This is a genomic window from Streptomyces sp. NPDC026377, from assembly GCF_055567715.1.
On the sequence record NZ_JBVHPV010000030.1, the window covers coordinates 1 to 44933 of the forward strand.

The window sequence follows — 44933 nt, forward strand, 5'->3', positions numbered from 1 at the left end:
GCGGCATCATCACGGCCCTGAAGGCCGCCGGTCTCTCCAAGCTTCCCCCCGTCACCGGCCAGGACGCCGAACTCGCCGGAGTCCAGCGCATCGTCGCGGGCGAGCAGTTCATGAGCGTCTACAAGCCGTACGTCCAGGAAGGCCCGATCGCGGCCGAGATGGCCGTGGCGCTGGCCAAGGGTGAGAAGCTGGACTCGATCGCGAAGTCCAAGGTCGACAGCCCGACCACCAAGGGCGTCCCGTCGGTGATCCTCCCGGTCGTGTCGCTGACCAAGGACAACATCAAGGACACCGTCATCAAGGACGGCATCTACAAGGTCGACGAGATCTGCACCTCGAACTACAAGGCCGCCTGCGACGCGCTCGGCCTGAAGTAGTCACCCGCCGGGACTCCCCGCGTACGAGGACTCCTCCCGCACGCGGGCCCCGGCCCCCGAAGCCCCTCCGGCGCCCCGCCCTCCTTCTCAGCCCCCGCTATCGGGCGGGGCGCCGGACGGAAACGCTTCTCCTCCTCGTTCTCTTCTGCTCAAACCTCCGCGCCCCTCTCCTCGGGCGCGGCATCCCCGCCGGTCAGGCGGCGAAGGAGATGGTTCACGTGTCCGCTACGCCCGTGCTGGCGTTGCGCGGGGTCTCCAAGCGGTTCGGTGCCGTTCAGGCGCTCACCGACGTAGAGCTTGAGGTCCACGCCGGTGAGGTGGTCGCCCTGGTGGGCGACAACGGAGCCGGAAAGTCCACGCTGGTCAAGACGATCGCGGGTGTGCACCCCATCGATGACGGCGTCATCGAGTGGGAGGGCCGCGGTGTACAGATCAACAAGCCGCACGACGCCCAGGCGCTCGGCATCGCGACCGTCTACCAGGACCTCGCGCTCTGCGACAACATCGACGTCGTCGGCAACCTCTACCTCGGCCGGGAGCTGCGCAAGCGCGGCATCCTCGACGAGGTCGAGATGGAGCGCCGCTCGCGCGAGCTGCTGACCACGCTCTCGATCCGCATCCCGAGCGTCCGCATCCCGATCGCGTCGCTCTCCGGCGGCCAGCGCCAGACGGTCGCCATCGCCCGCTCGATGCTGGGCGAGCCCAAGCTCGTCATCCTCGACGAGCCGACCGCGGCCCTCGGCGTCGAGCAGACCGCGCAGGTCCTCGACCTGGTCGAGCGGCTGCGCGAGCGCGGTCACGCCGTCATCCTCATCAGCCACAACATGGCCGACGTGAAGGCCGTCGCGGACAAGGTCGCCGTACTGCGCCTGGGCCGCAACAACGGCGTCTTCGACGTCAAGACCACCTCGCAGGAAGAGATCATCTCCGCCATCACCGGCGCCACGGACAACGCCGTGACCCGCCGTGCGGCGCGCAACGCGGAGGTTCAGAAGTGAGCACCGACAAGACCTCCCCCGTGGACAAGGCCGAGGCGGTGGACCCGACCGCCCCCATCCACCTCGACAAGCCGCACGAGGCCCCCGTGGACGCGCCCCCGGCCGCGGGTGAGGCGGTCACCGCCGTCGACCCGCGCCTGCTCGTGCGCGAGCAGGGCTTCGCCGGTTACGTGTCCGAGTTCAAGCGCAAGATGAAGGCGGGCGACCTCGGGTCGCTGCCGGTCGTCGTCGGCCTGATCGTCATCATGGCGATCTTCCAGAGCCTGAACTCGAACTTCCTGACCGCCGGCAACCTCTCCGACATCTCGGTCGCGATGGTCGGCACCGGCATGATCGCGACCGGCATCGTCTTCGTCCTGCTGCTCGGCGAGATCGACCTCTCGGTCGGCTCGGTCAGCGGTGTCGCGGGCGCCACCTTCGCGGTGCTCAACGTCACCCACGGCATGGCCGAGTGGCTGGCCCTGGTCCTGGCGGTCCTCACCGGCACGGTCGCCGGCGCCATCCACGGCTTCGTCTTCGCCAGGATCGGCGTCCCCGCGTTCGCCGTGACCCTGGCCGGTCTGCTCTTCTGGAACGGCTTCATGCTCCAGATCCTGGGCAGCAACGGCACGATCAACCTGGACTCCGAGGGCCTGGTCGCCAAGCTGACCAGCTACTACTTCACCGATGTGGCGGCCGCCTACGGCCTGGCCGCGGTCGCGGTGGCGGCCTTCTTCCTCACCTCGCTCCTGGACAGCCGGCGCCGCGAGGCCGCCGGGGTGCCCTCGCGCCCGCTCAGCGAGATCGTGCTGCGCACGGTGCTGCTCGCCGTCCCGGCCGTCGGCGCCGCCGCCGTCTACAACCAGTACAAGGGCCTCCCGCTCGCGGTGGTGCTCTTCCTGGCGGTCCTGGTCCTCACCGACTTCGTGCTCCGGCGCACCGCGTACGGCCGCAAGGTCTTCGCGCTCGGCGGCTCCATCGAGGCCTCCCGCCGCGCCGGCATCAACGTCGTGATGATCCGCACCTCGATCTACGCGATCTCCGGCACCTTCGCGGCCATCGGCGGCCTCTTCCTCGCCTCGAAGATCACCGCGGCCAACCAGGGCGCGGGCAGCGGCGAGCTCCTGATGAACGCCATCGCGGCGGCCGTCATCGGCGGCACCAGCCTCTTCGGCGGCCGCGGTCGCACCTGGAACGCGCTGCTCGGTGTGCTGGTGATCACGTCGATCCAGTACGGCCTGGCCCTTCAGGGCATCGCCTCGCCGATCCAGTACATGATCACGGGTGGCGTACTGCTCGCGACCGTCGTGATCGACGCGGTGACCCGCAAGACCCAGAAGTCCGCCGGTCGCGCCTGACCGGCGGCCCGCGTCCCCCCTGGCCCTTGCGGCGCAAGGGGGGACGCCACAGACGGACCACGGACGTGCCCGGCGCCCCTCGCGGCGCCGGGCACAGCTGTGCGCGGGCGCGGATGTCAGCCATACGGGTGGCGTCGAACGCACCGCCCGATGACCGCCGTCGCGGACGGAACATTAGACTCGGCCAAATCGGCATGCTCGACCAGCACGGATGCAAGGAGGCACGGGTGCCGCTGCTTACCCGTATCAGGGGACCGCGCGATCTCGACCGGCTCAGCCCGGAGCAGCTGGACCAGCTGGCCGCTGAGATCCGGACCTTTCTCGTGGACGCGGTCTCCAAGACCGGCGGGCACCTCGGCCCCAACCTGGGTGTCGTGGAGCTCACCATCGCTCTGCACCGCGTCTTCGAGTCGCCCAGGGACAAGGTCCTGTGGGACACCGGCCACCAGAGCTATGTGCACAAGCTGCTCACCGGACGCCAGGACTTCTCCAGGCTGAAGATGAAGGGCGGCCTCTCCGGCTACCCCTCGCAGGCCGAGTCCGAGCACGACGTCATCGAGAACAGCCACGCCTCCACCGTGCTGGGCTGGGCCGACGGCCTCGCCAAGGCCAACGAGGTCCTCAAGCGGGACGACCACGTCGTCGCGGTCATCGGCGACGGCGCCCTGACCGGCGGCATGGCCTGGGAGGCGCTGAACAACATCGCCGCCGCCAAGGACCGCCCGCTGGTCATCGTCGTCAACGACAACGAGCGCTCCTACGCGCCGACCATCGGCGGCCTCGCCAACCACCTGGCCACCTTGCGCACCACCGACGGCTACGAGCGCTTCCTGGCCAAGGGCAAGGACCTCCTGGAGCGCACCCCGGTCGTCGGCAGGCCGCTCTACGAGACGCTGCACGGCGCCAAGAAGGGCCTCAAGGACTTCATCGCCCCCCAGGGCATGTTCGAGGACCTGGGCCTGAAGTACGTCGGCCCGATCGACGGCCACGACATCGAGGCCCTGGAGTCCGCGCTGACGCGTGCCAAGCGCTTCGGCGGCCCGGTCATCGTGCACTGCCTCACCGAGAAGGGCCGCGGCTACCAGCCCGCCCTCGCGGACGAGGCCGACCGCTTCCACGCCGTGGGCAAGATCCACCCGGACACCGGCCTGCCGGTCTCCACCTCGGGTCTCGACTGGACCTCGGTCTTCGGCGAGGAGATGGTCGAGCTCGGCAAGGAGCGCGAGGACATCGTCGCGATCACCGCGGCCATGCTTCAGCCGGTCGGCCTCGACAAGTTCGCCCGGGCCTTCCCCGAGCGGGTCTACGACGTCGGGATCGCCGAGCAGCACGCCGCGGTCTCCGCCGCCGGCCTGGCCACCGGCGGGCTGCACCCGGTCTTCGCCGTCTACGCCACCTTCCTCAACCGCGCCTTCGACCAGGTCCTGATGGATGTGGCCCTGCACAAGTGCGGCGTGACGTTCGTGCTGGACCGCGCCGGGGTCACCGGCACCGACGGGGCCTCGCACAACGGCATGTGGGACATGTCGATCCTCCAGGTCGTCCCGGACCTCAGGATCGCCGCCCCGCGCGACGCCGACCAGGTGCGCGCGCAGCTGCGCGAGGCCGTCGAGGTCGAGGACGCCCCGACCGTGGTGCGCTTCTCCAAGGGCGCGGTCGGCCCCGCCGTCCAGGCGGTGGGCCGGGTCGGCGGCATGGACGTCCTGCGCGAGGCCGGCACCGAGCGCCCCGACGTGCTCCTGGTCTCGGTGGGCGCGCTCGCCCCGATGTGCCTGGAGATCGCCGATCTGCTCGACGCCCAGGGCATTTCGACGACCGTGGTCGACCCGCGCTGGGTCAAGCCCGTCGACGAGGCGATGGCCCCGCTCGCCGAGACCCACCGGGTCGTCGTCACCGTCGAGGACAACAGCCGCGTCGGCGGTGTCGGCTCGGCCGTCGCCCAGGCGCTGCGCGACGCGGGGGTGGACGTGCCGCTGCGCGACTTCGGCATCCCGCCGCGCTTCCTCGACCACGCCTCCCGCAAGGAGGTCATGGCCGAGATCGGGCTGACCGCGCCCGACATCGCGCGCCAGGTCACCGGCCTGGTCGCCAAGCTCGGCGGTCTGGAGAGCGCGAGCGCCGTGGAGCCCGCGCGCGACTGACCCCTTGCGCACCCGGCCGTCGCCGGGCACCGGTCAACGGGCCGGTTCGATCGCCCTGTACGGGTGGTTGAACCGGCCCAATCGCGTGAATTACGGCCGCCGCCCGGTACCCGTACCGCTCCACGTCCCGATCATGGCGGGGACATGAGCTAGCGGAGGTGCACAAGGTGGCTGGTACCGGTCTGTTCAGGACCAAATCGATTGAGAAGTCCATCGCGGACACGGAGGAACCGGAACACGCACTCAAGAAGTCGCTGTCGGTACTGGATCTGACGGTCTTCGGTGTCGGTGTCATCATCGGCACCGGCATCTTCGTCCTCACCGGCAAGGTCGCCAAGGAGAACGCGGGCCCCGCGGTCGCCCTCGCGTTCGTGGCGGCCGGTGTCGTCTGCGCGCTGGCGGCGCTGTGCTACGCCGAGTTCGCCTCCACGGTCCCGGTGGCCGGGTCCGCGTACACGTTCTCGTACGCCTCGCTCGGCGAGCTGCCCGCCTGGACCATCGGGTGGGACCTGGTCCTCGAATTCGCCCTCGGCACCGCCGTGGTCGCCGTCGGCTGGTCGGGGTACGTCCGCTCGCTGATGGACAACGCGGGCTGGCACCTGCCGGAGGCGCTCTCCGGGCGCGAGGGCGCCGACGGCTTCGGCTTCGACATCCTCGCCGCCGTCCTGGTCCTGGTGCTGACCGCCATCCTGGTCTTCGGCATGAAGCTCTCCGCGCGCGTCACCTCGGTCGTCGTGGCCATCAAGGTCACCGTCGTCCTGATCGTGATCATCGCGGGCGCGTTCTTCATCAAGGCCGACAACTACAAGCCCTTCGTCCCCAAGGCCCAGCCGCAGGAGGCGGGGGGCAACCTCCAGGCGCCGCTGATCGAGCTGATGTCGGGGTACGCGCCCACCAACTTCGGTGTGATGGGCATCTTCACCGCCGCCTCCGTCGTCTTCTTCGCCTTCATCGGCTTCGACATCGTGGCGACCGCCGCCGAGGAGACCAAGAACCCGCAGCGGGACATGCCGCGCGGCATCCTCGGCTCGCTCTTCATCTGCACCGCGCTGTACGTCGCCGTCTCCATCGTCGTCACCGGTATGCAGCACTACAGCCGGCTCTCCATCGACGCCCCGCTCGCGGACGCCTTCAAGGCCACCGGCCACCCCTTCTACGCGGGCGTCATCAGCTTCGGCGCCGCCGTCGGCCTCACCACGGTCTGCATGATCCTGCTGCTCGGCCAGACCCGGGTGTTCTTCGCGATGAGCCGGGACGGGCTGCTGCCCCGCTTCTTCTCCCGCGTCCACCCCCGCTACCGCACCCCGCACCGCCCGACCATCCTGCTCGGCGTGATCATCGCCGTCCTCGCGGGGTTCACCAGCCTCAGTGAGCTCGCCGAACTGGTCAACATCGGCACCCTCTTCGCCTTCGTCGTCGTCGCGATCAGCGTGATCATCCTGCGGCGCACCCGGCCCGACCTGCACCGCGCCTTCCGCACCCCGCTGGTGCCCTGGGTGCCGATCCTGTCGGTGGCGGCCTCGCTGTGGCTGATGCTCAACCTACCGGCCGAGACCTGGCTGCGGTTCGGGATCTGGATGGTGATCGGCTTCGTCGTCTACTTCCTGTACGGGCGCTCCCACAGCCGTATCAACGCAGAGTGACGACTGCCGGTTCCCGGAGTTGATCGCCCGGCCCCGTATGTCCCGCTTCAGCGGGAACTGTGGGGCCGGATAGCGTGCACCCCGTGCACCGTACGCCCACCGGCCCCCTCGCCCCGTCACACTCCGTACGTACGTCACGGGTGCCGCGGCCGCGTGCGGAGCCGGTGCCCGGCCGCCGCGCCGGGTACTGGACACGGCTGCTGCCCGCGCTCGCCGCCCTCGCCGTCCTGACCCGGCTGCCCTCCTTCCGGCACTCCCTGTGGAACCCCGACGAGGGCTACCTCGCCGTCCAGGCCCGCCAGCTCGCCGCCGGGGGAGCGCTGTACGACACGGTCGTCGACCGCAAGCCCCCGCTGCTGCCCTGGCTGTACGAGGCCGCCTTCGCGGTGTTCGGCGACACCTCGCTGGGCCCCCTGCGGGTCGCGGCGGTCGGCGCCCAGCTGCTCACCGCCGTCCTCCTCGCCTCCACCGCCCGCCGCCGCTGGGGCGACCGGGCGGGCCGCGCCGCGGGCGTGCTCCACCTGCTCGTCTCCATCGGCCTCAACCCCGAGGACACCCAGGCGGCCACGTTCGAGGTCTTCATGCTGCCGTTCACGGTCGCGGCCGTACGCTGCGCCGACCGGGGCCAGTGGGCCCGCGCCGGGCTCGCCGTCGCGGGGGCCTTCCTCACCAAGCAGACCGGCGGCGCGGCGCTCGTCCCCGTGCTCTGGCTGCTGTGGCGCACGGCCGCACCCCGCCGCGCCGCGCTGCTGCGCACCGGTGCGGGGCTGTGCGGCCCGGTCCTGCTCGGGGCGCTGCTCACCGGCCCGGCCCGGTTCCTGTTCTGGACGGTCACCGGCTCCGGCGCCTACGCCTCCTTCACCGGCTCCGAGCTCCACGTCCTGGCCCGGGGCCTCGCCAACACCGCGCTGCTCGCGCTGGCCTGCGCCGGACTGGTCCCGCCGGTGGTGCGGGTGCTGCGGATCGCCCGCACCGGCGCCGCCGACGTCTGGCTGTGGCTCGCCTCCTCGGCCGGGGCGGTCCTGGCCGGCTTCCACTTCTTCGGCCACTACTACCTCCAGCTCGTCCCGCCGCTGGTGCTGCTGGCCGCCACCGCCCTGCAGATCCTCCCGCCGCAGCGGCTCACGGCCGCGCTCCTCGCCTCCGCCTGCGCCTGCGCGCTCTTCCTGACCTGGGGCCTGCTCGCCCCGCGCCCCGAACTGGCCCACGCCGAGCGCCTGGCCGCGGCCGTACGCGCGCGCTCGGCGCCGGACGACCCGGTCCTGGTGTGGGGGATACACCCCGAGACGTACTGGCTCGCGGGCCGCGCCCCCGCCACCCGCTATCTGACCGCCGGGCTGCTCACCAACTACAGCGGCGGCCGCGACGGCCCCCAGGTGGGCGAGAGGTACGGGGTGGCGGGCTCCTGGCCGGTCTTCCGCGCCGAGCTGGCCGTGCGGCCGCCGGTGCTGATCGTCGACGACTCCCGGGGCGAGCCGTACGCCCCCGAACGCCTCCCCAGCCTGCGCCGCCTGCTGGCCGCCCACTACGAGCCGCTGGCCGGGACGGTCGACGGGGCCGTGCTGTACGTACGCGCTCAGTCCGCGCCCTCCGCCTCCCCGGCCGGGTGACGCACCGCCCGCGGACCCACGCAGCGCGCCCCGTGCGCCTCCACCCGGCGGCGCAGCTCGCGGTCGGCCGTCACCACCAGGCAGGGCCGGTCCGGGGCGCGCCCGGCGGCCAGCTCCACGATCCGGTCGTCACCGCTGCCGGACGCCGACTCCACCCGTACCCCCGCCACCGGCTCCACCCCGCGGGCCGCGCCCTCGACCACCAGGACCAGCTCGACGGGGCCCGGAAGACCCGGCAGACCGCTCTCGGCGTAGCCCGCCAGACGGTCGCGCAGCCGCTCCGCGGCGCCGCGCCGGTCGCGCCACCAGCCGTCCGGGACCGAGCCCACCACATTGGCCGCGTCCACGATCACCAGCGAGGTCGTACCCATCCCGGCAGGGTGCCACGAGGCGCGGGAAAATCGCACGTCGGAACGGGGAAATCCGATGAAATCCGGGTCCTGGGCCGAGTGTTATTGTCGCTGGGTCTCATGGTGTGTCGCATCCGGCCGCTCATCGCGGATCTGGTAGGGAAAGGTGGTCGGTGAGCCATGGCGTTCAAGCCTGCGCGTACCTCGAAGGGGCAGGCCGGCCCGGAGCGCGAGACGCCCGCCGCCGCCTCCGTCACCTCGCCCGGCCCCGTCCCGGCCCCCGCCCTGCCCGACGGCTCCCCGGCCGTCACCGGCTGGCTGCTGCGCGGCAAGGACGGCCGGCTGACCGCGTACGCGCCGACCGCGGGCGGTGTGCTCCGCTGGACCGAGACGCACCCCGGCGGCCCCGAGTGGAGCGGCCCCGAACCGGTCGCCCCGGCGGCCGGACTCGACCCGCGCCTGACCGTCGCCCAGGGCGCCGACGGCTATGTGCACCTGGTCGCGCTGCGCCGCACCACGACACCCGCGGGCGAGGCCAGGACGGACGTCGTGCACGCCATCCAGTACCAGTCGGGCCGCCCGGTCAAGGACTGGTATCCGCTCGGCACCCCCTACCGCGACCAGGAGAAGGCCGCCGAGGTCGGCCACCCGGCCGCCGTCGTCGACTCCGCCGACAACCTGTGGGTCTTCCTCCGCAACGCGGGCGGCGGGGTCTGCGCCCGCGGCCAGCTGTCCTCCGGCAAGTGGGGCAACTGGAAGGACCTCAAGGGCTCCGGCTCGTACGGCACGATCTGCGCGAGCACGGCCGACGAGGGCCTGATCGAGGTGCTGGCCCCGGCCCGGCGCGGGGTGATGCGCTGGCGGCGCGCCCCGGGCGCCAACGAGTTCGAGCAGGTGCCCGACCTCAAGCTCCAGGTGGTGAACGGGTCGGTGAGCGCCCAGCACACCGGCGAGGGCCGGACCACCTTCTTCTGGCGCGAGTCCGAGGACGGCGACGTCCGTGCCTTCCGCGAGGACCTCCCGGCCGTGGCGCTGGGCGGCGCCTCCAACGGCCCGCTCGCCGTGCTGCGTACGCCCGTCGACGGGCACGACTGCACCCTGATGGCCATGCGCGGCCCCGACGGCCGCCCGGCCCTCGCCGCCTACCCCACGGAGGCCGAGTCGGCCGGCGCGGTGTGGGCCTCCACGGGCGAGGTGTGCGCCGGGGTGCCCGCGCTCGCCACCGACGCGGCGGGGCGCGTCGTCCTCGCCGCCTTCGGCACCGACGGACGGCTGCGCGTCACCCGGCAGAAGACCACCGAGCCGGGCCTGGCCCTGGAGCCCTGGACGGTCGTCTGACGGCCCGTCGGCCCGCCGCCCGACCCGGAACAGCCAGAAGGCCCCCCGCGGCTGCGGGGGGCCTTCTGTGTGCTGTGCGGGGAGCGTTACGCCGGGACGCTCGCCACGCCCTGCGCGAGGAACGTCTTGCCGTTCACCCGCTCCGAGACGCCCTCACGGTCCAGGTACGGCGTGATGCCGCCCAGGTGGAAGGGCCAGCCGGCGCCGGTGATGAGGCAGAGGTCGATGTCCTGGGCCTCGGCCACGACACCCTCCTGGAGCATCAGACCGATCTCCTGCGCCACCGCGTCCAGGACGCGGTCGCGGGTCTGCTCCTCGGTGAGGACCGAGTCGCCCTGCTTGAGCAGCGCCACGACCTCGGGGTCCAGCTCCGGCTTGCCGGAATCGTGGACGTAGAAGCCGCGCTTGCCCGCCTTGACGACCGCCGCGAGGTTCGGGGAGACCGTGAAGCGGTCCGGGAAGGCGCGGTTGAGCGTCTCCGAGACGTGCAGACCGATGGCCGGTCCGACCAGCTCCAGCAGGACCAGCGGCGACATCGGCAGACCCAGCGGCTCGACCGCCTTCTCGGCGACCTCGACCGGGGTGCCCTCGTCGATGACGTTCTGGATCTCGCCCATGAAGCGGGTCAGGATGCGGTTGACGACGAACGCCGGGGCGTCCTTCACCAGGACCGCGGTCTTCTTCAGCTTCTTGGCGACACCGAACGCCGTGGCCAGCGCCGCGTCGTCGGTCTGCTCGCCGCGCACGATCTCCAGGAGCGGCAGGATCGCGACCGGGTTGAAGAAGTGGAAGCCGACGACCCGCTCGGGGTGCTTCAGCTTCGACGCCATCTCGGAGACCGACAGCGAGGAGGTGTTGGTGGCGAGGATCGCGTGCGCCGGGGCGACCGCCTCGACCTCCGCGAACACCTGCTGCTTGACGCCGATCTCCTCGAAGACGGCCTCGATGATGAAGTCGGCGTCGGAGAAGCCCTCGGCCTTGTCCAGCACACCGGAGACCAGGCCCTTGAGGCGGTTGGCCTTGTCCTGGTTGATACGGGACTTGGCGAGCAGCTTGTCGATCTCGGCGTGGACGTAGCCCACGCCCTTGTCGACGCGCTCCTGGTCGATGTCGGTCAGCACGACCGGCACCTCCAGGCGGCGCAGGAACAGCAGCGCGAGCTGCGAGGCCATCAGGCCCGCGCCCACCACGCCGACCTTGGTGACCGGACGCGCCAGCGACTTGTCGGGCGCGCCCGCCGGACGCTTGGCGCGCTTCTGCACCAGGTTGAAGGCGTAGATGCCGGAGCGGAGCTCGCCGCCCATGATCAGGTCGGCGAGCGCCTTGTCCTCGGCGTCGTAACCGGCCTGGAGGTCACCGTCCTTGGCCGCCTCGATGATGTCGAGCGCGCGGTAGGCGGCCGGGGCCGCGCCGTGCACCTTGGAGTCGGCGATGAACCGGCCCTTGGCGACGGCCTGGTCCCAGGCCTCGCCGCGGTCGATCTCGGGGCGCTCGACCGTGACGTCGCCCTTGAGGACGTTCGCGGTCCAGATCAGCGACTGCTCCAGGAAGTCCGCGCCCTCGAAGATCGCGTCCGCGATGCCGAGGTCGAAGACCTGCTTGCCCTTGAGCTGGCGGTTCTGGTTGAGCGAGTTCTCGATGATCACCGTCACGGCGTTCTCCGCGCCGATCAGGTTGGGGAGCAGCGTGCAGCCGCCCCAGCCCGGGACCAGACCGAGGAAGACCTCGGGCAGCGAGAAGGCCGGCAGCGCCTTGGAGACGGTGCGGTAGGTGCAGTGCAGACCGACCTCGACACCGCCGCCCATGGCCGCGCCGTTGTAGTACGCGAAGGTCGGCACGGCCAGCGCGGCGAGGCGCTTGAAGACCTCGTGGCCGCCCTTGCCGATGGCCAGCGCGTCCTCGTGCTTCTTCAGCAGCTCGACGCCCTTGAGGTCGGCGCCGACCGCGAAGATGAACGGCTTGCCGGTGACACCGACGCCGACGATGGTGCCCTCGGCCGCCTCCTTCTCCACCTGGTCGATGGCGGCGTTGAGGTTCGCCAGCGAGCCGGGGCCGAAGGTGGTCGGCTTGGTGTGGTCGAAGCCGTTGTCCAGCGTGATCAGCGCGAACCGGCCCGCGCCGAACGGCAGGTCGAGGTGGCGCACGTGCGCCGAGGTGACGACCTCGTCCGGGAACAGCTCGGCCGCACCCTTCAAAAGCTCAGCGGTGGTGCTCACTTGCTGCCTCCGGCGTCCTTGTGGTGCGGGTTCTCCCAGATGACCGTGGCGCCCATGCCGAAGCCGACGCACATGGTGGTGAGGCCGTAGCGGACCTCCGGCTGCTCCTCGAACTGCCGCGCCAGCTGCGTCATCAGGCGTACGCCGGAGGAGGCGAGCGGGTGGCCGAACGCGATGGCGCCGCCGTACTGGTTGACGCGGGCGTCGTCGTCGGCGATGCCGTAGTGGTCCAGGAACGCCAGGACCTGCACGGCGAACGCCTCGTTGATCTCGAAGAGGTTGATGTCCTCGATCGACAGACCGGCCTTGGCCAGCGCCTTCTCGGTCGCCGGGATCGGGCCGTAGCCCATGACCTCGGGCTCCACGCCCGCGAAGGCGTAGGAGACCAGGCGCATCTTGACCGGCAGGCCGTTCTCGCGCGCGAACTCCTCCGACGCGATGATCGACGCGGTGGCGCCGTCGTTGAGGCCGGCCGCGTTGCCCGCGGTGACGTTGCCGTGGACGCGGAACGGCGTCTTCAGGTTCGCCAGGCTCTCCAGCGTGGTGCCCGGGCGCATCGGCTCGTCGGCGGTGACCAGCCCCCAGCCGGTCTCGCCGACCTCGGCGTTGGTGTTGCGCACCGAGATCGGGACGAGGTCCTGCTGGATCTTCCCGTTGGCGTACGCCTTGGCCGCCTTCTCCTGCGAGCGCACGGCGTACTCGTCGGCGCGCCGCTTGGTGATGTGCGGGTAGCGGTCGTGCAGGTTCTCGGCGGTCATGCCCATGAACAGGGCCGACTCGTCGACGAGCTTCTCGCTCACGAACCGCGGGTTGGGGTCGACGCCCTCGCCCATGGGGTGGCGGCCCATGTGCTCGACACCGCCGGCGATGACGGCGTCGTAGGCGCCGAAGGCGATGGAGCCGGCGACCGAGGTGACGGCGGTCAGCGCGCCGGCGCACATACGGTCGATGGAGTAGCCCGGCACGGACTGCGGCAGACCCGCGAGGATGCCGGCCGTGCGGCCCAGGGTCAGACCCTGGTCACCGATCTGCGTGGTCGCGGCGATGGCGACCTCGTCGATCTTCTTGGGGTCGAGGGCCGGGTTGCGGCGCAGCAGCTCCCGGATCGCCTTGACGACGAGATCGTCGGCCCGGGTCTCGTGGTAGATGCCCTTCGGGCCCGCCTTGCCGAACGGGGTGCGGACGCCGTCGACGAAGACGACGTCCCTGACGGTACGAGGCACGATGGCTCTCCTCCAGGGTGCGGGATGGCACTGCTGCGCGTGACGCACACGCCTGAGCGCGCGCTCACCCCGCCATGCTACTTGCGGGTAACCAAACTGCCCAGCCCCGACGACAGGAGCGGCGAAGGTCACACTCCATCGGCCCCCTGTCATGGCCGTACCCCCTGATGACCGACGGTCGTCAGGGGGTACGGGAGCGGTTCGCGCGGCTCAGGCGTTGGCGGCCAGCGCCCCCGCCAGCAGCGGCGTCACCTGCTCGACCTGCCAGCGGCGGGCGCCGTACGCGGTCAGCGCCTCGGCCACCGCCGCCTCGGAGCGGTCGCCCGGGGGCTCCCAGCACACCCGGCGGACCGTGTCCGGGGTGATCAGGTTCTCCTGCGGCATGTTCAGCCGCTCGGCCAGCTCCGACACCGCCGCGCGGGCCGCCGAGAGGCGCGCCGCGGCGGCGGGGTCCTTGTCGGCCCACGAGCGCGGCGGCGGGGGGCCCGCGACCTGCTGGCCGGGCTGCGGGAGGCCGGACTCGGGCAGGGCCCGCGCCCGGTCGACGGCGGCCTGCCACTGCTCCAGCTGGCGCCGCCCCATCCGGTGGCCGAACCCGGGCAGCGCCATCAGCGCCTGCACGTCGAGCGGCAGCGCCAGCGACGCCTCGATGATCGCGGAGTCGCTGAGCACCTTGCCCGGCGAGACGTCACGGCGCTGGGCGACCTTGTCGCGGGCGGTCCACAGCTCGCGCACGGCGGCCATCTGACGGCGCCGGCGGACCTTGTGCATCCCCGAGGTGCGCCGCCAGGGCTCCTTGCGCGGCGGGGCGGGCGGGGCCGCCGCGATCGCCTCGAACTCCTGGTGGGCCCAGTCCAGCTTGCCCTGCCGGTCGAGCTCCTTCTCCAGCGCGTCCCGCAGGTCGACGAGCAGCTCCACGTCCAGGGCCGCGTACCGCAGCCAGGGTTCGGGCAGCGGGCGGGTCGACCAGTCGACCGCGGAGTGGCCCTTCTCCAGGGCGTAGCCGAGGACGCTCTCGACCATCGCGCCCAGGCCCACGCGCGGAAAGCCCGCGAGGCGCCCGGCGAGCTCCGTGTCGAAGAGCCGGGAGGGGGTCATGCCTATTTCGCGCAGGCACGGCAGGTCCTGGGTGGCGGCGTGCAGGATCCACTCGGTGTCGGCGAGGGCGTCGCCGAGCGAGGAAAGGTCGGGGCAGCCCACCGGGTCGACGAGCGCGGTGCCCGCGCCCTCACGGCGGAGCTGCACGAGGTAGGCGCGCTGGCCGTAGCGGTAGCCCGAGGCGCGCTCGGCGTCCACGGCCACCGGGCCGGTACCGGCCGCGAACGCGGCGACGACTTCGGCGAGCGCCTCGTCGGTGGCTACGACGGGCGGAACGCCGTCACGCGGCTCCAGCAGGGGAGTCGGCTGCCCATCGACCGGGACGTCGTCGTCCGGGGGGGCGCCCCCGGTGGTTCGCAGTGCTGTCTCTGCTGCGGTCTTTTGGGCGTCGGTCACCTGTCAAGGGTACTTGGGTATACGCCGCGCCCGTCGACGGAACGTTCCGCCGACGGGCGCGCGAGGGGCGCACGGTGCCTTGTGGGGGGAGCATGCCCCCCGGGACGCATGGGTCAGTGGATGATTCCGGTACGCAGCGCGACGGCCACCATGCCGGCTCTGTCGCCCGTGCCGAGCTTGCGCGCGATCCGGGCGAGGTGGCTCTTCACGGTCAGCGCGGAGAGTCCCATGGACACGCCGATCGCCTTGTTGGACTGGCCCTCGGCGACCAGCCGCAGCACCTCGACCTCGCGCCCGGAGAGCTCGCGGTAGCCACCCGGGTGGCTCGGGGAACCCGGGGGGCGGCGGTGCATACGGGCGGCCGCGGCGCCGATGGGTGCGGCGCCGGGACGGGTGGGGTGGCCGATGTTCGTCCGCGTGCCGGTGACGACATAGCCCTTCACGCCGCCCGCGAGGGCGTTGCGCACGGCGCCGATGTCGTCGGCGGCCGACAGGGCCAGACCGTTGGGCCAGCCCGCCGCGCGGGTCTCGGACAGCAGGGTGAGCCCGGAACCGTCGGGCAGATGGACGTCGGCAACGCAGATGTCGCGCGGGTTGCCGACGCGGGGACGTGCCTCCGCGATGGACGACGCCTCGATGACGTCCCGTACTCCGAGAGCCCACAGATGGCGCGTGACCGTGGAGCGGACTCGGGGGTCGGCGACGACGACCATGGCCGTCGGCTTGTTCGGGCGGTAGGCGACCAGGCTTGCGGGCTGCTCAAGGAGAACGGACACCAGGCCTCCTGGGGGGAAGGGTGGGGGACGGGAGCCGGCTCGGGGATGAAGCCGGGGCGAACCGTGCAGATAGGGTCACTGACCTCTTCGGCAGCCTGCCGGTCCGCCTTTAGGGAATGATCACGATTTGGTGAGAAACATTTAGGGCAATTAGGACAGGCGATCGATGGGGGAGTGGCTGCCCGGCCTTTGTCCGCGGGCCGGTGGCGGGTTGCTCATGGGCCGGTGGTCGTCTGCGGGCCGGTGGTCGGCTGGTCGCGCAGTTCCCCGCGCCCCTGGAAGCGCCCTTCCGGGGCGCCCCGGGGATGCCGCGCGGCGGCCTTTCAGGGGCGCGGGGAACTGCGCGGGCAACCCGCCACGCACCCGCAGACGAAGACCGGGCGGCACAGCGCAGCGCCTAGCGGGGGTCCCGCCGCTGGGGCAGCGAGACGACACCCGCGTCCGAGGACGCGACCGGCGGCAGCCCGGCCACCTGGCACAGCAGATCGCACCAGGCCGCGAGGTGCGCCGCCGCGTCCGGCACGCCCCCGTGGCCCTCCCGGGGCGTCCAGGAGGCCCGGATCTCGATCTGCGTGGCGGGCAGGCGCTGCGAGAGGCCGCCGAAGTAGTACGAGCCGGCCCGCGTCACGGTCCCGCTCGCCTCCCCGTACGACAGCCCCCGCGCCTCCAGGGCGCCCGTCAGCCACGACCAGCAGACCTCCGGCAGCAGCGGGTCCGCCGCCATCTCCGGCTCCAGCTCCGCCCGCACCAGCGTGACCAGGCGGAACGTCCCCTGCCAGGCGTCGTGCCCGGCCGGGTCGTGCAGCAGCACCAGACGGCCGTCCGCGAGGTCCTGGTCGTTGTCGACGACCGCGGCCTCCAGCGCGTACGCGTGCGGCGCCAGACGCTGCGGCGGACGGGTCGGGTCGACCTCGATCTCGGGGCGCAGCCGTGCGCCCCGCAGCCCGTCGACCGCCTGGCGGAAGACGAGCGGAACGGTCCTGCCGTCCGCGCTGTCCGTGCCGCCGGCGCCATCCGAAGTTCGTCCCTGAGCGGCAGCCATGCGGGGAAGACTAGGCGGAACGGGCGCCCGGCGCCGGTAGGGACACCCGGGCCCGGCCGACGGCTTGTGGCCACGTGCGAAGATTTGGGGCGTGAACGCCAACGCACACCCCCAAGCCCTCGACTCCGCTCGGGCGGGGGAGACCCCGCTCGCGGGCCCGCCGACGCAGACGTACGACTCCGCCTTCCTGAAGGCGTGCCGCCGGGAGCCGGTTCCGCACACGCCGGTCTGGTTCATGCGGCAGGCGGGGCGCTCGCTGCCCGAGTACCTGAAGGTGCGCGAGGGCATCCCGATGCTGGAGTCGTGCATGCGGCCCGAGCTGGTCACCGAGATCACGCTCCAGCCGGTGCGCCGCCACAAGGTGGACGCGGCCATCTACTTCAGCGACATCGTGGTGCCGCTCAAGGCCATCGGCGTCGACCTCGACATCAAGCCCGGCGTCGGCCCGGTCGTAGCGGAACCGATCCGTACGCGCGCGGACCTCGACCGGCTGCGCGACCTCACCCCCGAGGACGTGCACTACGTCACCGAGGCCATCGGCATGCTGACCGCCGAGCTCGGCGGGACGCCGCTGATCGGCTTCGCGGGCGCGCCCTTCACCCTGGCGAGCTACCTCGTGGAGGGCGGCCCGTCCCGCAACCACGAGCACACCAAGGCCCTCATGTACGGCGACCCGCGGCTGTGGGCCGACCTCCTGGACCGCCTCGCCGACATCACCGGCGCCTTCCTGAAGGTCCAGATCGAGGCGGGCGCCTCCGCGGTGCAGCTCTTCGACTCCTGGGTGGGCGCCCTGGCCCCCGCGGACTACCGCCGCTCGGTGATGCCGGCGTCCGCGAAGGTGTTCCGCGAGGTCGAGAAGTACGGCGTGCCGCGCATCCACTTCGGCGTGGGCACCGGCGAGCTCCTCGGCCTGCTGGGCGAGGCCGGGGCGGACGTCGTCGGCGTCGACTGGCGCGTCCCGCTCGACGAGGCCGCCCGCCGCGTCGGCCCCGGCAAGGCGCTCCAGGGCAACCTGGACCCCGCGGTCCTCTTCTCCACGCCCGAGGCGGTCGAGGAGAAGACCCGCGAGGTCCTGGAGGCGGCTGCGGGTCTGGAGGGCCACGTCTTCAACCTGGGCCACGGCGTCCTGCCGACGACCGACCCGGACGCGCTGACGCGCCTGGTGGACTACGTCCACACGCGGACCCAGCGCTGAGCTAGCTCCCCGCCGCCCGCACCGCCGAGACGGCCTTGCGGGCGGCGACCAGGACCGGGTCCCAGACCGGGGAGAACGGCGGGGCGTAGCCGAGGTCCAGGGTCACCATCTGCTCCACGGTCATCCCCGCCGTCAGTGCGACGGCCGCGATGTCCACGCGCTTGGCGGCGCCCTCGCGGCCGACGATCTGCACACCGAGGAGCCGTCCCGTACGCCGCTCGGCGAGCATCTTCACCGTCATCACGGCGGCCCCGGGGTAGTACCCGGCGCTGTTGGTGGACTCGATGGTCGCGGTCACGAACTGCAGGCCCGCCTCGCGCGCCTCGCGCTCGCGCAGCCCCGTACGGGCGATCTCCAGGTCGCAGACCTTGCTCACCGCCGTACCCACGACGCCCGGGAACGTGGCGTAGCCGCCGCCCACGCCCGAGCCGATGATCTGGCCGTGCTTGTTGGCGTGCGTGCCCAGCGCGACGTGCCGCTCCCGGCCCGAGACCAGGTCCAGGACCTCCACGCAGTCGCCCCCGGCCCAGATGTCCTCGTGGCCGCGGACCCGCATCGCCAGGTCGGTGAGCAGCCCGCCGTGCTCGCCCAGCGGCAGTCCCGCCGCGCGCGCGAGCTCCGTGCGGGGCTCCACGCCGATGCCGAGGACGACGACGTCCGCCGGGTACTCGGCGTCCGCCGTGGCCACCGCCCGCACCCGGCCGTTTTCATCGGTGAGGATCTTGGTTACCTCGGCGCCGGTGACCGTGGTGATGCCCATCGCGTCCATCGCCTCGTGGACGAGCCTGCCCATGTCCGCGTCGAGCGTGGCCATCGGCTCCTCGCCCCGGGTCACCACCGTGACCTCGTACTTCCGGCGCAGCAGTGCCTCGGCCATCTCCACCCCGATGTAGCCCGCGCCCACGATCACCGCCCGGCGCCCGCGCGTCGAGGCCAGGGTGTCCAGGAGGGCCTGCCCGTCGTCGAGGGTCTGCACCCCGTGGACACCCGGCGCGTCGATGCCCGGCAGGTCGGGCCGCACCGGGCGCGCGCCGGTGGCGATCACGAGCTTGTCGTACGCCGTCCAGGACTCCTCGCCCGACTCCAGATCGCGGGCGCGCACCCGCCTGCCCTCCGTGTCGATCTCGACGGCCTCCGTACGCGTACGCAGGTCGATGCCGCGCTCGCGGTGCTCCTGGGGTGTCCGCGCGACGAGCTTGTCCCGCTCCTCCACGTCCCCGCCCACCCAATAGGGGATGCCGCAGGCCGAGTACGAGGTGAAGTGGCCGCGCTCGAACACCACGATCTCCAGGTCCTCGGGCCCTCTGAGCCTGCGGGCCTGCGACGCGGCGGACATCCCCGCCGCGTCGCCCCCGATGACCACCAGTCGCTCCGCCGCCATTGCGCACCCTCTCGCTCGGTCCTCCCGCACGTGCCCTTCTGGGGAAGATACGTGCGGGAGCGCCCCGGAATTCCCCGGCGCGGCACTCGGCGCGGGGCTGTCGGTGCCGTCTGAGAGAGTGGACGCATGGACAACTCCGCCGTCAGCGCACCTCACGTCGTCGTCGTCGGAGGCGGCATCTCCGGACTCGCCGCCGCCCACCGCCTCCTGGAGTCCGGCGCGCGCGTGAGCGTCCTGGAGGCCACCGAACGCCTGGGCGGCAAGCTGTTCGCGGGCGAGATCGCGGGCGCGCGCGTGGACCTCGGCGCCGAGTCGATGCTGGCGCGCCGCCCCGAGGGTGTCGCCCTCGCGCGCGAGGTGGGCCTCGGGGACCGGCTGCGGCCGCCCGCGGCGACCGCGGCGATCTGGACGCGCGGGGCGCTGCGGCCGATGCCCAAAGGCCATCTGATGGGCGTCCCCGCTGATCCCGCCTCGCTCAGCGGGATCCTCTCCGCCGAGGGCCTGGCGCGCATCGCCCAGGACCGCGAACTGCCCGCCACCGAGGTCGGGGAGGACATCGGCGTCGGCGAGTTCGTGGCGCGCCGCGTCGGCCGCGAGGTCGTCGACCGCCTGGTGGAACCGCTCCTGGGCGGGGTGTACGCGGGCGACGCCTACCGGATCTCGATGCGCGCCGCCGTGCCCCAGCTCTACGCCGTCGCGCGCGAGAACGGCTCGCTCCTCGACGGCGTCGCGCGCGTCCAGGCGAAGGCCGCCGCGGGACCGCGCGACGACAGCCCGGTCTTCCTGGGCCTCGACGGCGGCATGGGCACCCTGCCGCTAGCGGTCGCGGACGCGGTGCGCGCCCGGGGAGGCCTCATCCGCACCGGCACGGCGGTGCGCGCCCTGAGCCGTACGGCCGACGGCTGGCTGATCCGGACGGATTCGCCCGGGGCGCCCGCGATCGAGGCGGACGGCGTGGTCCTCGCCTCCCCCGCCCGCTCGGCGTCCGCGCTGCTCGCCGCCGAGTCCCCGTCCGCCGCCGCCGAACTGGCGGGCGTGGAGTACGCCTCGATGGTCCTGGTCACCATGGCCTTCCGGCGTACGGACCTGGAGCGCCTGGAGCGCCGCTCGGGCTTCCTGGTCCCCTCGCTCGACGGCCGCACGATCAAGGCGTCCACCTTCTCCTCGTACAAGTGGCAGTGGGTCACCGACCGGGCCCCCGACCTCTTCGTGCTCCGTACCTCGATCGGGCGGTACGGCGAGGAGGAGCACCTGGAGCGCGACGACGCCGACCTGGTGGCGATGTCGCTCAAGGACCTCGGAGAGGCCGTGGGGATCACCGCCAGGCCCGTCGCCACCGAGGTGACGCGCTGGACCGGCGGACTGCCGCAGTACCCGGTCGGCCACCTCGCGCGCGTGGCCCGCGTCCGCGACGCCGTGGCGAAGCTGCCCGGCCTGCGGGTCTGCGGGGCCGCCTACGACGGGGTCGGCATCCCCGCGTGCGTCGCCGGGGCCCGGCGCGCCGCGGACGAGATCATCGCCACGTCGACCCTGGCGCAGAACACTCAGCGTGACGCGGGACAATAGCCTCATGAGTGCACCGGAAAAGATCCCGAACGCAGGGAAGAAGGCGAAGGACCTCAACGAGGTCATCCGCTACACGCTGTGGTCCGTCTTCAAGCTGCGCGACGTGCTGCCCGAGGACCGCGCCGGGTTCGCCGAAGAGGTCCAGGAGCTGTTCGACCAGCTCGCCGCCAAGGACGTCACCGTCCGCGGCACCTACGACCTGTCCGGGCTGCGGGCCGACGCCGACCTCATGATCTGGTGGCACGCGGAGACCGCCGACGAGCTCCAGGGCGCCTACAACCTCTTCCGTCGCACCAAGCTGGGCCGCGCCCTGGAGCCGGTCTGGTCGAACATGGCGCTGCACCGCCCCGCCGAGTTCAACAAGGCGCACATCCCGGCCTTCCTCGCCGACGAGAACCCGCGCGACTACGTGTCGGTGTACCCCTTCGTCCGCAGCTACGACTGGTACCTGCTGCCCGACGAGGACCGCCGCCGGATGCTCGCCGACCACGGCAAGATGGCCCGCGGCTACCCGGACGTGCGCGCCAACACGGTCGCCTCGTTCTCGCTCGGCGACTACGAGTGGCTGCTCGCCTTCGAGGCCGACGAGCTGCACCGCATCGTCGACCTCATGCGCCATCTGCGCGCCTCCGAGGCCCGGATGCACGTCCGCGAGGAGGTCCCGTTCTACACGGGCCGCCGCAAGTCGGTCGCGGACCTGGTGGCGGGCCTGGCCTGACGGCCGCCCCCACCCCGTATGCCCGGTGACCGGGCCCGCCGAGACGGGCCCGGACCCACCCCTGACCCGGAAGATCAGAGAGCGGACGGCCGCTGCCCAGCCCTGGGCGCCGACCGCTCGTCCAGCGACACCGGGTTCGGCTCCGGGTGCGGCGCGCACGACGCGCGCCGCACCGGCGTCCGTCCGCTCAGCAGGTAGTCCATCAGGTACCCGTTGACGCAGGCGTTGGGGCCACCTCCGATGCCGTGCGTACCGGCGTCCTTCTCGGTCACCAGGACCGACCCCGGCAGTCTGCGCTGGAGCTCCAGCGCCCCCTGGTACGGCGTGGCCGCGTCCCGTTCGGCCGCCAGGATCAGCGTCGGCGGCAGCTTCCCGCGGCGCACCCCCACGTCCACCGGCCGCTGCCGGGGCGCGGGCCAGTAGGCGCACGGCAGGTTCATCCAGGCGTTGTCCCACGTCTCGAACGGCGCGATCTCGGCGAGCGCGCTGTTGTCGCGGTCCCACACCGCCCAGTCGGTGGGCCAGGGCGCGTCGTTGCACTCGACCGCCGTGTACACCGCGTTCCCGTTCTCCTCGTCCCACGCCGCCTCCGGCCGCGGCGAGGCCTGCGCGATCAGCGGCTTGGAGTCGCCCCTGAGGTACGCCGAGAGCGCGGTCGCCCGCAGCGCCCAGTAGTCGTCGTAGTACCCGGCCTTCAGGAAGGCCGACTGGAGCTGGCCGGGGCCGACCTTGCCGCCCGCGGGCTCCTCGGCGAGCCGGGCGCGCACCTTCTCGAAGTTCTCCAGGACCTGCTCGGCCGTGGTGCCCAGGTGGTAGACGCCGTCGTGCCGGGCGACCCAGGCGCGGAAGTCCTCCCAGCGGCTCTCGAAGGCCAGCGACTGGTCGAGGTTGTTGCGGTACCAGATCTGCCGCGGGTCGGGGTTGACCGCCGAGTCGAAGACCATCCGGCGCACATGGGAGGGGAAGAGCGTGGCGTACACGGCACCGAAGTACGTGCCGTACGACGCCCCCACGAACGTCAGCTTCCGCTGGCCGAGCGCGGCCCGCAGCACATCGAGGTCGCGCGCGTTGTTGAGGCTGGTGTAGTGCCGCAGGGCCGCGCCCGCGTTGTGCGCGCAGCCCTGCGCGTACGCCTTGGCCCGCGCGATCCGCTCCAGCTTGTACGAGGGCGAGGGGTCGGTCGGGGACGGGGTGGGCGCCTTGGCGAAGTCCTTCGGGTCCTGGCAGGACAGCGGCGCGGAGCGGGCCACACCGCGCGGGGCGTAGCCCACCAGGTCGTAGGCGCCCGCGATCCGCTTCCACTCGGGCAGGCTCGCGACGACGGGGAAGTACATGCTGGAGGCGCCCGGGCCGCCCGGGTTGTAGACCAGCGCGCCCTGCCGCTCGGCCCGCTTGCCGGTGGCCCGCACCCGGCTGACGGTGAGGGTGATCTGACGGCCCATCGGCTTGGCGTAGTCGAGCGGGACGCGGACCGTGCCGCACTGGATGCCGTCGGGGAGCATCTCCGCCTTGGGGCAGCGGCCGAAGGCGATCCCGGTCGCCGCGGCGCGCCGGGCGGCGACGGCGGTGCCGTGCGCCTCGGCGGTGCGCGGGTCCATGCCGCCGGCCGGGGAGGCGGCCAAAGTGGAAAGAACGAGGGAACCGAGCGTTCCGTACAGCGCTGCTGCTCTCATCTGCATCCCTTTGCGGGTCTGTCCGGCACGACAGGTGTCCGGTACAAAAGGGATGATTAGCGGAGTAATTGGTGAAGTAAAGCACCGGCGGGCGGTGCGCCGGGGTCAAAGTCGCCCGTCAGGCCACCTGCCGGGCCATCAGCCGGGCCTTCCGCCGGGTCTCCTGCCGCGCTCCCGTCACCCGCCGGTCAGGCCGCCCGGCCGCCGAGCAGGGCGGTCCGCAGCTCCGGGTCGTCGACGGCGCTCACGCCCCGCACCGCGACGGCGGTGAGCGGGTCCCCGGCCGGGTCGACCCGGCCGAGCAGCCGCTGGCCGTCGGGGGAGGCCCAGCGGGTGTGCGGATGGACCTCGAAGCGGGCGATGAAGAGGCAGCCGAGGGTGAGGACCATGGGCAGGGAGAACCAGGCGGTGATCTCGGCCCGGGTCGTGCTGTCCTGACCGGGCATCAGGAGGGCGGTCGTGCCGAGGGCGACGGTGAGCGCCGCCGCGCCGCGTACGGCCCGCAGGGAGGCCGTGACGCCCGTCCTCGCCGCGTCCGGGACCGCGAGCCCGGCCGCGGCCAGCCGGTCGGCGAGCGCGTGCACCGCGTCGGCGGCGGCCGCGGTCGAGCGGATCGCCGCTATCCGGGCCTGGCCGCCCGGCCCGATGGCCCCTATCACCGACCGCTCCAGCTCGTCGCGGCCCTCCGGGTCGACCACCGTGGCCCAGCCGGTGTGCGCGAGCAGCAGCCGGCGGGCGCGGTGCATGGTGACCAGGGTCAGATCGGTGACCCGTAGGGGCCCGCCCGCGAGGAAGGCCGTCTCGTACAGCGAGAGGCCGAGCTCCGGGTCCCGGGTGACCGGGCCCTGGTCGGCCGCCGCGGACGCGGCGAGGCAGAGCCGCCCGCACGAGACGGCGGACGCGAGGCACGCGACTACCAGGAAGAGAACCCAGAACATGGCCGAGTTGTATGTGAAGCGGCGAGGTGGGCGCCATGCCTTTCCCATGATGTGGACATGGAGTTATCGGTTCGTTACGGAGTGTCGGTGGGCTCGGCCCGGCTGGCGGCGGGCGGCAGCGGGAACGACGGGGTGACCGGGGCGGGGGAGGGAGGGGTGGCGCCCGGGGCGGGCGGGGGCGGCCCGCTGGGGGACGCGGTGGTGCCCGCGACGCTGTCGCGGGCCAGCGCGTCGAAGTCGACGAGGCCGGTCGCCTCCAGCATCCGGATGTGGTCCAGGACCGTGGTGTTGGCGTCGTCGGCGAGCGCGCGCACCAGCGAGTTGCGGGTGTTGGCCCGGATCTGCGCGACGAGCGAGAACACCTTCCCGTGCGCCGAGCGCAGGATGTTGGCGAAGTCCTTCTCGTACGTGGTCCCGCTCTCCGAGGTCAACGTCCGCAGCCAGCCGCGCTGTTGCTCGTTGGGCTGGTCCGGCAGCTCCATCCCGAGCTGGGCCGCGACCTCGCGCACGCGCGCGTCGAGGAAGGCGTGCCCGTCGACGAGGTGGTGCCCCGCGGCCGTGACGGCCGCGCTGGGCGCCCGCTCGACGGCCTGCTGCCCGGCGGGCAGCTCCCACAGCCCGGCGAGTCTGACCCGGACGACGAAGTCCCGGTCGGCGGCCGAGAGCGGCCCCCAGCGGGTGGGCACGGAACCCGCGTTGAGGTTGGCGAGTCCGGTGCCCGAGCGGTCGGCGTAGGACCAGACGGGGTAGAGCAGGGCGGCGATGGTCGCGGTCAGGGCGATGACGACCAAGCCGGTACCGGAAAGGAATATCCGACGCATGAAAGCCTCCAAGTGCGGTGCGCACGGTAATGCGGAGGCAAGTGATCCGGGGAGTGTTTCGAGGAAAACCGTGACGGGACGGTGTGGGAGGCATCACGACTCGGCCGAGTCCCGGGTGCTGTTACGCGCCGGGTAGTACGGTGCCCGGCCCCGCCTGCCCGGCCCCGCCTGCCCGGCCCCGCCTGCCCGGCCCCGCCTGCCCGGCCTGCCCTGCCCGTACGGGCCCACCTCGCGTCTACGCGGCCCGTACGAGCCCCCGTACGAAGCGGGCGGCACGGCCCGGCGGCCGGGGGCCGGAGCGCTCCCGCCACCAGCGGCCCAGGGGCCGGGCCACCTCGGCGTCGAGGCCGCCGCCCTTGAGCAGCGACTCCACGAAGTCCAGGGCGTCGCGGCGGTAGCCGTCGCGCAGCGGGCGACCGCGCGCGTACGCGAGGTAGGCCGGACGGTAGGCGTCCTTGAGGATGCGGGGCAGTTCGGGCGCCACCTTGGCGACGACGTCGGCGCGCTTGGCGGCGAGGGCGTGCGCCTGGACGCGGAGCCGGGCCGCGTCGAAGCCGGGCGGCACCGGGGTACCGGCGACAAGCGCGGAGAGAAGGGAGGTCTGGGCGAGGGCCAGGGGGACCCGGGCGGCCTCTTCCCCGCCGCGCACCTTCCCGAGGGCCCTCGGCCGGGCGGCCGGTTCCCCGTCGGCGCAGTGTGCGGGACCGGCCGCGCGGCTGTCCGCGCCCGCGGCCCCGCCCCGTACGGCTATTTCGAGGCCCGGGGGCGCGGGCAACGGGGGCCGTGGGCCCGCGCCTTCAGGGGCGCGGGGAACCGCCCGGCCAGCCCCCACCGGCCCGCGTCCGAGCGGCGGCGCCCCCGCCACGACGGAGCGGATCGCCGACAGCTCCCGCCCCAGCTCCGCCTCCGGCGGAAACGCCTCGTCCCGCTCCAGCAGCACCCCCGGGGGCACCACCCGCCCCACCAACTCCGCCAGCACACCCAGCACCTCCGCCCCCACCGGATGCGCGTGCGTGTCGTGCCACACCCCGTCCCTCTCGACGCCCCCGGCGACGTGCACGTACGCGATCGCCTCCACCGGCAGCTCCGCCAGGGCCTTCGCCGGGTCCTCGCCCCGGTTCACCCGGTTCGTGTGGAGGTTCGCCACGTCGATCAGGAGCCGCACCCCCGTGCGCTCCACCAGCTCCGCGAGGAACTGGCCCTCCGTCATGTCCTCGTCCGGCCAGTTCACCAGCGCCGCGATGTTCTCCAGGGCGAGCGGCACCGGCAGGCTGTCCTGCGCGATCCGGACGTTCTCGCAGAGCACCTCCAGCGCGTCCCAGGTGCGCGGCACGGGCAGCAGATGCCCCGCCTCCAGGCGCGGCGACGCGGTGAGCGCGCCCCCGCCCCGTACGAACGCGATGTGCTCGGTGACCAGCGGGGCCGACAGCGCCCGGGCCCGTGCCGCCAGGTCCGCCAGCCGCCCCGCGTCGGGGCGGTCGGCGCCGCCCAGGCCCAGCGAGACGCCGTGCGGCACGACCGTGACACCGCGCTGCCGCAGCCGTACGAGCGACTCGGGGAGGTGGCCGGGGCAGAGGTTCTCGGCCACCACCTCCACCCAGTCGACGCCCGGCAGCCGCTCGACCGCGTCCGCGATCTCCGGCCGCCAGCCGATGCCGATCCCCAGCTCCAGCTCCATGGCTGGCCTCCCCCGTAGTCCGACGCGGTCCTGGCGCGTGTGGAGGGGTCATGGCCCCGCGCTGCCCGCGCCAACCCGCCGGGGGCCACCTTCAGAGCTTCATTTGAGGTTGGGCCGGGGCGGGCTCACTTCTGCGTGGCCAGGGAGTCGTAGTCCACCATGCCCGTCGACTCCAGCATGTTGATGTGGTCGAGGACGGTCTGGTTCGCGTCCTGGGCCAGGTCGCGCACGAGGGAGTTGCGGGTGTTGGCCCGGACCTGGGCGACCAGCCCGAACACCTTGCCGTGGGCGCGCCGGAGCAGGTTCGCGAACTTCACCTCGTAGTCGCGGCCCTGCGCCGCCGTGAGCTCCTTGAGCCAGCCCTGCTGCTGCTCGTTGGGCTGGTTGGGCAGCTCCATCCCGAGCTGGGCCGCGACCTCGCGCACGTGCTTGTCCAGCGCGGTGTGCCCCATCACCAGGTGGTCCCCGGTCGCCTTGACCGCCGCGCTGGGGGCCCGCTCCTGCGCCTGCTGCCCGGCGGGCAGCTCCCACAGCCCGGCCAGCCGTACCTTCGTCACCAGCTCGCGGTCGGCGGGCGAGAGCGGCCCCCAGCGGGTCGCCACGGAGGCCCCGTCGAGGTTCGACTTGTCCGTCCCCAGCCGGTCGGCGTACGACCAGACGGGGAAGGCGAGCGCGCCGATGGTGGCGGCCAGCGCCACGATGATCAGGGCCGTTCCGTTGAAACGGCCGAGTATCCCGATCCGGTCGGTCCGGTCCGTCCGTCCGATGCGTCGCATCAACATGCCTCCCGTGCAGGCGATCTGGCGTACCGGGAGGTACGGATGGGACGGGAGGCGTGTTCAGATCATCCGGACCCGGCAGTCGTGTTCAGATCATCCGGACACAGCGGCGACCGGCCGGGCCGTGCCCGCAGCGCCGGATGGTCCGCCACCACCGTGCACGACCCCGGCGCGATCTCCGTGAAGCCCGCGTCCCGGACCACCGGCAGCCCGCCGGACGTCAGGGCCGCCCACTCCCCGCGCGGGGCCACCCGCACCGACAGGGCGAAGTCCGCCTCCCGCCAGGCCGTGCGCTCCGCCTCCGTCAGCTCCCACCAGGCGAGCTGGGCGCCGTGCCCGGCCTGGGCCATCGCCTTGCCCGCCGACATGTCGAGCTCCGGGTTGAGCCACAGGACGGGCGCGAGGGGGCCGGGCGCCGACGGGGCGGCCGGGTCGTCCAGGTCGGTGCCGGAGACCTGGAGCTTGAGCAGCTCTTTCGGCCAGCCGTCCAGCGGCACCGGCGGGAAGACCCGCACCTGCGCCGCCTTGCCGGTGACGGTGATGCCCGGCAGCGCGGACGCCTTGCGCCACTCCGCGCCGCGCGCCCGCCGCACCACCTTGCGGATCCTGGCGTCCTGCCAGTCCCGCACGACCCGCGCCCACTCGCCCTCGCCGACCGAGCGCTCGTCGGCGAGCATCACCAGGACGGCCCGGGCCGCGGTCTCCAGCGCGTCGGTGCGGGCGGGCGGGTCGGTCTTCTCGATCCGCACGACCAGGGGGAGGACGTACTGCGGGGCCTCGTCGCGTACGTTCGGCTCGTCGTGGAACGGGCTCGCGGCGGACGTCTTCGGCATCTCTTCACTGCTCACCCGGCCAGTCTGCCAGCCGCGCTTTCCCGGGATCTTGGCGGAATGAACCCTTCCGGGACAGGATGCCCGCATGAAGAGCGATCTTTTTTCCTCGGGGCACATGGCGGAGCCGGCCACCGAGGCCGGCATGACGCTGCAGAACGCCAAGTCCATCAAGTACGCGGTCAACGGCGAGATGCTCGCACGCCAGGGAGCGATGATCGCCTACCGCGGGAACCTCCAGTTCGAGCGGCGCGGCCAGGGCATAGGGGGCATGCTCAAGCGCGCGGTCACCGGTGAGGGCCTGCCCCTGATGGCGGTCCAGGGCCAGGGCGAGGCGTGGTTCGCGCACGAGGCGCAGAACTGCTTCATCGTCGACATCGAGCAGGGCGACGTCCTGACCGTCAACGGCCGCAACGTCCTCTGCTTCGACGCCTCCCTCTCCTACGAGATCAAGACCGTCAAGGGCTCCGGCATCACCGGCGGCGGCCTCTTCAACAGCGTCTTCACCGGCTGGGGCCGGCTCGGCCTGGTCTGCGAGGGCAACCCGCTGGTCATCCCGGTCACCCCGCAGCAGCCGGTGTACGTCGACACCGACGCGGTCGTCGGCTGGACCGCGAACCTGAACACCTCGCTGCACCGCTCGCAGTCCATCGGCTCGATGATCCGCGGCGGCTCCGGCGAGGCCGTGCAGCTGATGCTCCAGGGCGAGGGCTACGTCATCGTCCGCCCGAGCGAGGTGACCCCGAAGAAGGCCGAGCAGCACTGAGGCCCCGCGAGCGGCACTGAGGCCCCGCGCGCAGCACTGGGGCCCTGAGCAGCACCGAGGCCCTGCGCGGCCCGGGCCCGGCGGCCGTCGGCGGGACGGCACCGGCGGCCCCGGGGCGACTACCCTGGTCCGTATGGACGAGGACCAGGGTCAGGGCGAGTGGGAGCGGGGAGACGAAACCGACGCGGCGTACTACGACCCGTCCGCCCCCGAGCGGCCCGACCCGGCCGAGGGGCCGCCGTACGCCGAATGCGTGCTGTGCCGCGAGCCCACCGAGTACCCGGAGTCCACCAAGGGCATCACGCTCTGCCCGGTGTGCGAGTGGCAGGAGGCCCAGCGCACCGCCTGCTCCGGCTGACGGCGCCGACGCGCCCGGAAGAGCCCGGCTCTAACCCTTCGCGGACGAGCCGATGAGCTCCGAGACCTTCACGAAGCGGTAGCCGCGCCTGCGCAGCTCCGGCACGATCCGCTGGACCGCCCGGTCGGTGACGGGCGCCGCGCTGCGGGTGCAGTGCATGACCACCAGCGAGCCCGGCTTCACACCGGCCAGCACCTGCTCGGCCACGGCGTCCCCGTCGCGCGCGAAGGCGTCGCCGCTCACCACGTCCCACTGCACCGCGGTCATCTTCAGCGGGGCCAGGGTCCGCAGCACCTGGTCGTCGAAGCAGCCGCCGGGGAAGCGGAAGTACGGCACCGCGTTGCGCACTCCCGCCTTCTTGAAGGAGGCGGCCGCCTTCTCCACGTCGGCGCGCATCCCGTCCCCGCCGACGACGGGCAGCCCGTAGCAGGGGGACTTGAAGGCGTAGTGGCTGTACGAGTGGTTGGCGACCTCGAAGTTCGGGTCGGTCCCGATGGCGTGCGCCTGGGCCGGGTACTCCTCGGCCCACCGGCCCGTCATGAACACGGTCGCGGGGACCTTCAGCCGACGCAGGTCGGCGATGAGCGCGGGGTTGTCGAAGCGTTCGCCGCGCGCCGCGCGCTGCCCCTGGTCGGCGGTCATGTCGGCGTCGAAGGTGAGCGCGACGACCTTCTGCCCGCCCTGGGGGGCCCGGCTGAAGACCGGGGTGAGACCGCCGGGGCCCGGCGCGAGCGTGGGCGCCTGCCGGGGGGCCCGCGCCGCGGGGGAGGCGGGCGTCGCCGAAGCGGCGGTGGACGGCCTGCTCGCGCCCGGCGCCGCCTTCGCGCCGGGGTCGACGGGAGCCGGATCGGAGCCGCAGCCCGCGAGTGCCGCCCCGATAACGGCAATCGACAGCAGCTTTCGTACAGAAATGGTCACGGGCGGAAGCTATCCGATCATTTGCTGATCGGCGGGGTGCGTCGCCGCCGGGCGCATACGTTTCCGGCCAATGAGTGAACCGGAGGGAACCGCTCCGAGATTCCGGCACCCGGCAGGGTCCTCCGTCGTTCGCGGGGCGCTCCGGCGCGACGCCCGGACCCGGCCGCCTGTCCTCGGTCCGCCCTCCGCTTGCCGCGACCCGGTTCGCCGCCGGGAAGGCGCATATGCCGGTCGAGGTGCGTGATCCGTCATGTTGGGAGCGGGTGTTCACCGCAGCGAAGCGGGCGGCCCGCATCCGCCCAGGCGGCCGCACGCGGCGGACGCGCTCATTCCCTTTTCCCGTGCGGCAGTCGAGGGGGCGCTTCCGTCGGCGGTGTGATCCGTACAGAGCAATCGGTTTCTTTGCCGAGCGCATACAGAGTTCAATTTCGGCCTCGGCGACACGACCCTTGTCGCTCCGGCGGACCCGTGGTTAGGCTCCCGCTCGTTTCGAATCCTGCACACTTTCTTCGCAACCTGACCAACTGTGGGGTGGCTGTGCGCGAACCAGGGTTATCAGCCTGGGCGGAGTTGTCACCGGAGGCGCCGATACGGCCCCGACCGGTCGAGCCGACCCAGCGGCCCGCCTCGCCGGTGGGGTGCTAGTGGGATCCGCCACCGCGGCCACCGGCCGGGCGGCCGTCCGCGGGCCGCTGTCCCGGGACGTCCGGCTGTTCTGGTGCGCCAACGCCACCGACGCGCTCGGCACCCAGGCCTCCGGCGTCGTCCTGCCGCTGCTGCTCCTGGGCCTCGGCCACTCCGCCGCGACCGTCGGACTCGTCGCGGGCGTCTCCACCGCGGCCGGGCTGCTTCTCGCCCCGTTCGCCGCCGTACCCGCCGACCGGGGCGCGCGCAAACCGGTGATGCTCTGGTCCGCCGTGGTCTCGGCGCTCGCCATGGGCGCGGTCGCCCTCGCCGCCGCCACGGGCCGCCCGCCCCTCGCCCTGCTCCTCGGCGCGGTTCTGGTGGAACGTTTCTCCACGGCGGTGTACGAGGCCGCCGCCGCCGGCACCGTCGTGCTGATCGCCCCGCCCGCCGACAGCCCCCGGGTGGTGGCCGGGCTCTCCGCCGGCGACCAGGGTGCCCTGGTCCTCGGCCCGGCCCTGGGCGGCGCCCTCTACCAGGTCTCCCGCGCCCTGCCCTTCGCCGCCGACGCCCTCTCGTACACGGTCACCGCGGTGTGCGTGGGCGCGCTCGGGTCGGACCTGCGGCCGGGGGACGGAGAAGCGGCCAAAACCGGTCCGGACCTGCGGCCGGGGGACGGGGAAGCCACCGGAACCGCACCGGAGCCGGGACCGGGGGGGCCGGGGCACAGGGGTGCCTCCGGCGCCCGGAGCCCGGAAAGCCCCCGGCGGAACCGTCCGCACCGTCCGCACCGTCCGCACCGTCCGCGCCGCCCCGCCCTCCGCGCCGAACTCGGCGCCGGGCTCGCCCTCGTGCGCACCTCGCCCTTCCTGCGGCTCGTCCTGATCTGGACGACCACCGTCAACGGCGTGATCGTCGCGCTGTACTACGGCGCCGTCTTCACCCTCCAGAAGGGCGGCCACGGGGGCGCCCCGATGGGACTCGTCCTCGCGCTCTCCGGTGCCGCCGGGCTCACCGGGGCGCTCGCCGCGCCCCGCGTCGTCGGACGGATCGGCGCGGCCCGGCTGCTCATCGGCGTCTCCTGGCTGCTCGTGCCGCTCGCCGCCGCGCTCGCGACGGCCCGGGGACCCTGGACGTACGGCGGCCTGTTCGGCGTGTTCTGCCTGCTGATGCCGCTGGTCACCGTGGTGCTCCAGTCCCGGGCGATCCAGGAGACCCCGCCCGCGCTCCAGGCCCGTACCGCCGCGGTCCTCGCCACCGCCGTCGGCGGCTCGGCCGCCCTCGCGCCCGTCCTCGCCGGAGTGTGCGCCTCCCGCGCGGGCACGGCCGCGCCCGCCGTCGCGAGCGCGGCAGTGCTCACCCTGCTGGCCTGCTGGACGACGTACGTACGGATACCGGCCCGGGCAGGTACCGTATGACCGGCCGCTACCAGGTGTACCGGGCCGCCCTTCCCGAGGTGTGCGCCGCCGACCCCGCGCGGATGGCCTTCACCGGGGACGCCGAGGGCCGCTGCGAGGTGTTCACCTGGGACGCCAGGACCGGGCGCACCCGGCAGGTCACCGACCGCCCGCACGGCACCTTCCACCACGCCCTCGACCGCGACGGGCGGGTGTGGTGGTTCGACGAGGACGAACACGGCCGAGGGCACTGGCGGTTCCAGCCGTTCGAGGGCGGCCCCGACCGCCCGGGTCTGACCGGACCGCCCCCGGGCGAGCCGCGCGGCCTCGCCGTGAGCGACGACGCGACGGTCGCGATCGGCCTCGGGAACGCCATGACCACCACCGTCCACATCGGCCCGCGCGGCGGCCCGGCCCGCGAGGTGACGCGCGTGGGCGGGCACGCCACCCTGTCCGGCATCACCCCCGACGGCCGCCTCCTCGCCCTCGGCGGCACCGCGGGCTCGGCCCGGGCCGTCACCGTCCTGGCCGAGGACGGCACCACGCGCGCGGTGCTGCCCGGCGACGGCCCGCACGGCAGACTCTGGTGCCTGGGCTTCGCCCCCGCGGGCGACCGCGCCGAACTGCTCCTCGTCCGCGAGTGCGACGACCAGTACGTACTGGCGAGTTGGCGCCCGGACGACGACGGCGGCCCCGGAACGCTCACCACCCACTCCTGGTGCGCCTTCGACACCGAGATCACCGCCCGCTGGCACCCCGACGCGGGCTCGGTCCTCGTCCGCCAGGACCGCCACGGCCGCAGCACCCTGCACCGCGCCGACCTGCGCGCCCGTACGGTCGAACGCGTACCGACCCCGCGCGGCACCCTCCTGGACGCCGCGCCCCGCGCCGGCGGGGACGTCCACTACCTCTGGACCGACACCGCGCACCCGCCCCGGCTGGCCTCCACCGCCGGGACCCCGCTGCCGCCCACGCACGGCATCCCCGCCCCCGTACCCGGCGAGCACCGCGACCTGTGGACGACCGGCCCCGACGGCCCGGTCCACAGCCTGCTCAGCCTGCCCGAGGGCCGCCGCGGACCCGTCCCCGCGGTGTTCCTGGTGCACGGCGGGCCCGCCGACCACGACCGGGACGCCTACGACGGCGTGGTGCACTCCCTCGTCGCCTCCGGCTTCGCCGTCGTCCGCGTCAACTACCGCGGCTCCACCGGCTACGGGCCGCGCTGGCGCCGGGCGTTCGGCCAGGGCGTCGGGCTCACCCAGGCCGAGGACCTCACCGCGGTCCGCGCCGACCTGGTCGCGCGTGGTGTCGTCCGCGCCGACGCGGTCGGGTTGTGGGGCACCTCCTGGGGCGGCTATCTCGTCCTGCTCGCCCTCGGGCTGCGTCCGGAGCTGTGGCAGGCGGGCGTCGCGGTGAAACCGGTGGCCGACTGCGCCGCCGCCCACCGCACCAGCACCCCGGCGCTGCGCGCCCTGGACGAGCGGCTGTTCGGCGGCACCCCCGAGGAGGTGCCCGAACGGTACGAGCGCAGCTCGCCCATCCGGTACGCGGCCGCCGTGCGGGCCCCGCTCCTGGTCGTCGCCGCGACCCGGGACGCCAAGTGCCCGCCCGGCCAGGTGCGCGACTACCTCACCGCGCTGCGCCAAGCGCGCGTACCGCACGAGTCGATGTGGCTGGAGACCGGCCACGACGGCTACCAGGGCGAGCACCACGTGGCGGTCCTGCGCCGCGCCGTGCTCTTCCTCGACCGCGAGCTGCGCGGCCCCCGCCGCTCGGCCGCCCCCCGTACTCCCCGCTCGGACCGGAGCGGGGATTCCGGACGGGTCCGCACCACGGCCCCCGCCGGAACAGGCACCACCCGACACGATGAGAGGAGTTCCCATGCAGAAGGACATCATCCAGAACGACCCGCTCGCGGGTGACGAGGAGAACCGCAAGCCGAGCGTCGGCGTGACCATCAAGGTTCCGTTCCGCAACGCCGAGGACGGCGAAGAGGACTGATCCCCGCTGGCCGGTCCGGCGGTCGAGACCGCCGGACCGGCCGGTGCCGGGCCCCGAGGCTCCGGCCCGGGGCCCGGGCCCCTTTTCCTTACGTCTCGGTATTCGCGAGGAGTCGACATGCGTGTTCTGCTGGTCAATATGCCCTGGTCGCCGATCGATCTGCCGTCGCTGGCCCTGGGAATCCTCAAACGCAGCGTCGACGAACGCGTGCCGGGCGCCCGGGCCGAAGTGCTGCACGCCAATCTCGAATTCACCGACTGGATCACCCGGCGCACCGAATTCACCGCCGACGACTACGAGTACTACGCGCTCTCCTCCTATTTCATGGGCTGCGGCGACTGGGTCTTCTCCTCCGCCCTGTACGACGACCCCGCCTGGCGCGACCAGGAGTTCGCGGACGCGATGAAGGGAAAGCTCCGCAAGTCCCGGCTGCGTATGTCACAGGAACTGCACCGCGCCGCCCCGGAGTTCGTCGGGATGATCGCCGAGCGGATCGTGGCGTACGGCCCCGATGTCGTCGGGTTCACCTCCACCTTCCAGCAGAACACCGCGGCCCTCGCCGCCGCCAAGCACGTCAAACGGCTCGCCCCGCACATCGTGACCGTCATGGGCGGTGCCAACTGCGACGGCGAGCAGGGCGAGGCCGTCCACCGCAACTTCCCCTTCGTGGACCACGTCATCCGCGGCGAGGGCGAGACCGCCTTCCCCCAGCTGCTCACCACCCTCGGTGAGGGCTCCGACCCGGCCGCGCTCGCCACCGTGCCAGGCCTGTGCCACCGCGGCGCCGATGGTGGGAGCGTGGTCAACCCGATGGCCACCAGCCCGATCCCGCCCGCCGCGATCCTGCCCCCCGACTACAGCGGCTACTTCGAGCGCCTGGGCACCTCGGTGGCCCGCAACTGGGTCGAGCCGAAGCTGGTCGTCGAGGGCGCCCGGGGCTGCTGGTGGGGCGAGAAGCACCACTGCACGTTCTGCGGGCTCAACGGCTCCTTCATGCAGTACCGCTCCAAGGCCCCCGAGACCTTCTTCTCGGAGATCATGGAACTCGCCCGGCAGCACCGCGTCCTCGACATGTACCTCGTCGACAACATCCTCGACATGGGCTACCTCTCCACGGTCCTGCCGCGCATCATCGAGAGCGGCTACGACCTGCGCATGCACATCGAAATCAAGGCCAACATGCGCCGCAGCCAGCTCCGTACGCTCGCGGACGCCGGACTGATCTACGTCCAGCCCGGCATCGAGAGCCTCAACAACCGTGTCCTGGACCTGATGGACAAGGGCGTCAGCGGCTGCCAGAACGTCCGCATGCTGCGCGACGGCGCCGAGACCGGCCTCTCCGTCGCCTGGAACTACCTGCACGGCTTCCCCGGCGAGACCGCCGAGGACTACGACCCGGTGATCGCCCAGATACCGGCGCTCGAACACCTCAACCCGCCGGTCGACCTGTCCGCGCGCATCGCCATCGAACGCTTCAGCCCCTACTTCAACCGCCCCGAGCTCGGCTTCGACGGCCTGCGCCCCGAGGAGCACTACCGCTTCACCTACGACCTGCCGGAGTCCGAGCTCTACGACCTCGCGTACGTCTTCGAGGCCCCGCAGCGCGGTATCGGCGAGCCCACGGTGACCGCCCTCAACGACGCGCTGGACGCCTGGAAGAAGAACCACGCGGACGCCCGCCTCACCCACGCCGACCTGGGGGACCGCATCGTCCTGGTCAGCCGGCGGCGGAGGTTCGCGTGGCGCGCGCTGGAGCTGACCGACCCGTTCGAGCTGATCGCCTTCCGCCTCCTCGACCAGCCGCACACCGCCGCGGCCCTCACCCGCAAGGCCGCCGCCCGGGCCAAGGACGCCGCCCGCGACGAGGACGGGGTGCAACGCCTCCTCGACTCCTGGGTCGAGCTCGGCCTGGTCTTCACCGACGGCGGCCAGTACGTCCACATCGCGCCCTCGGCCGTGAACGAGGACCTGCTGCGCCTGGACTTCATGCGCCACGCCCACGCGGCACTCGACGCGGCCGGGCAGCCCGCGGGCCCGGAGCCGGCCCGCGCCGAGCCCGCCCGCCCGGAGCCCGCGCCCGTATGACCGGGCGACCGCCGACCGCCGACAGCGTGCCGCCCGTAGGAGCCGCAACGAGCTGCGAGAGCTCCATGAGCCCCAAGAGCCGGAAGACCGTACGAGCCGGAGGACCAGCCCGATGAGTACCGCCCTCACCCCGCGCACCGCGGCCCTCACCGTCGCCGCCTGGCGCGACTACGACCCCGACGCCTGTGCGCTGCCCGGGATGCACCTGGGCGACCTCGAAGTGACCGGCCCCTCGGGGGAGGAGGCCGACCGGCTGTGGGAGGCGGGCGTGCGCCGCGTCCGCCTCGCCGAGACGGTCGACCTCGCGGACCTGAGTGCCCCGGACGCCGCCCGGCGGGCCGTACGCGCGCTGAGCCTGGCCCGCGACCTGACGGCCCGGGCCGTCCTGGTGGAGTGGAAGCTGCGGCTCGACCCCGCGGCCGACGCGGACACCTGGAAGCTCCTGAGCCATATCCAGCCACCGCAGCGCCTGGAGGGCCCCGCCGACGCGGCCGGGGCGCTGCGCCAGTGGCGCGAGGGTCACTATCTGTGCAAGTGCCTGTGGCGCCAGGGGCCCGGTTTCGTTCAGATCCGTGACCGCCGCTGGGGCGACCTGCGCCGCTTCACCGCCGACGAGCCGGAGTACCACGAGGTCATCAGGGCCCTCGTCCACGGCGCCCCGGCCGACTCCGTCCCGTCCGCGGTCCTCGCCGACTTCCTCTCCGAGAAGCTGGTCCTGAAGGTGGGCGACCTGGCGTGGTGGCTGCCGTACCGGGTGAGCCGCTGGATCCAGGAGGCGATGGCCATCTGAGGGCCGCCCGCGCGGTCAGGCCAGCAGCCGCCCGCGGCACTCCGCCACGTCGAAGTCGCCCTGGGGATACCGGGGGCCGAGTTCGCGCAACTGCTCCAGGAGCAGGCGGCTGACCGCCCAGTTGCGGTACCACTTGCGGTCGGCGGGCACCACGTACCAGGGCGCCGCGTCCGTCGAACACCGCTCCAGGGCGATCTCGTACGCCTTCTGGTACGCGGGCCACAGTTCCCGCTCGTCGAGGTCGCCCGGGTTGAACTTCCAGTGCTTGTCCGGGTTGTCGAGGCGTTCGAGCAGGCGGCGTCGCTGCTGCTCGGGGCTGATGTGCAGGAAGACCTTGACCAGGCTGACGCCGTCCTCCGCGAGCGACTCCTCGAACCGGTTGATCTGGCCGTAGCGCCGGCCCAGCCGCCGGTGCGGGACCAGCTCGTGGACCCGGGCGATCAGTACGTCCTCGTAGTGCGAGCGGTCGAAGATGCCGATCTCGCCGGGCCCCGGCAGCGCCCGCATGATCCGCCACAGGAATGGATGGCTCAGCTCCTCGCGGGTGGGTGCCTTGAACGCCCTGATCCGGCAGCCGGACGGGTTGAACATGCCGATGACGTGCTTGACCGTGCCGCCCTTGCCGCTGGTGTCCATGCCCTGGAGCACCAGCAGCACCCGGCGCCGGTCGCCCGCCGTGCTCGCCGCGTACAGCCGCTCCTGGAGCCCGGCGAGCTCCTCGCGCATCCCGGCCGTCGCCGCAAGCCCCTGCGCCTTGTCCTTCGGCCCGGCGGGGACGGCGTCGGCCGCGAAGGACGCGAGGTCGACGGGTTTGCCCCCGGGGACGCGCAGCAGCCGGCGCAGGTCCGGCTGCCCGGGCCTCTTCCCGCCCTTGCCGCTCTTGCCGCGCTTCTCGGCCACCGCGCACCCCTTCCCGTCGGTTCCCTCGATCGTGCGACGGAACGCGACGCGGCGCGAACGCTAACGGGCGAAGGGGCCCGTCACCGCGAAGGTCGTTCCCGGTGTGTAGCAGTTGACGTACATCGTCTGCCCGTCCGGGGCGAAGGTGACTCCCGCGAACTCGCCCCACTCGGGGGCGCCGGGCTTGCCGATGTCCTGCCGTCCGCGCGCCATCGCGTACACCTTGCCGCGCCGGGTCAGACCGAAGACGTGCTGGGCGCCGTTGCCGTCCTCGCACACCATCAGCCCGCCGTCCGGGGCGAGGCAGATGTTGTCCGGTGACTCGCCGGGCAGCTGGACGTCGGTGGCAGGGCCGAAGACGACGACCAGGGTGAGACGGCGGTGCCTGGGGTCGTACCGCCACACCTGGCCGAAGTGGTCGGCGCCCGAGCCCTCCGCCACGCGCGCGTAGCTGGAGACGAAGTAGACGCGGTCACCGCTCCAGTAGCAGCCCTCCAGCTTCTGCGCGTGGGTGATGCCGCGCGGGCCGAAGTCCTGGAGCCGGATCGGTGTCCGCCGGGCCGAGGGGTCGGGCACCGGCACCCATTCGATGCCCTCGAACCGGGTCCCCGGCTCCTGGACCACGGACAGATCGGGCACGTCCGGGACGCGCATCGCCTCCAGGGTGCCGCCCGCCCGCAGGGAGCCGGTGCCGCCGAGCGGCCGGTTCGGCAGGAAGCGGTAGAAGAGCCCGAAGGGCCGGTCGAAGGCGTCCTCCGTCTCGTAGACGACACCGCGCCGCGGGTCGATCGCGACCGCCTCGTGCTGGAAGCGGCCCAGGGCCGTCAGCGGTACGGCTCCGGTGCGGCGCGGGTCGGCGCCGTCGACCTCGAAGACGTAGCCGTGGTCCTTGGTGTAGCCGTTGGTGCCCGCCCGGTCCTCGGTCTCCTCGCAGGTCAGCCAGGTGTTCCAAGGGGTACGGCCGCCCGCGCAGTTGACGGCGGTGCCGCTGAGGGCGACCCGCTCGGACAGCACCCGGTTGTCGCAGTCGAGCTCCAGGGCCGTACAGCCGCCCTTGCCCATCGGGTCGTACACCAGTCCCTCCGCGTGCGGGACCGGGATCGCGGCGGTGACCCGGTTCTCGTGGTTGCGCACCAGCCGGACGCCCCCGTGGGGCCCGGCGAACGCGGCCATGCCGTCGTGGTTGCTCGGCACCCGGCCCCCGCCGGAGCGCAGCGGGTCGCCCTCCCGGGAGAGCACCCGGTAGCGGAAGCCCTCCGGCAGATCGAGCAGCCCGGCCGGGTCGGGCACGAGCGGCCCGTAGCCGCGCCGGCTGGCGGCGGCCGCGGCGGGGCTGCCGGCGAAGAGCTCGCCGACGGCGCCCGTGAAGGCGATCGCGGCGGCCGAGGCGCCGGTACGGGCGAGGATCTGACGTCGTGTTGCTCGTGCTTCGGACATGAGGCAACTCCCCTGCTGGCGGACAGGAAGACGTGACCCGCATGATCTATCACGCGATCAGGTGATAGGAGAACCATGCGGGCCGTGTCGCCTCAGGTGGCCGGAAAAGGCCGGTGACTCAGGCCAGCTCGGCGGTGAGCGTGATGGTCGTCCCCGTCAGCGCCTGGCTGACCGGGCAGTTCTTCTTGGCGTCCTCGGCGGCGGCCGCGAAGCCCTGCTCGTCCAGGCCCGGCACCTCGCCGCGCACGGTGAGGTGGATGCCGGTGATGCCCTCGCCGGGCTGGAACGTCACGTCCGCCTTGGTCTCCAGCCGGGTGGGCGGGTTGCCCGCACCGGTCAGGGCGTGCGAGAGGGCCATGGAGAAGCAGCTGGAGTGAGCCGCCGCGATGAGCTCCTCCGGGCTGGTCTTGCCGTTGGCCTGCTCGGCGCGGGACGCCCAGCTGACCGGCTGCTCACCGATGCCGGACGAGTCGAAGGTGACGGTCCCCGAGCCCTTGAGGAGCTCGCCCTCCCAGACCGTGTGCGCCGTACGCGTGGTGGCCATGATGTATCCCTTCTGGTGGCTGAGGGGGTGCGGTGCGGGGCCCCCTGTGTGCCAAACCTACTGCTCGACAAGCCCCTTCGCGTCGCGCGCGAGGGCGGTGAGCCGGGAGATCGCCCGGAAGTACTTCTTCCGGTAGCCGCCGTTCAGCATCTCGTCACTGAAGAGCCGGTCGAAGGGGGCCCCGGACGCCAGCACCGGCACCTCGCGGTCGTAGAGCCGGTCGGCGAGCACCACCAGCCGCAGCGCCGTCGACTGGTCGGGAACCGGCTGGACGTCGGTGAGGCAGACGGCCTTCACCCCGTCGGTGAGCGCCCCGTACCGGCTGGGGTGGACCCGCGAGAGATGGCCGAGCAGCCCGGGGAAGTCGTCGAGCGCCGCGCCCTCGGTCGCGTACGCGGCCTTGGTGACCTGCTCGTCCGAGTACGGCGCCGGGGCCTCGGGCAGCCCCCGGTGGCGGTAGTCCTCACCGTCGATCCGCAGCGGGCGGAAGTGCGCCGACAGGCCCTGGATCTCGCGCAGGAAGTCGACGGCCGCGAACCGGCCCTCGCCCAGCTTGCCGGGCAGCGTGTTGGAGGTCGCGGCCAGCGCCACCCCCTGCTCCACCAGCTTGGCCAGCAGCGACGACACCAGGACCGTGTCACCCGGGTCGTCCAGCTCGAACTCGTCGATGCACAGCAGCCGGTGCCCGCTCAGGGTGCGCACGGTCTGCTGGAAGCCCAGCGCGCCGACCAGGTTCGTCAGCTCGACGAAGGTGCCGAACGCCTTGAGCGAGGGCTCGGCCGGGGTGGCGTGCCACAGCGAGGCCAGCAGATGGGTCTTGCCGACCCCGTACCCGCCGTCGAGGTAGACCCCGCGCGGACCCGCGGGCGCGGCGGGCTTGCGGGCGAACCACTTGCGGCGCCCGCCCCCGCTCGCGTGCGCCCCGCCCAGACCGGCCGCGAAGGAGGCGAGCACCGTGACGGCCTCGCTCTGACTGGGCTGGTTGGGGTCCGGTACGTACGTCTCGAAGCGGACCGAGTCGAACCGCGGCGGCGGCACCATCTCGGCGACCAGACGGTCGGCGGGGACATGCGGCTCGCGGGCGCAGAGCGAGAGCGGGGCCGCTTGGGTTATGGGGCTGGTCGACACAGTTCCCCACTGTAAGCGCCGTGTAAGACTGCACGGATGCGACGCCTGTTCCCTGTGACCGACCAGACACCCGCCTCCGAGGACGGCGCGTGGTCGTTCGACGCGCTGGCCGAGGCCTATGCCTACCCCGAGACGGAGGGCCCCTGGCTGCGGGCCAACATGGTCTCCTCGCTGGACGGGGCGGGCCAGCACGAGGGCCGCTCCCACCCCCTCTCCTCCGACACCGACATGCGGATCTTCGGCACCCTGCGGGCGCTGGCCGACGTCGTCGTGGTGGGTGCGGAAACGGTACGCCAGGAGGGTTACCGCCCGGCCCGGGCGCGGGAGGTCTTCGCGGACCGGCGTGCGGCGGCCGGCCAGGGCCCGGCCCCCGCGATCGCGGTGGTGACGGCCAGCCTCGACCTGGACTTCGGCCTGCCCCTGTTCTCCTCGCCGCTGGTCCCGACGATCGTGCTGACCGGCGCTTCGGCGCCGCCGGACCGCCTCCGCGAGGCGGAGGTGGCCGGCGCGGACGTCGTGATCGCCGGTGACGGCCCGGGCGTGGAGCCCGCCCGGGCCGTGGAGGCGCTGGCCTCGCGCGGGATGCGGCGGATGCTCACCGAGGGCGGCCCCCGCCTGCTGGGCCAGTTCGTGGCCGCCGGAGTGCTCGACGAGCTCTGTCTGACCATGTCGCCGCTGATGACCGCGGGCACCGCCCAGCGGATCGCCGGCGGACCCGCGGTGAGCGCCCCGGAGCAGTTCCGGCTGGACACGCTGCTGGAAGAGGCCGGGTTCCTCTACACCCGTTACCTTCGGATCTGACAATCGGCGGAATTTGCCGTTCCGGTTAGCTCCGGTTGGGCACACTTACTCACGCAGACCCCGTGCGGGCACGGGGAAGGATGGTTTCCGCAGGGGCGGGTAACCACGTCGAGGCCCCGCTGCCTCGCGGGGAACCGCATGAGCGAAGAGAAGGGCGTTTGTCGTGTTCACAAGCGTATTGATGATCGAGAAACCCCTGACCTCCGTGGACGTGGAATTCGTCACCACCCTGCACGGCGACGAGCCCGTCTCCTTCGTCGTGCTCATGCAGCCCCGCGGCGACCAGGACCGCCTCCTGCGCGCCATCGACGACGTGGCGCTCGGCGAACTCGACGAAGCCGTCCACGAGGCCGACGAACCCGAAGGGCAGGAGGCCCAGGCCCCCGCCGCCCGCGCCCTGGAGCACTCCCTGCAGTCCCTGCGCGCAAGCGGCAGCGCGGCCGTCGGCCAGCTCGTCGAGGACCACCCCCTCGACCTGCTGAAGTCCGTCGTCGAGGGGGTCAAGGCCGACGAGGTCATCGTCCTGACCGCGCCGCACTACGTGGAGGAGTTCTTCCACCGCGACTGGGCCTCCCGCGCCCGGCACAAGGTCGGCGTCCCCGTCCTGAAGCTCTTCGCGCACAGCGAGGAGGCGCACAGCGAATAGGGTGATGGCTCACTGGACCGGCCGACCGGTCCAGTGCCGCCGGCCCCACCGGGCCGGCGAACGCCCCGTACGCCGAGCACCCCCGGGAGACACACGCAAATGGCACCCGCGATCCCCACCGCCATGGAACGGCCGCACTTCATCGGCATCGGTGGTGCCGGAATGTCGGGGATCGCGCAGATCCTGGCCCGGCGCGGCGCCAAGGTCGCGGGCAGCGACGCCAAGGAGTCCGAGACGGCGCAGGCGCTGCGAGCGCTCGGCGCGACCGTCCACATCGGACACGCTGCCGAGCACCTCGCCGCCGACGCCACCAGCGTCGTCGTCTCCAGCGCCATCCGCGCCGACAACCCCGAACTCGTCCGCGCGGCCGAGCTCGCCGTCCCCGTCGTCCACCGCTCCGACGCGCTCGCCGCGCTCATGGGCGGTCTGCGCGCCATCGCCGTCGCCGGCACCCACGGCAAGACGACCACCACGTCGATGCTCGCCGTCGCCCTCACCGAGCTGGGCCTCGACCCCTCGTACGCGATCGGCGGCGACCTCGCGGGACCCGGCACCAACGCCCGCCACGGCGACGGCGACATCTTCGTGGCCGAGGCGGACGAGAGCGACCGCAGCTTCCAGAAGTACGACCCCGAGGTCGCCATCGTCCTCAACGTCGAACTAGACCACCACGCCAACTACGCCTCGATGGACGAAATCTACGAGTCCTTCGAGACCTTCGTCGGCAAGGTCGTCCCCGGCGGCACCCTCGTCGTCTCCGCCGACCAGGCGGGCGCCGTAGAGCTCACCCGCCGGGTCCGCGACCTCTCCTCGCTCAAGGTCGTGACGTACGGACAGGACGAGCACGCCGACGTACGCGTCCACAGGATCACCCCGCGCGGTCTGACCAGCGAGGTCACCGTCCTGCTCGGCGGCAAGTACCTGACCTTCACGGTCTCCGTCCCCGGCCGCCACTACGCCCTGAACGCGGTGGCCGCGCTCGCCGCCGGCGTCGCCCTCGGCATCCCGGCGCACAACCTGGCCTCGGCCCTCGGCAAGTACACCGGCGTCAAGCGCCGTCTCCAGCTCAAGGGCGAGGCCGCCGGCGTCCAGGTCATCGACTCCTACGCGCACCACCCGACCGAGATGACCGCGGACCTGGAGGCCATGCGCGCCGCCGCCTCCGACTCCCGGCTCCTCGTCGTCTTCCAGCCCCACCTCTTCTCCCGCACCCAGGAGCTGGGCACCGAGATGGGCCGCGCGCTCGCGCTGGCCGACGCCTCGGTGGTCCTCGACATCTACCCCGCGCGTGAGGACCCGATCCCGGGCGTCACCAGCGCACTGATCGTCGACGCGGCCCGCGCGGCCGGCGCCGACGTCACCACCGTCCACGACAAGACGACGGTGCCGGACGTGATCGCGGGAATGGCCAGGCCCGGCGACCTCGTTCTCACCATGGGCGCGGGCGACGTGACGGACCTGGGCCCCCAGATCCTGGCCCGCCTGTCGAACTGAGGGAGTCCCCGCCATGGCGTACGAGATCGAGAAGCCGGACGAGCAGTGGCGCGCGGAGCTGAGCCCGGCGGAGTACGCGGTGCTGCGCCAGGCCGGCACCGAACCCGCCTTCGTGGGTGAGTACACGGACACCAAGGCGAAGGGCGTCTACTCCTGCCGGGCCTGCGGCGCGGAGCTCTTCACCTCCGAGACGAAGTTCGAGTCGCACTGCGGCTGGCCCTCGTTCTTCGACCCGAAGGACACGGACGCGGTCGAGCTCATCGCCGACCGCTCGCTCGGGATGGTCCGTACGGAGGTGCGCTGCGCCCGCTGCGGCTCCCACCTGGGCCATGTCTTCGAGGGCGAGGGCTACCCGACCCCGACCGACCAGCGGTACTGCATCAACTCCATCTCGCTCCGGCTGACGCCGGACGAGGGCTGAGAGCGGACGACGCGGGACGGGGGACCGGCGTGGTTTGACGCCGGTCCCAAAGGCGCGTAAGGTTCTTCGAGTTGTCACGGAGCCGGAACGGTTCTGCGACAGCCGTCCGCCGCAGACTTGCGGCACCCCAACTCAGCACGACCTCCTCTCCGGGATGAATTTCGGCATGCCGAATTTTATTTCGAATGGGAGTGGACGACTCGAACGGCCCGATTAGGAGCCGCCCGGGAAATCCGCTAGAGTCTGGGACGTCGGAACGGCCCAACAGCCGGAAAGACAAAACGACTTGACCCGGGAGACCGGGAATCGGACACGAAAGAGTCTGATAGAGTCGGAAACGAAGGAAGCGCCCGGAGGGCCCGGAAACGGAAACGAAGGAAGCGCCCGGAGGGCCCGGAAACGGGAACGAAGGAAGCGCCCGGAGGGCCCGGAAACGGGAACGAAGGAAGCGTCCGTACCTTGAGAACTCAACAGCGTGCCAAAAGTCAACGCCAGATTG

Annotated in this window: 37 protein-coding genes and 1 pseudogene; 20 read left to right on the top strand and 18 right to left on the bottom strand. The window is 72.7% G+C overall.

Features of this window, described 5'->3' with window-relative positions; genetic code table 11:
• The 6 genes from ACZ4MU_RS33850 to ACZ4MU_RS33875 form a co-directional block, all read left to right on the top strand.
• Window positions 1-377, top strand: a 377-nt coding sequence (locus tag ACZ4MU_RS33850) for a substrate-binding domain-containing protein (RefSeq protein WP_467883373.1), incomplete at its 5' end; no start/stop codon positions are given.
• 209 nt (window positions 378-586) lie between these two features.
• Window positions 587-1375: an ATP-binding cassette domain-containing protein gene (locus ACZ4MU_RS33855; RefSeq protein ID WP_190091470.1), complete on the top strand. Its 789-nt coding sequence runs from the start codon at window positions 587-589 to the stop codon at window positions 1373-1375.
• Window positions 1372-2712: a sugar ABC transporter permease gene (locus tag ACZ4MU_RS33860; protein WP_467883374.1), complete on the top strand. Its 1341-nt coding sequence runs from the start codon at window positions 1372-1374 to the stop codon at window positions 2710-2712. Before ACZ4MU_RS33855 ends, ACZ4MU_RS33860 begins: the two co-directional genes overlap by 4 nt.
• A gap of 227 nt (window positions 2713-2939) precedes the next feature.
• Window positions 2940-4853 (top strand): 1-deoxy-D-xylulose-5-phosphate synthase, encoded by a 1914-nt coding sequence (gene dxs / locus ACZ4MU_RS33865; RefSeq protein ID WP_467883405.1) that lies wholly within the window; start codon window positions 2940-2942, stop codon window positions 4851-4853.
• Window positions 4854-5020: 167 nt separating this feature from the next.
• Complete coding sequence (locus ACZ4MU_RS33870) at window positions 5021-6496, top strand: amino acid permease (protein ID WP_467883375.1); 1476 nt, start codon at window positions 5021-5023, stop codon at window positions 6494-6496.
• A gap of 83 nt (window positions 6497-6579) precedes the next feature.
• Window positions 6580-8106: an ArnT family glycosyltransferase gene (locus ACZ4MU_RS33875; protein ID WP_467883376.1), complete on the top strand. Its 1527-nt coding sequence runs from the start codon at window positions 6580-6582 to the stop codon at window positions 8104-8106.
• Here the strand turns inward: ACZ4MU_RS33875 and ACZ4MU_RS33880 are convergent.
• Window positions 8073-8477: a PIN domain-containing protein gene (locus ACZ4MU_RS33880; protein WP_467883377.1), complete on the bottom strand. Its 405-nt coding sequence runs from the start codon at window positions 8475-8477 to the stop codon at window positions 8073-8075. The two genes, ACZ4MU_RS33875 and ACZ4MU_RS33880, sit on opposite strands and share 34 nt — an antisense overlap.
• A 159-nt stretch (window positions 8478-8636) precedes the next feature.
• Between ACZ4MU_RS33880 and ACZ4MU_RS33885 the strand changes: the two genes are divergently transcribed.
• Window positions 8637-9794, top strand: a complete 1158-nt coding sequence (locus ACZ4MU_RS33885) for a PLL family lectin (protein ID WP_467883378.1) — start codon at window positions 8637-8639, stop codon at window positions 9792-9794.
• Window positions 9795-9880: 86 nt separating this feature from the next.
• On the opposite strand, the gene ACZ4MU_RS33890 is transcribed toward ACZ4MU_RS33885, so the two are convergent.
• From ACZ4MU_RS33890 to ACZ4MU_RS33910, 5 genes are all read right to left on the bottom strand, one after another.
• Entirely contained in the window at window positions 9881-12010 is a 2130-nt protein-coding gene (locus ACZ4MU_RS33890) for a 3-hydroxyacyl-CoA dehydrogenase NAD-binding domain-containing protein (RefSeq protein WP_467883379.1), read from the bottom strand.
• On the bottom strand, window positions 12007-13233 hold the full coding sequence (locus ACZ4MU_RS33895; RefSeq protein WP_467883380.1) for a thiolase family protein: 1227 nt from the start codon (window positions 13231-13233) through the stop codon (window positions 12007-12009). The genes ACZ4MU_RS33890 and ACZ4MU_RS33895 overlap by 4 nt, the downstream gene beginning before the upstream one ends.
• Window positions 13234-13443: 210 nt before the next feature.
• Window positions 13444-14727, bottom strand: a complete 1284-nt coding sequence (locus tag ACZ4MU_RS33900) for an HRDC domain-containing protein (RefSeq protein ID WP_467883381.1) — start codon at window positions 14725-14727, stop codon at window positions 13444-13446.
• Between the two features lie 113 nt (window positions 14728-14840).
• Complete coding sequence (locus tag ACZ4MU_RS33905) at window positions 14841-15503, bottom strand: helix-turn-helix transcriptional regulator (RefSeq protein WP_067165591.1); 663 nt, start codon at window positions 15501-15503, stop codon at window positions 14841-14843.
• A gap of 397 nt (window positions 15504-15900) precedes the next feature.
• A complete protein-coding gene (locus tag ACZ4MU_RS33910; RefSeq protein ID WP_467883382.1) occupies window positions 15901-16545 on the bottom strand; it encodes a DUF3000 domain-containing protein in 645 nt (214 codons plus the stop codon).
• A 91-nt stretch (window positions 16546-16636) separates the two neighbouring features.
• On the opposite strand from ACZ4MU_RS33910, the gene hemE reads away from it, so the two are divergent.
• Entirely contained in the window at window positions 16637-17740 is a 1104-nt protein-coding gene (gene hemE / locus ACZ4MU_RS33915) for a uroporphyrinogen decarboxylase (RefSeq protein WP_467883383.1), read from the top strand.
• A 1-nt stretch (window position 17741) separates the two neighbouring features.
• On the opposite strand, the gene ACZ4MU_RS33920 is transcribed toward hemE, so the two are convergent.
• The gene (locus ACZ4MU_RS33920; RefSeq protein ID WP_467883384.1) at window positions 17742-19121 is read right to left on the bottom strand and encodes an FAD-dependent oxidoreductase; all 1380 of its coding nucleotides are present in this window, start codon (window positions 19119-19121) and stop codon (window positions 17742-17744) included.
• Between the two features lie 126 nt (window positions 19122-19247).
• Here ACZ4MU_RS33920 and hemG point away from each other — a divergent pair, with 126 nt between their 5' ends.
• A complete protein-coding gene (hemG, locus tag ACZ4MU_RS33925) occupies window positions 19248-20687 on the top strand; it encodes a protoporphyrinogen oxidase (protein WP_467883385.1) in 1440 nt (479 codons plus the stop codon).
• Between the two features lie 4 nt (window positions 20688-20691).
• Complete coding sequence (hemQ, locus tag ACZ4MU_RS33930; RefSeq protein WP_467883386.1) at window positions 20692-21405, top strand: hydrogen peroxide-dependent heme synthase; 714 nt, start codon at window positions 20692-20694, stop codon at window positions 21403-21405.
• Window positions 21406-21479: 74 nt separating this feature from the next.
• On the opposite strand, the gene ACZ4MU_RS33935 is transcribed toward hemQ, so the two are convergent.
• The 6 genes and pseudogenes from ACZ4MU_RS33935 to ACZ4MU_RS33960 form a co-directional block, all read right to left on the bottom strand.
• Window positions 21480-23078, bottom strand: coding sequence for an alpha/beta hydrolase (locus tag ACZ4MU_RS33935; protein WP_467883387.1), 1599 nt, complete (start codon window positions 23076-23078; stop codon window positions 21480-21482).
• A gap of 188 nt (window positions 23079-23266) precedes the next feature.
• Window positions 23267-24016 carry a TIGR04222 domain-containing membrane protein gene (locus ACZ4MU_RS33940; protein WP_467883388.1) on the bottom strand — a complete coding sequence of 250 codons (750 nt, stop codon included), beginning with the start codon at window positions 24014-24016 and terminating at the stop codon, window positions 23267-23269.
• Window positions 24017-24090: 74 nt separating this feature from the next.
• The gene (locus ACZ4MU_RS33945; RefSeq protein ID WP_467883389.1) at window positions 24091-24837 is read right to left on the bottom strand and encodes a DUF4142 domain-containing protein; all 747 of its coding nucleotides are present in this window, start codon (window positions 24835-24837) and stop codon (window positions 24091-24093) included.
• Window positions 24838-25072: 235 nt separating this feature from the next.
• Window positions 25073-26509 (bottom strand): MbnB/TglH/ChrH family RiPP precursor modification enzyme, encoded by a 1437-nt coding sequence (locus ACZ4MU_RS33950; RefSeq protein WP_467883406.1) that lies wholly within the window; start codon window positions 26507-26509, stop codon window positions 25073-25075.
• A 137-nt stretch (window positions 26510-26646) separates the two neighbouring features.
• Window positions 26647-27291 (bottom strand): annotated as a pseudogene (locus ACZ4MU_RS33955) (DUF4142 domain-containing protein); the annotation flags it as partial.
• 68 nt (window positions 27292-27359) lie between these two features.
• Window positions 27360-28127 (bottom strand): peptidyl-tRNA hydrolase, encoded by a 768-nt coding sequence (locus tag ACZ4MU_RS33960; RefSeq protein ID WP_467883407.1) that lies wholly within the window; start codon window positions 28125-28127, stop codon window positions 27360-27362.
• A gap of 85 nt (window positions 28128-28212) precedes the next feature.
• Between ACZ4MU_RS33960 and ACZ4MU_RS33965 the strand changes: the two genes are divergently transcribed.
• Both ACZ4MU_RS33965 and ACZ4MU_RS33970 read left to right on the top strand, forming a co-directional pair.
• Window positions 28213-28890 carry an AIM24 family protein gene (locus ACZ4MU_RS33965; RefSeq protein ID WP_467883390.1) on the top strand — a complete coding sequence of 226 codons (678 nt, stop codon included), beginning with the start codon at window positions 28213-28215 and terminating at the stop codon, window positions 28888-28890.
• A 133-nt stretch (window positions 28891-29023) separates the two neighbouring features.
• Window positions 29024-29248: a hypothetical protein gene (locus tag ACZ4MU_RS33970; protein ID WP_467883391.1), complete on the top strand. Its 225-nt coding sequence runs from the start codon at window positions 29024-29026 to the stop codon at window positions 29246-29248.
• A 30-nt stretch (window positions 29249-29278) separates the two neighbouring features.
• On the opposite strand, the gene ACZ4MU_RS33975 is transcribed toward ACZ4MU_RS33970, so the two are convergent.
• The gene (locus ACZ4MU_RS33975) at window positions 29279-30166 is read right to left on the bottom strand and encodes a polysaccharide deacetylase family protein (protein WP_467883392.1); all 888 of its coding nucleotides are present in this window, start codon (window positions 30164-30166) and stop codon (window positions 29279-29281) included.
• A 644-nt stretch (window positions 30167-30810) separates the two neighbouring features.
• Between ACZ4MU_RS33975 and ACZ4MU_RS33980 the strand changes: the two genes are divergently transcribed.
• The 4 genes from ACZ4MU_RS33980 (at window position 30811) to ACZ4MU_RS33995 (ending at window position 37063) form a co-directional block, all read left to right on the top strand.
• Complete coding sequence (locus ACZ4MU_RS33980; protein WP_467883393.1) at window positions 30811-32208, top strand: MFS transporter; 1398 nt, start codon at window positions 30811-30813, stop codon at window positions 32206-32208.
• Window positions 32205-34109 (top strand): S9 family peptidase, encoded by a 1905-nt coding sequence (locus ACZ4MU_RS33985; protein WP_467883394.1) that lies wholly within the window; start codon window positions 32205-32207, stop codon window positions 34107-34109. Before ACZ4MU_RS33980 ends, ACZ4MU_RS33985 begins: the two co-directional genes overlap by 4 nt.
• 196 nt (window positions 34110-34305) lie before the next feature.
• Entirely contained in the window at window positions 34306-36273 is a 1968-nt protein-coding gene (locus tag ACZ4MU_RS33990) for a RiPP maturation radical SAM C-methyltransferase (protein ID WP_467883395.1), read from the top strand.
• Between the two features lie 112 nt (window positions 36274-36385).
• Window positions 36386-37063 (top strand): DUF5825 family protein, encoded by a 678-nt coding sequence (locus ACZ4MU_RS33995; protein WP_467883396.1) that lies wholly within the window; start codon window positions 36386-36388, stop codon window positions 37061-37063.
• A gap of 15 nt (window positions 37064-37078) precedes the next feature.
• On the opposite strand, the gene ACZ4MU_RS34000 is transcribed toward ACZ4MU_RS33995, so the two are convergent.
• From ACZ4MU_RS34000 to zapE, 4 genes are all read right to left on the bottom strand, one after another.
• Window positions 37079-37963 (bottom strand): PPK2 family polyphosphate kinase, encoded by an 885-nt coding sequence (locus tag ACZ4MU_RS34000; protein WP_467883397.1) that lies wholly within the window; start codon window positions 37961-37963, stop codon window positions 37079-37081.
• Window positions 37964-38023: 60 nt separating this feature from the next.
• The gene (locus ACZ4MU_RS34005) at window positions 38024-39400 is read right to left on the bottom strand and encodes an alkaline phosphatase PhoX (protein ID WP_467883398.1); all 1377 of its coding nucleotides are present in this window, start codon (window positions 39398-39400) and stop codon (window positions 38024-38026) included.
• 118 nt (window positions 39401-39518) lie between these two features.
• Entirely contained in the window at window positions 39519-39944 is a 426-nt protein-coding gene (locus ACZ4MU_RS34010; protein ID WP_467883399.1) for an OsmC family protein, read from the bottom strand.
• Between the two features lie 57 nt (window positions 39945-40001).
• Entirely contained in the window at window positions 40002-41072 is a 1071-nt protein-coding gene (zapE, locus tag ACZ4MU_RS34015; RefSeq protein ID WP_467883400.1) for a cell division protein ZapE, read from the bottom strand.
• A 36-nt stretch (window positions 41073-41108) separates the two neighbouring features.
• Here zapE and ACZ4MU_RS34020 point away from each other — a divergent pair, with 36 nt between their 5' ends.
• The 4 genes from ACZ4MU_RS34020 (at window position 41109) to msrB (ending at window position 44434) form a co-directional block, all read left to right on the top strand.
• Window positions 41109-41873, top strand: a complete 765-nt coding sequence (locus tag ACZ4MU_RS34020) for a pyrimidine reductase family protein (protein WP_467883401.1) — start codon at window positions 41109-41111, stop codon at window positions 41871-41873.
• A 163-nt stretch (window positions 41874-42036) separates the two neighbouring features.
• Window positions 42037-42519 carry an indole-3-glycerol phosphate synthase gene (locus ACZ4MU_RS34025; RefSeq protein WP_467883402.1) on the top strand — a complete coding sequence of 161 codons (483 nt, stop codon included), beginning with the start codon at window positions 42037-42039 and terminating at the stop codon, window positions 42517-42519.
• Between the two features lie 99 nt (window positions 42520-42618).
• Window positions 42619-44013 carry a UDP-N-acetylmuramate--L-alanine ligase gene (gene murC / locus ACZ4MU_RS34030; RefSeq protein WP_467883403.1) on the top strand — a complete coding sequence of 465 codons (1395 nt, stop codon included), beginning with the start codon at window positions 42619-42621 and terminating at the stop codon, window positions 44011-44013.
• Window positions 44014-44026: 13 nt separating this feature from the next.
• Window positions 44027-44434, top strand: a complete 408-nt coding sequence (gene msrB / locus ACZ4MU_RS34035) for a peptide-methionine (R)-S-oxide reductase MsrB (protein ID WP_467883404.1) — start codon at window positions 44027-44029, stop codon at window positions 44432-44434.
• The last annotated feature ends 499 nt before the right edge of the window (window positions 44435-44933 follow it).

Coding starts and splice junctions, on each gene's coding strand:
- ACZ4MU_RS33855 (WP_190091470.1), top strand. CDS start 587: ATGGTTCACGTGTCCGCTACGCCCGTGCTGGCGTTGCGCGGGGTCTCC.
- ACZ4MU_RS33880 (WP_467883377.1), bottom strand. CDS start 8,477: ATGGGTACGACCTCGCTGGTGATCGTGGACGCGGCCAATGTGGTGGGC.
- ACZ4MU_RS33885 (WP_467883378.1), top strand. CDS start 8,637: ATGGCGTTCAAGCCTGCGCGTACCTCGAAGGGGCAGGCCGGCCCGGAG.
- ACZ4MU_RS33910 (WP_467883382.1), bottom strand. CDS start 16,545: ATGGCTGCCGCTCAGGGACGAACTTCGGATGGCGCCGGCGGCACGGAC.
- ACZ4MU_RS33920 (WP_467883384.1), bottom strand. CDS start 19,121: ATGGCGGCGGAGCGACTGGTGGTCATCGGGGGCGACGCGGCGGGGATG.
- hemG (WP_467883385.1), top strand. CDS start 19,248: ATGGACAACTCCGCCGTCAGCGCACCTCACGTCGTCGTCGTCGGAGGC.
- hemQ (WP_467883386.1), top strand. CDS start 20,692: ATGAGTGCACCGGAAAAGATCCCGAACGCAGGGAAGAAGGCGAAGGAC.
- ACZ4MU_RS33935 (WP_467883387.1), bottom strand. CDS start 23,078: ATGAGAGCAGCAGCGCTGTACGGAACGCTCGGTTCCCTCGTTCTTTCC.
- ACZ4MU_RS33940 (WP_467883388.1), bottom strand. CDS start 24,016: ATGTTCTGGGTTCTCTTCCTGGTAGTCGCGTGCCTCGCGTCCGCCGTC.
- ACZ4MU_RS33945 (WP_467883389.1), bottom strand. CDS start 24,837: ATGCGTCGGATATTCCTTTCCGGTACCGGCTTGGTCGTCATCGCCCTG.
- ACZ4MU_RS33960 (WP_467883407.1), bottom strand. CDS start 28,127: ATGCCGAAGACGTCCGCCGCGAGCCCGTTCCACGACGAGCCGAACGTA.
- ACZ4MU_RS33965 (WP_467883390.1), top strand. CDS start 28,213: ATGAAGAGCGATCTTTTTTCCTCGGGGCACATGGCGGAGCCGGCCACC.
- ACZ4MU_RS33970 (WP_467883391.1), top strand. CDS start 29,024: ATGGACGAGGACCAGGGTCAGGGCGAGTGGGAGCGGGGAGACGAAACC.
- ACZ4MU_RS33985 (WP_467883394.1), top strand. CDS start 32,205: ATGACCGGCCGCTACCAGGTGTACCGGGCCGCCCTTCCCGAGGTGTGC.
- ACZ4MU_RS33990 (WP_467883395.1), top strand. CDS start 34,306: ATGCGTGTTCTGCTGGTCAATATGCCCTGGTCGCCGATCGATCTGCCG.
- ACZ4MU_RS33995 (WP_467883396.1), top strand. CDS start 36,386: ATGAGTACCGCCCTCACCCCGCGCACCGCGGCCCTCACCGTCGCCGCC.
- ACZ4MU_RS34005 (WP_467883398.1), bottom strand. CDS start 39,400: ATGTCCGAAGCACGAGCAACACGACGTCAGATCCTCGCCCGTACCGGC.
- ACZ4MU_RS34010 (WP_467883399.1), bottom strand. CDS start 39,944: ATGGCCACCACGCGTACGGCGCACACGGTCTGGGAGGGCGAGCTCCTC.
- ACZ4MU_RS34020 (WP_467883401.1), top strand. CDS start 41,109: ATGCGACGCCTGTTCCCTGTGACCGACCAGACACCCGCCTCCGAGGAC.
- murC (WP_467883403.1), top strand. CDS start 42,619: ATGGCACCCGCGATCCCCACCGCCATGGAACGGCCGCACTTCATCGGC.
- msrB (WP_467883404.1), top strand. CDS start 44,027: ATGGCGTACGAGATCGAGAAGCCGGACGAGCAGTGGCGCGCGGAGCTG.